The sequence below is a fragment of the Bacillus cereus group sp. BceL291 genome (genome assembly GCF_051776705.1).
Lineage (GTDB): Bacteria > Bacillota > Bacilli > Bacillales > Bacillaceae_G > Bacillus_A > Bacillus_A cereus.
In genome coordinates, this window is sequence record NZ_JBPWAP010000010.1 from 57,672 (window position 1) to 115,322 (window position 57,651).

The following is a 57,651-nucleotide window of genomic DNA, read 5'->3' on the forward strand; positions in this document are numbered from 1 at the left end:
TTCTTGTAACGCCGTAATGTCTGTATTCGTTAAGCGATATAATTGCAAGGAAACAATTGCTTCTGCCTGTGCTTCTGTAAAGCCAAATTTTGCACTTAAATTATCTTTCGCGTTACGTTTATCTTTTGAAGCTCGAATTGTTTCAATTACTTGGTCTAAAATCGATAATGCTTTCTTTAAACCTTCTACAATATGTTGACGATTTTCTGCTTTTCTTAATTCATATTGCGAACGTCTCGTAATAACCTCTTTTTGATGTCCAATATAAGCATCTAAAATTTTCGGTAATGTCATAAGTGTTGGACGACGATTATTGATCGCTACCATATTAAAGTTATATGGAATTTGCAAATCTGTATTTTTATATAAATAATTTAAAATACCTTCGGCGTTTGCTTCTTTCTTTAATTCAACAACAATTCGTAAACCAGTACGATCTGTCTCATCACGCACTTCAGCAATACCATCTAACTTTTTATCTAGACGTAATTCATCCATTTTCTTTACAAGATTTGCCTTATTCACTTCGTAAGGAATTTCAGTGATTACAATTTGTTGTTTCCCACCGCGCACTGTTTCAACTTCTGCTTTTCCGCGAATAATAATTTTACCTTTACCTGTTTCATACGCCTTTTTAATACCATCAATCCCCTGAATAATACCGCCTGTTGGGAAATCTGGTCCTTTCATAACTGTTAATAAATCATCAACAGTACTATTTGGCTTATCAATACGCATCATTGTAGCATCAATAACTTCTCCAAGATGATGCGGAGGAATTTCTGTTGCATAACCAGCGGAAATCCCTGTAGATCCGTTCACTAATAAATTCGGGAACGCTGCTGGTAATACAACCGGTTCTTCACTCGTATCATCAAAGTTTGACACGAATTCAACTGTTTCTTTATCAAGATCACGTAATAATTCAGATGCGATTGGTGATAAACGAGCTTCCGTATAACGCATCGCTGCCGCTGGGTCCCCATCAACACTACCGTTATTACCATGCATTTCAACTAAAACATTACGTACTTTCCAAGTTTGGCTTAAGCGTACCATTGCTTCATATACAGAGGAATCTCCATGTGGATGATAATTACCGATAACATTACCTACTGTTTTAGCTGATTTACGAAACGCTTTATCATGTACATTACCTTCTACATACATAGAATATAAAATACGTCTTTGTACTGGCTTTAAGCCATCACGTGCATCTGGAAGTGCACGATCTTGAATAATATATTTACTATAACGTGCAAAGCGATCACCTAACACGTCTTCAAGCGGGAGGTCATGAAACTTCTCTGCTTGCATGTTATTCCACCTCCGTCTCCATAATCATTTCATTTTCTAAAATATTTCCTTCTTCTTGCATACCAAACTGTACATTACGTTCAATCCATTTACGGCGCGGTTCTACTTTATCGCCCATTAATGTTGTAACGCGACGCTCTGCTCTTGCTGCATCATCAATTTTCACGCGAATTAATGTACGCGTTTCAGGATTCATTGTTGTTTCCCATAATTGATCCGCATTCATTTCACCAAGTCCTTTATAACGTTGTAGCATATAGCCTTTTCCAACTTTTTTCGTTACACCGTCTAATTCCTCGTCTGACCAAGCGTATTCAATTACCTCACTCTTACCTTTTCCTTTACTTACTTTGTATAAAGGAGGAAGCGCGATAAACACTTTACCAGCTTCGATAAGTGGCTTCATATATCTGTAGAAGAACGTTAATAACAATACTTGAATATGAGCCCCATCCGTATCGGCATCGGTCATAATTACAACTTTATCGTAGTTAATATCTTCAACATCAAATTCATTTCCTACACCGCCGCCAATCGCATAAATGATTGTATTAATCTCTTCATTTTTAAAGATATCAGCAAGCTTTGCTTTTTCTGTATTAATTACTTTACCACGTAACGGTAATACGGCCTGGAAACGTCGGTCTCGTCCTTGTTTCGCAGAACCACCGGCAGAGTCACCCTCTACTAGGTACAGTTCATTTTTTTGCGGGTTACGTGATTGTGCAGGTGTTAATTTCCCGCTTAACGTACCTTCTGATTTTTTCTTTTTCTTACCACTACGCGCTTCTTCTCTTGCTTTACGGGCTGCTTCACGGGCTTGTGCTGCTTTAATTGCTTTTCTCACAAGAAGTGTAGCTACATCAGGATTTTCTTCTAAAAAGTATGCTAAATGCTCAGATACAATGGCATCAATTGAAGAACGCGCTTCACTTGTACCTAGTTTCCCTTTCGTTTGCCCTTCAAACTGAAGCACTTCTTCTGGTACACGTACCGAAACGATAGCCGCTACACCTTCACGAATATCTGTGCCTTCTAAGTTTTTATCTTTTTCTTTTAATAGTGCTACTTTACGAGCATACTCGTTAAACACACGCGTCATCGCTGTTTTAAATCCAGCTTCGTGTGTTCCACCATCTTTTGTACGTACGTTATTTACAAACGATAAAATGTTTTCTGAGTAGCCATCGTTAAATTGAAATGCTAGTTCTGCTTCAATTCCATTTTGTTCACCAGTGAAATATACAACTGGATGAATGGAATCTTTTTCTTCGTTTAAATATGAAACGAAAGCTTCAATTCCCGTTTCATAATGAAATACATCCTCTAAATCATTTCGTTCATCTTTTATTGAGATTTTCATTCCTTTTAATAAGAATGCAGATTCACGTAATCTCTCACATAATGTTTCATAATTATAATTTGTTGTGCTGAAAATCGTTGTATCTGGTTTGAAATGCATCGTAGTACCAGACTCTTTCGTCTTCCCGATTTTCTCAAGCGTCGTTACAGGAACACCGCCATTTTCAAAGCGTTGTTCGTAAATATTTCCGTCACGCTTAATCGTTACGACTAACCATTCTGATAAGGCATTTACAACTGATGCCCCAACACCGTGCAAACCACCACTCGTTTTGTAACCACCTTGACCAAACTTACCACCGGCATGAAGTACAGTTAAAATAACTTCAGGTGTAGGTTTCCCAAGTTTATGCATTCCCGTAGGCATTCCTCGCCCTTTATCTATAACGCTAATACTATTATCTTTATGTATTACAACTGAAATTTCGTCGCCAAATCCCGCTAACGCTTCGTCAACGGAGTTATCTACTATTTCATATACTAAATGATGCAATCCACGGCTGTCCGTGCTCCCGATATACATACCCGGGCGTTTTCGAACGGCTTCAAGTCCTTCTAACACTTGAATCGCATCTTCATTATATTGGAACTGATGCTTCGCCAAACTCCTTGCCCCTTTCCTAATCCAAAATCAGAACATATGTTTCTATTATAGAATAACGCCTCGACTATAGTTTTGGCAAGTTATCTTATCTCTTTTATATACCATTTTCAATAGAAAAATCCTTGTTTTCTCACAAGGATTCCTCTAGGCTACTATTTCAGAAAAATAATCGTTTGTCAACGAGAAATGGATATGTATTCCAAGATTACACATTCCAAACCTTTATTATGATCCAAATGATCAAGATCCAAAATGGGATTACAAATAACAACCCCCAAAAACAGCCTTTAAAAAATCTCATGATGAACACCTCGTTCATCGGCCCTACTTATCTATAATGAGGGCTGAATCAATCTTTCTACCTTTAAATCTATACTATTTTGTCATCGCATGTTCTACTTTAATACAACGATCCATTATTACAGTATAGTCTTTTTCTTTTAAAAATTTGTATGTATCCTCATCTTGTACTCCTAATTGTGCCCAAAAAACATCTGCATCAATCTCTACAAATTCTTTTGCAACATCCATTAAAAACTCTGAGCGACGAAATACATTTACAATGTCAACGTGTTCCTTAATATCCTTTAGTGAAGAAACTGCCTTTTCTCCAAGCACCTCATCTACTGTTGGATTAACTGGAATAATGCGGTATCCAGCATCTTGCATTGCTTTTGAAACCATATACGATGTACGTTCTGGCTTATCTGATAATCCAACAACCGCAATTGTTTTGCTTTTCTTTAACACTTCACCAATTTCCGTACGAGTTGGGTTTTCAATTGTCATAATTAATCCCTCCTATTCCTTTAGTATAGCCGATAAAGAAAGTCTCTTTCAATATGAAAGAGACTTTCTTTTATCCACTATTTGCGGATAACCTTACTAATTAAGGTTTAAACTTATTGATTCTTAGTAGTTGAATTATCTGCTAATGTAGCTGTTTTCGTCATTTTTTGGCCGTTGCGATAGAATGTAACTTCTACTTTCTCGCCTACTTTTTTCTTTTCATATAAATATTTGCGGAATTGAAGTGAATTTTCTACTTTTTGGCCATCTAATGCTACTACAATATCATATTGCTCTAAACCAGCTTTTTCAGCCGGTGATATTGGGTAAATTTTACCTAATACAACGCCATTTGTTACCTCTTTCGGTACTTTCAATTGATTTACTGCATAAGCTTGCACATCTTCTAATGAAACAACACCTACGCCAAGTGCTGGACGTTTCACTACACCATCTTTTTCAAGTGATTCAATGACTGGTTTCGCAATATTAATTGGGATTGCAAAACCAATTCCCTCTACTGATTGCTGAGCTATTTTACTTGAATTGATACCAATTACCTCACCGTTTTGGTTAAATAATGCACCACCACTGTTACCTGGGTTAATCGCTGCATCTGTTTGAATAACTTGTGCTTGCCAATCTGGTCGTTTATCCCCATCAATATCAACTGGAATTTCACGTTCTTTACTACTAATAATACCTTCCGTTACACTTCCATCAAATCCTAACGGGTTACCGATGGCAATTGCTTTCTCACCAGCACGGATTTTACTTGAGTCGCCTAAACTTGCAACTTTATTCACATTAGCCCCATCAATTTCTACAACAGCTAAGTCTAACCAAGGGTCCTTCCCCACTAATTTCGCATCAACTTGCTTTTCATTGCTTAGTTTAACAGCAAGTTTATTCGCACCATCTACTACATGGTTGTTTGTTACAATATATGCTTTATTTCCTGCTTTTTTATAAATAACACCTGATCCTGTACCAGCTGTTTGCTCTTGACCTGTCGGTTGCATTGCAAATGGATCAACACTTTGTTGCATATTAATAACACCTACAACAACATCTTTCGCCCCTTCAATCATACCAGGTAAATCAGTTTCATTTTTCGCTTTATTTACAACAGGAACTACAGTACCTTCTACTTTTGAATCCGAACTAAATGATGATACTGGCGCTCCATTATTTTGAGCCCATGGCATATATGGTGCTGCAAAACTAATCGAAACCGCTCCGACTACAGCCCCCACTAAACCTGTGAAGAAATAGCCTTTTTTACTACCTGATTTTCTCACTTCTCTCGTTTCACTATGCTCTTCATTTAAATTTGGTCCGTCGTAATATCCCATGTTTTATTTCCCCTCTCTGGTGAATTCGTATTTTCAGTATAGTCACGTTTTGTGTCCTTCTTGTGAACTCATCGTGAAATCTAATTAAAAAAATACTCCTATCTAACATTGTAGACAAAAAAAGTATTTTTTGTACATTCTACCTTCAAAAGAGAGTATAAAATCGCCATTTCCCTAGGCTAAATTACACAAATCGTTCTAGATTATTCTTCAAATTTATAACCAACTCGAATAACAGTACCGATATGCTTCGCTTTATCTCCTAGCTTATTTCGAAGTTTTTTAATATGGGTATCAACCGTTCTGTCATCACCGTAATAGTCATATCCCCATAACTGATCTAATAAATGTTGACGTGATAACACGATTCCTTTGTTCTCCATTAAATACACAAGAAGTTCAAATTCTTTATGTGTCAATATAATTTCTTCTCCATCTACTAAAACAGTTCTAGATAGACGATTTACTTCTATTCCAGCTAAAGACATAGCATTTTCTTCCGCTACTCCTACCGCACCATCCGCACGTTTCAATAACGTCTTTGCGCGAGCTACTAATACTTTCGGGCTAAATGGTTTCGTTACATACTCGTCTGCACCTAATTCGAAACCTAGCAATGTATCATCCTCATCCGAACGTGCTGTCAACATAATAATTGGTACTGCTGATTCTTTTCTAATTCTTCTACAAACAGACCATCCATCTATTTCCGGTAACATAATATCTAACATAATTAAATCAATTTCATGCTCTGCAAATAACTCTAACGCTTTTTTTCCATCTTCTGCTTCGATTACTTCAAAGCCTTCATTACGAAAATAATCACTAACAATTTCACGTAATCTTCTTTCATCTTCAACAAGCAATACTGTTTTATTCATATAATCTATCCCGCCTTTTTACTCTTTCAATCGAATAATACGTTGATTGGAGCTTCCGCGAAATGGAAGTGTTAAATCTTTTTTCTCAATTTCAAACCTTCCATCGACTAAAACATCCCCATAATGTAACAACTCTATCATATCATTATTTTGAGAACTCTGTATCTCTTCTAACGTATAACCTGTATACATCCATAGGTTTTTTTTCAAATCTTTCACGATTTTTGCTACCTTTTTCACTTCAGCAGCTTGAAAAAATGGATCTCCACCTGAAAATGTTACATCAGTTAATGGATTACTTGCAATCTCTTTCACAATTTCTTCTACTGTCATTTCCGTTCCATTGCAAATATTCCACGATTTCGGATTATGGCAACCAACGCAACGATGCGGACAGCCCGCAAAAAACACGACTGTCCGCAATCCTTCTCCATCTACTACACTATCATGAATAATATTCATCACTTTCATTTATGTTTCACCCGATCTATCTCTTCACTACGTTTCGCACTATTCCACTTCGACATATCTCCTACAAGATAGCCTGTTATACGGCGAATTCTTTCTATATTAGCCTCATCTTTATTCCCGCAACTTGGACATTCATTCCCAATAACCCCGTGATAACTACAGCACTTACAACGGTCAACAGGATGATTAATTGAACCGTATCCAACGCCATGTTCTGCCATGGCTTGTACAATTTGTTTTAATGCCTTTTTGTTATGCATTGCTGCTCCATCTAGTTCAATATAAGTAATGTGTCCTCCATTACAGAGAGCGTGGAACGGGCCTTCTAAACGGATTTTATTTATCGCTTGAATGTTATAATAAACTGGAATATGGAATGAATTCGTATAGTAATTATGGTTCGTTATACCGTTAATTTCACCAAATTCTTCTCTATCTTTTTTCACAAACTTCCCTGATAATCCTTCTGCTGGAGTTGCAATTACTGAGAAATTCAGTTGATGTTCTTCTGTCGCTTTATCCATTCTATCTCTCATAAAGGAAATAATTTCATACCCAAGTTTCCATGATTCTCCATCTTCCCCATGATGCTTTCCTGTTAAAGCTACTAAACATTCCGCAAGACCGATAAAACCAATACTTAACGTCCCTTGTTTTAAAATCGAGGCTGCGGAGTCTTCAGGCTGCAACGTTTCTCCACCACGCCATACACCTTGTGAATATAAAAACTGAAAATCTCTTGCTCGCTTCGTACATTGATACGCATATCTTTCTAATAGCTGCTTAATTCCTAAATCTAAATAATAGTTTAGCGCTTCAAAAAACGCTTCTTTTGAACCACTAATTAACGCTAATTTCACTAAATTAATAGACGTAAATGATAAATTCCCTCTACCAATCGCTGTTTCTTCTCCATGTATATTAGACATAACACGGGTACGACATCCCATGTAACATACTTCACTTTCTGGTCTTCCATCATAATGTACTGCATTAAACGGAGCATCTAAAAATGAAAAGTTAGGGAACAATCGTTCAGCCGTTGTCTCTAATGCTAATTCAAATAAATCGTAGTTCGGATCACTTTCTTCAAAATTCACACCTTTTTTCATCTTGAAAATTTGAATCGGAAAAATCGGTGTCTCTCCTTTACCAAGTCCAGCTTGTGTCGCTTTTAAAAGTTGTTTAATTAACATTCTTCCTTCTTTTGATGTATCTGTTCCGTAATTAATAGAAATAAACGGTACTTGTCCTCCGCCCCTACTATGCATACTATTCGAATTATGAACGAAAGCCTCACACGCTTGATACGTATCATTTTCCGTTTCTTTCCATGCGAATTCTTCTATTTGTTCTTTCGTAAGCGGATATGATTGTAATCGTTTTTTATGTCTCTCAATTGTTTTTCGTACATAAGGTGCTAAATCAATATCAAAGAGTGCAAACGATTGACCACCATGCTGCATATTTTGATTCGCTTGAAAAATAATAGACGAAAGAGCCAATGCACTTTTAATGTCTTGCGGTTGTCTCATATGTCCATGTCCAGTATGAAAACCGTTAGCAAGCATTTGCGCTAACGGAATTTGTGAACAAGTCGTCGTTCCTGTTGCATAAAAATCTAAATCATGTGGATATAATATATTTTCATTTATCGCTTTTTTCACTTGATCTGACAATAAATTCTCAACAGCATAATATTTTGCACTCTCAGATGCGAACGTTCCCATTACGCCCATTGGAGAGCGGCCGTCTACATTTGCATTTTCTTGCATCAAATCTTGTTCATTGCCGTGGACTATTGTCTCAAACACTTTCATTAATTCTTCTTCTCCACGTGTATTATTTTGTAACATTTATAACCCTCCACCAATATGTTGTTATCTTTTGATTAAAATGTTACTACATATAGTCTTACTGTTTCTGTGAGAAATGTAACATTACTGTGAAATTTTTTTCACGAAATAATGAATTTTTCATTTACAAAAAAGAAATGTGCTCTTTACAAATGTATGGTACAATATACGGGAAAAACTCTTTTTACCCTTTATCAACACATTTGAATAAAGGAGACTGAACTTATGGTTACTACATATCTTTTATTTATCGTTGCCTACTTACTTGGCTCGATTCCATTTGCACTAGTTGTTGGAAAAATCGGCTACGGAATCGATATTCGTGAGCACGGGAGCGGTAATCTAGGCGGAACAAACACATTCCGCACATTAGGGAAAAAAGCAGGTTTTACCGTTACAATTGCTGACATTTTAAAAGGGACATTAGCAACAAGTCTACCAATGATTTTCGGATTAGATATTCATCCACTATGGTTCGGGTTAGCGGCTGTTCTTGGACATGTCTATCCAATCTTCGCAAAATTCCGCGGTGGTAAAGCAGTTGCAACTTCTGCTGGGGTGCTATTATGCTATTCACCAGTTGTTTTTGCAATATTGGCTGTTGTATTTTTCACCCTTTTATTTACAACAAGATACGTATCACTTTCTTCTATGGTAACAGCAGTTGTTGCTGTTATTGCATCCATTGTTAGCGGGGATAAAATCTTCATTATTGCGATGTGTTTATTAGCAGGTATGGTTATTTATAAACACCGTGCAAATATCGGACGAATTATAAATAAAACTGAACCAAAAGCAAACTTTTCAAAAAAGCAAAAATAAGATCGTAACCCACATAACGCAAAAAGAAAACGTGAAGCATATTAATAGCGTCTTTTTGCGTTATTTTTTATACTAAAGAAAAAGCAACATAATTTGGAGGAACTATACATGAATCTTTCCGTAACAAAAGAAGCAGCACAATGGTATAAAAATGAATTAAACTTACAATCAAATGAAACACTACGCTTTTTCGTACAATACGGTGGTTGCAGTACTGTGCAAAAAGGACTTTCTTTAGGGATTCGTAAAGATGATCCTGCACATCCTGCTGTTCAAGTTCAAGAAGAAGGTATTAACTTCTTTATTGAAGGCGATGATGAATGGTTCTTCGATGGACATAATTTATCTGTTACACTTAACGAAGGTGACGACTTCCCACAATTTAATTATGAAAAATAAAAAAACGTGGCTTCTGCCACGCTTTTTTATTTTTTCTTAATTTCCTCATATTTCGCATACCACTCAGGATATAACTTTTTAAATGATACAGGGCGGAACCCTTCTTTTTTCGCACAAATATTCGTCGTACTTGCAGTAATACAAAGTTCACCATCACCATTATATATTTCATATCCATATACAACGCGAAGTGGGCTCACAGTATCTACCCATGTTTTTACGATTGCTTTTTCTCCGTAACGCATCGCTTTACGGTATGAAATTTGTAAATCTAACACAGGAGAAATAATTCCTTCTTTCTCCATTTCAACATATGAAAAACCTAAATCTTGTATAAGTTTCGTGCGACCTAACTCAAGCCACACTAAGTAGTTTGAATGGTAAACAACACCCATTTGATCTGTTTCCGCATAACGGATTTCAACTTCATGTTCTGCTACAAACATATGTATATTCGCCGTTGCCATAAACTTATAAAAATCTATAATTTTTGTTTATTTCCCTGTTCTACGTGTCCGATTTCACAGAAGCTACTTTCGTTTGATGTAACACTCCGAGGGCGTAAATTCGGATACAACGAATCCTACATATTAGCCGTAACTTTTTTAGATGTTAACTGGCTAATTCATACCGTGACAAATTGATAGCCGCATTTAAATCCCTATCCATTTCGTGACCACAAGTGCATTTGTATACACGGTCAGAAAGTTTTAGTTCTTTGTTAATGCTTCCACAACTGGAACACATTTTTGAAGAAGGATACCATGTATCAGCTTCTACAAATTCAATACCATATTTTTCACACTTGTATTGAATTTGTCTTTTGAACTCATATAAACACTGCTTCGCAATCGCTTTAGCTAGGTATCTTTTCTTCATCAGACCTTTCATATGCAACGTCTCCATCACAATGCGAAATGGCTTGGTTTTCACAATTTCGCTCGTGGATTGATGAAGATGATTCTTTCTGATATTTGATAACCTTCTATGTAGTTGTCGTATCTCTTTCTCGATTTTTATAATGTTGCTTGTTTTGACAAAACGGTTTCCCTCCTTATTCATTTCATATTTACGAGAAACTTGACGTTGCAACCTACGAAGGTGTTTCTCTACCTGTCTTACCATTTTTGTTTTGTTGATATTGTTCTTCCTCTGCCCATCAGAACAATATGCTAATTCTTTGATTCCAATATCTATTCCTAACGAAACAGCCGTTAATTTCTCTTTTGTAAACTCCTGTTCAATACCGACAGACAAATACCAATACTTACCGTCAAAGCTAACGCGTGGATTAGAGTACTTAACCCCTACAGGTAACTTTTCGGATGTTTTTACCCAACCAACTTTCTCAATCAAAACTTGTTTTTCTTTTACTTTTAACTTGACATTATCATTGTAAAAAGAGAGTTTTGCTTTCCTTCTGCTTTTGAATCGTGGTTTATCAGCCAGTCCCTTGAAAAATCGCTTATATGCTTCACAAGCATCTTTAATCGCTTGTTTGGCTATATTATTTGAAACATCGTACAACCAAGCATATTCTTCAGACTGCTTTAATACAGTTAATTCTTTCCGTAAAAAAACGTCTGATATGAACTTTCCGCCATTCTTGTAATTCTCTTCTTGCTTCGCCAGTGTCCAATTATAAGCCCATCTTGCCGTACCAACAGATTTCCAAAGTTGCAATTCTTGTTCTTTATTCGGCTTGATTCTCACTTTCTTCGCAAGCATCATTTTCCAGCAACCCCTTAACCATCTTCTTAGCTTATTTTCCCTTGAAGATGGCAACTAGTTTGTTCTATCCTACCTGCCTTTTTTTGCAAAATCACCAATTGAATATACTTTCATATTTTTCATCCCATGAAACTACTTTACTCCGGCGACAATTTTTCATCTACAAATATTTTATCACTAATTATATATTTTTGTAGATATACACTAACTGTTTCTTCCCTTCTTTCACTTCTGCTACCTTGCATACATTTAATCATAATACAGTGACATCAAAAATAAAATAAAAATAGTGAATCTTTTCCCGAAAGGAGCAAGCATATGACTCAAATTGTAACGGTTCGTAGCGGTGATAGCGTATATAGCTTGGCATCAAAATATGGATCAACACCTGACGAAATAGTAAAAGACAATGGACTAAATCCCGCTGAAACGCTCGTTGTTGGTCAGGCACTTATCGTTAATACGAAAGGAAATAATTATTATGTACAGCCTGGTGACAGCCTCTATCGGATTTCTCAAACATATAATGTCCCCCTCGCTAGTTTAGCTAAAGTTAATAATTTATCTTTAAAATCTATTCTCCATGTCGGACAACAATTATATGTACCAAAAGGCACAAAACGAGCTGTAGAATCCATCGCTTATTTACAACCTTCCACTATACCGATTAAAGAGAGTTTAGTTAATGCTACACGTGCCATCAATCCATTTTTAACATATTTAGCTTATTTTAGTTTTGAGGCAAAAAGAGATGGCACATTAAAAGAACCTACTGAAACAGCTAAAATTGCTAATATTGCAACGCAAGGGCAAACAATCCCTATGCTCGTTATTACAAATATTGAAAATGGTAATTTCAGTGCCGATCTAACATCGGTTATTTTACGCGACGCAACGATTCAAAACAAATTTATTACTAACATTTTGCAAACAGCTGAAAAATATGGCATGCGAGACATTCATTTCGATTTCGAGAGTGTAGCACCCGAAGACCGCGAGGCGTATAATCGCTTTTTACGAAATGTAAAAACACGCTTACCTAGCGGGTACACATTAAGCACAACTCTCGTACCGAAAACAAGTTCAAATCAAAAGGGAAAATTTTTCGAAGCCCATGATTATAAAGCGCAAGGGCAAATTGTTGATTTCGTCGTCATTATGACATATGACTGGGGTTGGCAGGGCGGGCCACCAATGGCAATCTCTCCTATCGGTCCTGTAAAAGAAGTACTTCAATACGCAAAATCTCAAATGCCTCCCCAAAAAATTATGATGGGGCAAAACTTATACGGATTCGATTGGAAACTTCCGTTCAAACAAGGGAATCCACCAGCAAAAGCAGTTAGCTCTGTCGCAGCTATTGCACTTGCTCGTAAATATAATGTTCCTATCCGCTATGATTTCACAGCTCAAGCTCCACATTTTAATTACTTTGACGAAAATGGCGTACAACATGAAGTTTGGTTTGAAGATGCGAGGTCTATTCAAAGTAAATTCAATTTAATGAAAGAGCAGGGCATTGGCGGTATTAGTTATTGGAAGATTGGCTTGCCATTTCCACAAAATTGGCGTTTACTTGTTGAAAACTTTACGATTACGAAAAAGGGCTGACAAAAGTCAGCCCTTTTTGTACATTTTGTTAAGATTCATCTTTGATTTCACTTTTTAATGAGTCAATACTTTCTAAACGTCTTTGATTTTTTGCTTCAATAGCAGCACGATCTTTTTCATTAGAAAGTTCCGCTCTTTCTTTTGCTTCATTAAAGTTATCAACTGTATTTTGCACCATTTCTTGTAACTTTTCAGCGTTGTCACTTCGATTATCTGGATTTGGCATGTACTTCCCTCCTAATATTGTATATACACACCATCTTAAATTACCTATCTTTCCTCAAATTTATACATAAAAAAGGAGAATGTAATATTCTCCTTTTCTTTAACCATTATCAACAATCGGTTGTTTACCTGTTTGATCTTGCATTTGCTTTCCTTTATTTCCACCAGCTTTTTTTGATTGTGTTCCAATATGATTCGGTGCAAAATCTTTTGAATTTTTTTTCGGATTACCCATTACTATCGCCTCCTTAATACTAGTATCGTACTAGTGTTAAGAATTATTCAGCTTGCTTAAAAAGTTTCATTTCATAACGTTTTTCAATGCGCTCTTCAATGCGATCAATTGCCTCACGATCGCTTAATAATTGTTGTTTATTTTCATTTACAAGTTCTTCAAACGATTTACGGCGACTTCTTCTCATGTTGTTCACCCTCTCTCCTTCGCTTTCTTATTACATAGTATGAGCAAACAAAAAACTCTTTAATCAGATTTGCAAGAAAACTTTATGTTTTAGTACTCCTAAAAAAACTCCGTGTACAATATATTGCACACGGATTTTTTTATACCATAATATTTAAATACTCTTTCAACTTTTCATCTGCATTCATTTCATTTTCTTTATAATCATGAAGCGCCTGTAATACAAAATCATACTGCTCTAAAATATAACTTTCTAATTTCATAACATCCTCTAAGCTATTAAGCATAATTCTCGTATTACCAGCTTCACTTTTTAACGCCGGTTCACATTTTAAACTTGTACATATTTCTTTCACATCTTCTTCTAATATCTCTGTTAATACATATTTCTTTCGCCCTTTTACCTTTAATCTCATAACTGGATAAAAAGCTTTTATATCTAAATAACTTCCTACGTTCATACAACGTAGCCATTCTACATTATGTTTATTACATGCAAGTATTTCTTTCACCGCTTCATATACCGCAGTTTCATCAAGCATAGCCTTATTTACTTTTCGTTTCCCTTCTTCTTCAATAGCTGCACACTTTTGATAAACAGCAGCACACGTAATGCAATCGTCAAATGCATTATGAGAGCTTAAACGAATTCCAAGCATTCGTTTTAACGTTTCAAGTTTATGATTAGGCGCATGCTTCATGTATTTCTTTGCTAAAAATACAGTATCAATTACTTTATTTTTAGGTTCAGGCAACCCAAGCATATTTACATTACTTTTCAAAAAGCGCATATCAAAAGAAGCATTATGGGCCACAATAACATTTGTATGTAAAAATGCTAAAAATAAAGGTAACACTTCTTCAATCGTCGGTGCATCTGAAACGCGATAATTAGTAATACCTGTTAAACTCGTTATTCGGTCCGGAATTGGCCGCTCTGGATTCACGTATGAAACAAATTGATCTACTAATTCATGATTACGATATTTCACTGCTGCAACTTGAATAATTTTATCATTATAAGGGTTAAATCCTGTTGTTTCAAAATCAATTACAACATAATCTAACGGTAAGGATACATTCCCCACTCCATACACTCCTTTATCTCTAAACGGTTATATTTCTTACATCATATCATGAAGTGATTACTACTTGAAAAAGAAAAGGCAGAAATGGGAACTCTCCATCTCTACCTTTTCACCATTATTTTAATTTAGCAACTCTTTTCTCCATCTCTTTTTGTGTCATCGGCCCAATAAACTTATCTTGAATGACACCTTTTGTATCTATAAAATACGAAGTTGGAATCGTAATTACTTTATAAGCTGTTGTCACATCAATGTTCTTGTCCAATAAAATAGGAAAAGTAATTCCTTTTTCTTTAGCAAAATTGCTTACCTTCTCTTCCCCCCCACCTTTTTCTGAAGGCGTATAATTGACCGCTAAAATTTCTACGTTCTCTTTATGTTCTTTATAGAAAGCCTCCATATCAGGCATTTCTTGCTGACATGGTCCACACCACGTAGCCCAAAAGTTTAAAATTACTTTCTTTCCTTTTAAATCCGATAACTTTACATTTGTCCCATCTAACTTCGTTAATGTAAAGTCCGGTGCACTCTTCCCTATCTCAATACCATTCCTTGCGATAATCTCTTTCATCGCAGCTTCACTTTTTTCTTGCTTCACTTTTACCGCCTGCTCTTTATGACCAAACTGTTCATAAGCTGCATATCCCGCTAAACAAAGTAACACTACAATAATCGTAAGCTTCCGCCACATTTTATATCACCCTAACGTATTATCTTCTTTTAACACATTCATCAAAATACTATATACCTTATTTTAGCTTATACGGACAAGCTTGGAAATATTCACATTCTAAATAATCAGAATTTTTATAAATAATATGAAATATTTACCTTTTAATCATATAATTAGAAATACATAGAACATTTTACAATGAAAGGAGCTCTCATGAATTTATTTAAAAAAATACTTCTATATATTCTTAGTTTTATATTTTCCCCAATCGGAATTATCACATGGATTATCTCACTATTTAGTAAAGATCCTGAAAAAAACAAGTTGGACATATTTGTCTCTATATCGCATTAATCTCATTTATCCTTTTGGCAGGCCTCGGCATTATTACTTTTTTCACGATGACTACCATTACTACTATAGAATAGCTATAGAAAGGATGATTGTTTTGGGAGAACACCCTATCACCAAAGAGCTACGCTATATACGAATATGCTTAGTTATTTTAGTAATCGTTCTTTTATTTTTCAACAGTGAAAAAGTCGTTGAAATTTCTACAAATCATGATTCCATAGAAAATGTTCCCACCAGTAATATGACACAAATCGCTGAAAATACATTCGCTATTCAAGAATATAATCCATTACTAAGTAGCGAACATACAATTAAGATTTTCAAATATAATCCAGATACAAATCAACTTACTCTCGTCAAAGAAGTTAATTCTAGTGATTCGAATTCTTATACTTATCAACTTAATGAGACCGAATAAAGTGAAACTTTAATCAGCCCTCACCAATCGGGCTGCCCGGCAAATAGCGGAATAAAGATAAGAGCATTACATATCTCTTATCTTTTTGTTTGCAACTCTTTGTACAATGAGTTGCAATTTAATAATTCTCTAGGATTCCCACATTCCACAATAGTCCCATTCTTTATGACAACAACACAATCTGCTATCATCGCTCTCTCTACATCATGTGTTGCCACAATTCTCGTTACATCTCTCCCTATCCCTTCAATCATATTCCAAACCAGTTCTTGATTGCCCAGATCTAACCCAGCCGTCGGTTCATCTAAAATAATAAGAGTTGGATTTGATACAATCGCGCGCAATAATGCAAGACGTTTTCTTTCGCCTCCCGAAAACTCTTCACCGCTTTTATGTAGCACAGTTTGACTCCCTTCAGGTAACCCTCTAATAATCGGCGTTGCATTTATAAGTTCACTATTTTTTTCTAACTGATTTTCTAAACCCTCTTCCCCGAAATACATATTCTCTGTTACCGTCGTTCGGAAAAAACGTGGTTCTTGCCACACTGTAGTCATACGAGCTTCATTACCATAATAAGCAATGCTACCGTTAGATGGTTTATACAAGCCCGTTATTAACTTTAAAAGCGTTGTTTTTCCTGCACCGCTTTCTCCCACAATCATAACGAGTTCACCAGGACGAATTTGCAAATCAATATTATGAATTCTGCATTTCTCTTCGTCATTCTCCTGAAATGAAACATTTGTTATCCTGATCCCCATCGCTCTTTCTACATTGCTATCTGCTGCTCGTTTATTTAAAAAGCAAAAAGCTCTATTTGCCGAAGCGACTGCAACTTGTGTCATTATTAATAAATCGCCCACATAACGGACAGGGAAAAAGAGCATCTCAATTGTCGCTAACACTGCAATGAGTGAACCAACTTCTATTTCTCCCCTCATTATTTTTTGTGCACCTATAATGAGAACAACAATATATGCTCCTGTTTCAATCACCGTTCCAACTACTCCAATGCAATGTTGCATCATCGTCTTCTTTACTTCTGATTTATACGATTGTGCCGTTACTTCTTTAAATAAGCGAATTGCCCATTTTTCTTTTTGTAAACTCCGCAAATCTTGTATCCCCTTTACAAACTGTGACACCATCTCTACAACACTTGAGTGATTTTTTTGAGAAACGCTTGCAATATCTCTTACCTTTTCTCCCATCAGTATTGGAACAATTGTACTTAAAAATAAAAACGGAGTTACCCACAATATAAACTGTATATCTATATGTTGTAGTGCTATGAAAGCTCCAATAAATTGGGCAATAGCGTGTATATATTCTATTAATATAGAGCCATATAATCTGACCCAGTTCGGAATATCAGACACGACCAAAGTTTCTAACTCTCCTTGCTTAATCTTCTCACTCTCTTCAAACGGTAATGAGAAATAGTGACGCAATAATTCTATACGTTTCGTTTGTAATATACGTTGACTCGCTTTTGAACTTATATAATCAAATAAAAGATTGTTCGCCCACATTAAAAAGTGACTACCCGCAAACAAAGCTATATATACATACGCACCTTTTAGCTCCCTTTGAATAAGATTGTCTACAATTAATCCCATGAAAATTGGGCGGGATAAATTTAAAATGGCAGCAATTATCCCACTACATACAGCTGCTATTACTAATATTTTTTCTTTCTGTAACGGTAACAAAATTCTTTTATATTCTTTCATGACGTTTCCTCCATTTTTCGTAGTAAAAAGAAAGGGATGAAACCAAATGGTTTCATCCCTTTCCATAAAATAAGGAAGCTAACTATTGTTAGCTTCCTTATTGTTCATTTCAATTATTTAGTTCGACACTTTAGACTCTTCAATTTTCTCACGAAGAACCATTTGCAGAATACCACCGTGACGGTAGTAATCAATTTCAACTTCACTATCGAAACGAGCTACTACTTCAAATTGTTTTTCGTTGCCATCTGCATCAGTTGCAACTACTTTTACAAGATCGCGCGGTCTAACTGTTTTGTCGATTTGAATTTCAAATGACTCGTTACCAACAAGACCTAATGTTTCAGCACTTTCGCCATCTTTAAACTGAAGTGGTAGTACACCCATTAACACTAAGTTACTGCGGTGAATACGTTCGAAGCTTTCTGCGATTACTGCTTTAATACCTAATAAGTTAGTACCTTTCGCAGCCCAGTCACGAGAACTTCCCATACCGTAATCTTTACCAGCAACAACTAGAAGACCTGTGCCATCTTCTTTATATTTCATAGCAGCATCATAGATAGATGTTACTTCACCAGTTGGCCAATATGTTGTATATCCGCCTTCTGTTCCTGGTGCGATTTGGTTTTTAATACGGATGTTCGCGAATGTACCACGCATCATAACTTCATGGTTACCACGACGAGAACCGTAAGAGTTAAAGTCAACTGGTTGTACGCCGTTTTCTAATAAGTAGCGTCCAGCTGGTGTATGCTTACCGATTGAACCTGCTGGTGAAATGTGGTCTGTCGTTACAGAGTCACCAAATTTACCAACTACGCGTAGGCCTGATAATGTTTCAACTTCACCTGGCTCTTTAGATAAACCTTCAAAGAATGGTGGGTTTTGAATGTATGTTGAATCATTATCCCAAGTATATAAAGCTTCGTTTGAAGTTTGGATTTCATTCCAACGCTCATTGCTGTTAAATACTTGTGCATATTCTTTCTTGAACAGTTCAGATGTAACAACACTTTGAACTACATCTTCAATTTCTTTAGCTGATGGCCAAATATCGTTGAAGTAAACAGCATTGCCATTTGCATCTTTACCGATTTCATCATTTTTCAGGTCAATATCAACAGTACCTGCAAGTGCATATGCCACAACTAGTGGTGGTGATGCTAAGTAGTTTGCTTTTACAAGTGGGTGGATACGCCCTTCAAAGTTACGGTTACCAGATAAAACAGATGTTACTAATAAGTCGTTTGCTGCGATTGCTTCTTCTAATTCTGGCGCTAATGGACCAGAGTTACCGATACAAGTCGTACAACCGTAACCAACTGTTTGGAAACCTAATTGATCTAAATATGTTGTTAAACCAGACTTATCTAAGTACTCAGTAACAACTTTAGATCCTGGTGCTAATGATGTTTTTACATACTCAGGTACTACAAGTCCTTTTTCAATTGCTTTCTTCGCAACTAGACCTGCTCCAATTAATACGTATGGGTTTGATGTATTTGTACAGCTTGTAATTGCAGCGATTGCAATTGCACCTGTTTTCATCGTTACTTCTTTATCTTCTAATGTAACCTTCACTCCTTTATCGAACTCTTGCTCATTAAATCCAAGTCCTTGTGTTCCAACTGGTGCTAAAACAGCTTTGTGGAACGCATCTTTCATATCTGAAAGTGGAATTAAATCTTGTGGGCGTTTCGGTCCAGAAAGGTTAGATTCGATTGTATTTAAATCAATTTCTACAAGATCAGTGTAGATTGGATCTTTACTGTCTGCTGTATAGAATAAACCGTTCGCTTTACAGTATTCTTCAACAACGCGAATTTGTTCTTCATCTCTACCTGTTAAACGTAAGTATTCTAATGAAATATCATCGATTGGGAAGAATCCACAAGTTGCGCCGTATTCTGGTGCCATATTTGAAATTGTTGCACGGTCAGCTAAAGGCATGCTCTTTAGTCCATTACCGAAGAACTCAACGAATTTACCAACTACACCTTTTTGACGTAATACTTGCGTTACTTTTAAGGCAACGTCAGTTGCTGTAGTACCACTTGGAAGTGTACCCGTTAATTTCACACCGATTACTTCAGGTACTGGGAAGTATGAAGGCTGTCCAAGCATTCCTGCTTCTGCTTCAATACCACCAACACCCCATCCAAGAACGCCGATACCATTAATCATTGTTGTATGTGAGTCTGTTCCAACTAATGAATCTGGGTATGCAACTAAGTCACCTTCAGCATTTTTCACAGCATGAACAACTGGTGCTAAATATTCAAGGTTTACTTGGTGTACAATACCTGTAGCTGGTGGAACTGCACGATAGTTATCAAATGATTTTTGTGCCCAGCTTAAAAATTTATAACGTTCTTCATTACGTTTAAACTCTAAGTCCATGTTGAATGCAAGCGCGTCTGCCGTACCCGCTCTATCAACCTGTACAGAGTGATCAATTACAAGGTCTACAGTAATTTCTGGATTGATTTTATCAGGATCTCCACCCATGTCTGCCATTGCTTTACGAAGCGAAGCCAAATCAACAACAGCTGGTACACCAGTGAAATCTTGTAAAATTACACGAGATGGTTTAAATGGAACATCGATATCTTGCACATCTTTCGTTCCCCATTTCGCTAAATTTGTAACATGCTCTTCTGTAATTACACGTCCGTCTACTTGACGAAGTACTGATTCAAGTAAAACTTTCACGGAATATGGTAATTGAGATACGTTGCCAACCCCTGCATTTTCAAGCGCTTTCAAATCATAATAATGATACGTTTTTCCATCTACTTCAAAAGTTGCACGTGATTGAAATGGATTATGTTTGACCATTATGTTTCCCCCCTGTTAAACGTGACTAAGTTGTCTGAATATAAAATGTAGACAAACTTTTCAATACCTTACGATAATATCTTATTACAACTTTCTAAATAAGTAAATAATAAGAAACTTATAGATTATCATAAGTTTTCTTTATGTTTCTAAATTTGAATAGTGTTCATGCTCCTTATGAATACTATTACCATAAAGTAAAGTGCTCTATTAGCGCTTTACTTATAGTTCATACACACTATGAACTGCTCATCATTCAACATACAAAAAAATGTTATAGAGGTGAAATAAAATGGGTAAAAGAAAAGCAAATCATACTATTTCAGGAATGAATGCAGCATCCGCACAAGGACAAGGTACTGGTTATAACGAAGAGTTTGCAAATGAAAACTTAACTCCTGCAGAAAGACAAAATAATAAGAAACGCAAAAAGAACCAGTAACGAAAAATCCCAAAAGGAACATTCACCTTTTGGGATTTTTTCTAATGTTTATAACGTAACAATTCTGAAACCGTTACAAATCGATAGCCTTGTTTTTTTAGCTCAGGTAAAATCTTGGCTAGTGCTGCTACCGTTTGACTACGATCATTTCCTCCATCATGTAACAATACAATATCGCCACTTTTAGCATTTTTCACTACATGATTTACGATAGATTCCACCCCTGGATTTGCCCAATCACGTGGGTCTTGATGCCACGACCATAGAACGGTTTGATAACCTGCTTCTTTTGCTGTTTTAAATACAGCATCGTTAATATATCCACCAGGAGGACGGAATAGCAACGGTTCTTTCACCCATTTTTCGAAAAATTTCTTTCCATCCAAAATATCTTTTTTTAATTTTTCATCTGATGAACTATTTGCATATAAATGATTCATCGTATGATTTCCAATCTCATGTCCCTCTTTTAACACTTGTTTCACTAAATATGGATTGCGCTGAACTCGAAATCCAATCATAAAAAATGTCGCTTCAGCCTTATATTGACGTAATAAATGTAAAACTTGTGGTGTATATGTTGGATCTGGTCCATCATCAAATGTAATGGCAATAATTTTTTCATTATTAGGTACTTCCCACGTTACATAGCCAGTTGGTTCTAGCTCTTTTCTGAGCAACATTTTCGCTTCCACTTTTTCAACTTGAAATATATGTACTGCGCATAATAAAGAAAAAACGAATAGAAAAATTTTCTGTTTTCGCATAATGTTCATTAAAGTAAGAGGTTGTCAAATACACAACAACCTAATTTACTTTTCTAATTGATCTACATTTCGCATTATATTTTGGAGATTATTTTCATATTGCTCAAGTTGTGGACGTTGTGTTTCTGAAGCTACCTCTAGTGCATTTTGAATTTGTTCATATGCTTCCTGAACCTCTTGGCGTAATTCTTTTAAATCATGACCGTAGTTTGGATCATTTTTCACAATGTTGTTAAATGCATTTTCTGCTTGTGTAACGCCTTGCTGCGCTGCTTGAAACGCTTGTTGTTTATCTTTATGATATGGCATTATATAATCCCCTTTCTGTAATAGTTAGTCCCAATTATCTTTACCTTTTTTTCTAAAAACATTCTCGTATAAATTTGCAAACTTCTCTCATTCTAAAAAGGAAGAGGAGGTGTCACATACAATGGGAAAAAACAATCGTGAAGCGAAAGAAAAAAAAGGACAACCTGAACCATTAAGCGGATCTCATAAAGTAAAAAACCGTAACCATTCACGCCAAAAACATCATGCGCATCATGATATGTAAAACAAAAAGTGCACACTAGCTATCTTTTCCACATACAATGTTTATATTTTTCCATTTATTCTTCACCCCTAATTCATTCATGCATAACATAGTATGAATTGAGATTTTACGGAGGGTGTCTTACATGGGCAAGAAAAAGAAGGATTGTCTTTTTCATGTTGATGGTTTCGAAGAATGGATGGATCAGTTTTGTTCTGACTCTTGTAGTAACTTTAGTTTCCCAAATCAAATTCATATTGACCTTTGCGAAACTGAACAAGAATACATTTTGGAAACAGATGTACCAAATGCCAATGAACAAAATGTAGTCATTAAAAAGATGGAGACAGGCCTAACCATTTGCATACTTCATAAAAACATTTCTTTGCAGCGAACTATCCCTTTACCCGCTAATGTTATTTATAAGAAGATGCTAGCCTGCTTAGAGAATGGTTTTTTGGCCATTCATATTTCCAAAAATGAAGTTGCTGATAAACATGAAAAGAAAGTTCTTTTTTCAAATTAAGAGTTAATATAATACAAACATAAGCCCCAGTTGGTACTGGGGCTTATGTTATTTCGCATGCATTTCTATATTAGAATTTCTATCATATCTTTTTTTCAATAAACCTTTTGTAACTAAAAGCACAGGAAATGCCACAGTTGAGAATATAGCTAATGCTGAAAATACTGCAAACCCATTTTGGTACCCGTAGTAATCGAGAAGTACTCCTCCAAACCACGGACCTATTACTGCTCCAATTCCCGAAAAGCCCATCGCACCGAAGTATGTTCCTTTTAGATACGCAACAGCAATATCATCAATAAATACATCCGTCATCGAAAACATTAAGACTTCTCCAATTGTAAAAATAATTGTACAAACGGCAGCACCTAGCATGGATTCTACTATTCCAAAGCCAAATAATCCCCCACTCACAAATAAAGCCCCCACCATAATGGATACTAACGGTGTATACTTTTTACAAATTTGAATAACAGGGTATTGAATTACGACTACAACAATCGCATTTAAAGCTAGCATATATGAAAATAATTTCACTCCATCCTGAAATATATGTGCATTTGCAAAATATTGAGATACTGTTGTCGTTAAATGAGAAAAACCACAATTACTCAAAATAATACCAACTAGTGCAACTAAAAATACGACATCCTTTCGCAAAATACGAATTGCCTTTAACATTGTGACAGGCTTTTCTGTATTTACTTTCTTTTTTTCAATCGGATACTTCTTAAATTGGAACGCTAATATAGCTGTATATAAAATGTATACTCCAGCTGCTACTAAAAACGGAATTGTTGATTTTGCGCTTCCAATCTGTAACCCGACAAGTGGGCCAATCGCTACTCCAACATTGATTGCACCGTAACGCAAATTATATACGAGTAAACGATACTCAGGTTTCGTTAAATCTGATAATAACGCTCTTGATGTTGGCTCAAAAAATGACCTACATAATCCATTCAAAGCATTTAATAAAAAGAAACTTAAAACATGATCTGCAAGTGAAAAACCAATGAATACAAAGACCCAAACGATCATGGACCATATTATAATCATATTTCGACCGAATCGATCTGATAAATTCCCTCCGATAAAACTAGCAAACACTCCAACAAGTGCACTCGTTCCGATAATAGCACCTGTCATTCCAGCTGATACACCTTTCACAGTCGTTAAATAAATTGCTAAAAAAGGAATACTCATTGACGTGGCGAACCTCGCAAATAAAGTCCCTATTATAATTGTCATTCCTAACGGATGAATATTTTGCAACTTCCCCTTCATCTTAAAAACCTACTCTCCCTGTTCTTACATAAAAAAAGAAAGCAAAGGATCTGCTTTCTTTTCCCTTTTTATACTTGCGCTGTTGATACCCGCGCTGTTCTCGTTATATCCATATCTATGCCATATGTAAACTGTAATTCTTTACAAACATCTTTAATTAATATTGCAACATTATACTTCTCATTAAATTGTAAAACGATGTTCTCCACTTCTTCATATGTATACTTATATTCGCCTGTAATGACACTTTTTAGATCAAAGCATTCGTTAATACAAAGTTGTACAAGTAGCTGGTCATATTTCTCTATTACATCTTCTTTCTTCCAAAGTAACTCTTTTACATATAACCGATCAAACTTCACACTTTCTCGATTACACTCCGTTAAAATCCGGGTCATTTCATTTAATTCTCGATACAATTCAGAAATATTTTTGCTTAAACTAAGCAGTTTATCTACGCCATTTTCATATAACATATTTATTCCACCCCCGCATTTTCTTCTTATTATAGCAAGAAAATTCTAAAAATAGTTTCTTTCTTCTGAAATATTAGGAAACTAATTTCAATTGCTTTACAATGAAACTAGTTAATGCGAGAGGAGAAAGAAAATTGGAGCACAAATTATATTACACTGACGCTTATAAGCAAGAATTTACTACTAAAATTATAAAGCAAGATTATGATAAAGACGGTAACTTATACGTTGTTTTAAACGAAACCGCATTTTATCCGACTGGTGGCGGACAACCACATGACACTGGAACTTTAAATGGTATTGCTGTACTTGATGTTGAAGAAGTCGACGAAGAAATCCGCCACTTCATTGCAGAACAATTACACACAGAAGACGTAGAAGGTAAAATCAATTGGGAGCGCCGGTTTGATCATATGCAGCAACATGCAGCTCAGCACATTTTATCTGCTGTTTTTTGGGACTATTTCAACATACCTACGATTGGATTCCATCTTGGAAAAGAAACGATAACAATTGATTTAGAAACAGAAAATCTGCATGCAGAAACGGTTGAAAAGGCAGTACAAATTGCCAATAAAATCGTTTTTGAAAACCACCCAATCCGTATAGAGTGGATGAACTTAGAAGAAGCAAAAACATTACCTCTTCGTAAAGAACCAACTATGACAGAGAATATACGTGTTGTTATTATCGAAAATTACGACTACAATGGCTGTGGTGGAACCCATCCGAAACGCACTGGTGAAGTTGGTCTTATTCAAGTACTAGGATGGGAGCGCAATAAAGGTGGTATACGCTTAACCTTTATCGCTGGTTGGCGTACACTTAAATTAATGGGGCAACAGCAACAAATTATGAAAGATGTTTCCAAACAATTAAACAGTAGCGAAACTGATATCCCAGCAAAAGTGGCACAGCTTCTTACCTCTCAAAAGGAAAACGAAAAAACAATACAAACAATGAATGAAAAATTATTATTTGCAGAGGCAAATGAATTACTGCAACAGCCCACCGAAATACATGCTGGGTTACTTATTTCTAAAGCATTTACAGATCGTTCTATGCAAGAAGTTGCAAAAATATCAGCTATCATTACAGAACAACAAGAGCATGCAATTACGTATTTCGTTATTGAAAATGATGACAAACTACAATGTATTCTCGCTTGCGGAAAAACAGTAACGCTCGATATGAATGCTCTTTTAAAAGATGCTCTTCCTGCAATTGAAGGAAAAGGTGGCGGAAATAAAAAGAGTGCACGCGGCGGCGGAAAAGCGGTTATGAACGGGGACGAGTTTTTAAATCAGCTTGTTTCTTCTTTACAGTCAGCAGTGTAAAACATGTTTATGAAGGATAGCTAACGGCTATCCTTCAACTATATTTACAGGCCTATATGTTGTTTCAACCCATGATAACTCCCTGAATTTGCAAAACCGCCACTTATAAGATTGATAAAAGTTTCCGAAAAACCATAATAACTTAATTCGTTAATCGGTACCATTTGCACATCATGAATCGGATTATGATCGAACTCGTTAGAAGATAGTGTAATTTCACCTTCAATCCTTTCAAGCAGAAACGTAATATGTAACAAAGATGGACTAGCATCTGGTTTATCACAAACATAGAGTAGCTTCTTAATTTTAACTTCTAATCCTGTTTCTTCTCTCATTTCTCGAATCATCGCTTCTTCTAACGTTTCACCATTCTCTACCCTTCCTCCAGGTAAAGACCAATCGCGATTAGCCACTTTTTGCTTTACTAGCAATACTTTTTCATCTTCAATTGAAATTCCCGTAACACGAACTTGCATTACATTTTCCATATGTAATCTCCTCTTCCTGTTATATTTACAAATTAATCCTTCCACAAAGAGAACATACGTTTTATAATTAAAGAAAATTATGGAAGAAAGAAGTTGTTATATTCATGCGTCCACCTTTAACAAAATCTATATCACTTGAAGATTTTCAAAACTATTATTGGTTAAAAGCAGAACTGCAAACATTTTGTCGCGAGCATGGTTTGCCAGCTAGTGGCTCTAAGACCGAAATAACCGAGCGTATCTCACATTATTTAACTACGGGGAAAGTCTTAAAAAACAGCTCTGTGCCAAAAGTGAGCAAAGCTCCCCTCTCTTATAAAGACCTTTCTCTTCAAACGATTATTACTAAAAATCACCGCTGTAGCGAAGATGTTCGTGCTTTTTTCAAAGAAAAAATCGGAACAAACTTCCGCTTTACAGTAGCTCTTCAAAAGTTTTTTAAAGAGAATGTTGGAAAAACATATGAAGACGCGATAACATTTTGGTATGAAGAAAACGAACGAAAAAAAGATCCTACTTATAAAACAACGATCAGCGCGCAATTTGAATACAATCGCTTTACTCGGGACTTTTTCGAAGATCCAAATAATAAAGGAAAAGCAAAAGCTGATGCGATTGCTGCTTGGAACGAAATGAAAGCGAAGCCTGGCAGCAATGTTTATGTTCCTCAAAAAGTAGAAAACTAGTTACCTCACTAGTCTTCTACTTTCTCAAATAATAGCGCAATCCCTATCCCGCCTCCAATTCCTAATGTAGCAATTCCATATTTCATAGACTCTCTTTGAGCCTGATAAAACAAACGTGTTACAAGCATAGCCCCAGATGCACCGTACGGATGACCGAGCGCAATTGCCCCACCATTTACATTTAATTTTTCATACGGAATTTGTAACTCTTTTGCGCAAGCAACAACTTTTGAGGCAAATGCTTCATTTATTTCAAAATAATCGATGTCCTCTACTTTTACATTCATTTCGTTTAATAATCTGTTCACCGCAAATATCGGACCAGTCCCTGGAAGATTGGGATCCACTCCCACTACAGTACTACGAACGAAACGAAGGACAGGTTTATAACCTAACTTTAAGGCTTGTCCCTCTTCCATTACAAGAACAGCACATGCCCCATCATTTACACCACATGCATTACCTGCCGTCACTGTTCCATTTTGTAAAAATGCGGGCTTTGTTCTTTTAATGATTCGTTCATAATTCATTTCTGGCTTTATAGATTCATCTAATAATCCATTAAAAGAAAATATTTCATCATGTATATATCCTTTTTCTAACGCTTGCAGTGTCCGCTTATAACTAAGACAAGCGTACTCGTCTTGCATTTCTCTCGTTATGTTATAACGCTCCGCAACATATTCAGCAGCTACTCCCATGTCAGGATTACCAATTGTTTCAGGTGAAAATCTTGCTCTTTTTTGAAAAGGTGACGTACTTGTACTCTCTACTCCTCCGGCGATATAGCAATTACCTGCCCCGCCTTGAATGAGATGACACGCAGTTCGAATTGCTTCTAAACCAGCACCACATTGCCGATCAATCGTTACACCAGGAATATGATAGCCAAGTCCTGCCTCTAAAGCAGATAATCTTGCAACATTCCCTCCTGGCCCAACAACATTTCCTAATATAACATCGTCTATCTCTCTCTTAATTCCTTTACTTAAAAACGTAAGAAGCGGCGTTGCTAATTGCTGAACTTCATACTCTTTTAATATCCCATCCTTCTTACCGATAGGTGTTCTTTTCGCCTCTACAATAACTGCCTTATTCATATGTTTTCTCCCGGTTTTCAATCATACTTTTTGCTTCCATACGAGCGATTTTCCCACTATTTGTATAAGGTATTCCATCTACAAAATGCCATTCTTTCGGTATTTTAAACGAGGATAATCGTTGTAAGCAAAAACTCTTTAATTGTTGTTTCGTAGCACTTCCTTTTACGATCGCGACGGGCTTTTCACCCCAGTAACTATCTTTCACACCAATTACAACTATTTCATCAACAGCTGGGTGTTCATGTAATACACTTTCTATTTCTTCTGGATAAATATTGATTCCTCCAAATAAAATCATATTCTTCTCTCTACCAACAATATATATAAAGCCTTCTTCATCTTCATAGCCTACATCTCGCACTGTCATCCAGCCATCTGCATTCAACTCCCGTGTTAAAACCCCATCTATTATGTATCCCATAAAAAACTGATCACTTTTCACATAAACAGTTCCTATCTCGCCTTTTTGTACTTCTTCGCCTGCTTCATTACATATTCGAACTTGCACATTGTGACAAGGTTTTCCTACTGAATTTGGCCTTCTTTCGCTTTCTGCATCGACTAGTGCTGTTACAAAACTTAACTCTGATGCACCATAAAATTCATATCTTTTCGCATAAGGAAATATATTCTTTATTTTTTCTTTCGCTTCAGCTTCCCATTTCGCTCCTGATGAAATAATTTTCATTTTATTTTCTATTAATCTATTTTCTTTATATAAAGATTCAAGCATTGTCGGAACTGTATACATAACCGATATATTTTCAGTTTCTAACTTATCTAATACTTGATTCGGAATGAACTTTCTCATAATGTGCACCGTTTGTCCTACATATAATGCACTTATTGCCCCGTATAAGAAAAGAGAATGAACGAGCGTCCCAGCTATTAAAATTGAATCCTCCATTTTCATATGAAAGTCATGTACATTACAATCAAAACTATGAACCCACGATTGCTGTGCACGTAAAAATGCTTTTGCTTTTCCAGTTGATCCTGATGTAAATCCCATATAAAAGGGAGCATTTCGTAAACTTTCTACAGTGGAATGTGTAGGAAGATATTTCTCTATCATTCTTTTCCACTCATCAATTTCAATTACTCTTCCTTCTTCATCAGGTAGATCATTTACCTTATATCGTTCTGTCACAATCATATCCAGATTACTGATCTCAATTCTTTCTCTGAGCTCATCTTGTTTCCACTTTATATCTAACGGAACACAAACCCACCCGGCCATAGCGGCACCAGCGAATAGTTGTAAAAACTCTATACGATTTTCTAATAGGATTGCTATTGTTTTATTCTTTGATTCTGTTGCGTGCAACCAGTTTGCTACTTTACAAACTGATTCGAACCACTCTTTATATGTTAAAACTCTATCATTTTCCTTTATCGCTATTTTATTTGGTTGTAAAGAGGCATGCTTTTTGTATTCTTTTGTAATACCCATATGAGACGTCCTTTCTTTACAAAAATAATAAAAAGAAACACGGAATTAACGTGTTTCTTCCCTTTATCATCCCGCATTTGTATATTTTCCATTCTTTAAAGCGGGCGTAATAATATGTTTCAATGAACGATGTAATTTTGTTACGAGAATCGCCGCGATAATTGCTTTTATACAATCCCCTGGTAAAAACACAGCACTCACTTTCATTGTCTCCCATACAGAAACATCCATTAAAAACGCTTGTACAGTAATACCAAATACATAAACTACGAAAATACCACCAATTATATTAATACATAATACTTTTATAATAGAAACTTCACGTAAACGCTCAATTAAATAACCAATAACAAACGCTCCAATGATGTAACCAAGTAAATATCCTGCACTTGGCCCAACAAATACACCAAGGCCACCGCGTCCACCAGCAAGTAATGGTGCTCCAACTCCTACAATAAGTAAGAAAATAAGCTGACTTAATGCACCAAGGCGTGACCCTAACAATCCACCCGCAAGCATAACACCGAGTGATTGCAATGTAATCGGAACTGGTGTAATAGAAAGAGCAATCGGAGGTATTAACCCTAACACTCCCATAATAGAACTAAATAAAGCGACGAAAACTAATTTTTTTGTATGCATATTTTCTTCTCCTGTTTGTAAACTTAAAAGTGTTTTTAGGTAACATATCACGAAAATTATATTATCTTTCCACCCTTCTTTTGTCAACTTTTATTTCATTTAAGTTTACAAATAAGAATTCACTTATTTCTCTCTATGCAAATGCTCCAGTTCTTTCCGAAGCGCCTGTTTCAAAAACTTCCCAACAGATGTTTTCGGTATTTCTTCCATAAATACAATATCATCTGGTAACCACCACTTCGCAAACTGTGGTTTTAAAAACTCATATATTTCTTCTTTTGTAACCGTACTATTTTTCTTTTGAACGACGCAGGCAATTGGTCGCTCTTGCCACTGAGGGTGAGGAATCGCAACGACGGTCGCTTCAAATATAGCATCATGTGCCATTAAAGCATTTTCAAGATCGACCGAAGAAATCCATTCTCCCCCGCTTTTAATAACATCCTTCGTACGGTCAACAATTTTCACGCAGCCTTCCTCATCAACCGTAACGACATCTCCTGTATATAACCAACCATCACGAAAACCTTCGACAGTACGATTATCGTTATAATAGCTTTCAGCGATCCATGGCGCTCGTAAACATAGTTCTCCCATCTCCGTACCATCCCACTTCACTTCACCATTTGTACCGACTACTTTCATCTCTACACCAGGGACAAGATACCCTTGTTTTGATCTAATTTCTAATTGCTCTTCATACGATAATTCTGTTTCATAACTTTTTAAACGTGCAAGTGTTACGAGTGGGCTCGTTTCAGTCATACCATATGCATGTATGAATGGAACATTATGTTTCTGTTCAAATGCTTTAATAACGCTTTTCGGCGCAGCTGCACCTCCGCATAGTATTCTCGTCATACTAGATAAATCGTAACTATTATTTTCTAACTCTTGTAATACGCCGAGCCAAATTGTCGGCACACCCGCAGCTAACGTCACTTTTTCTGATTGAATCATCTCTAATAAAATTTTCGGGGTAAACATCGGTCCAGGAAGAACTTGTTTTGATCCAAACCAAGTAGCCGCAAAAGGAAGTCCCCAAGCGTTCACATGAAACATCGGGACGATTGCCATTGCTGCGTCACTTTCCGATAAAGCAGCTGTATCAGCTAAACCGAGTGCCATACAATGCAATACAGTACTACGATGCGTATATACAACACCTTTTGGGTTTCCTGTAGTCGCTGACGTATAACACATACCAGCAGGTGTATTTTCATCAATATCTTTTACAAATTGGAAATTGGGATCGCCTTCTTCTAATAGCTTTTCATAATGATATACAGGCTCCAGCATAGTATTTGGAAGTTCATCTTTATCAGTCATAATAATGTAAGCTTGTACAGTTGATAATTGTGATTGAATATTTTCAACGAGCGGTACGAGATCTTCATCTATAAGTAGAATTCGGTCTTCTGCGTGCTGAATAATGTATGAAATATGTTGAGGAGATAAACGAATATTAATCGTGTGCAAAACAGAAGCAATACCTGGAATAGCAAAATACGCTTCTACATGTCGATGATGGTTCCACGCTAATGTTCCTACAGGTTCACCTTCTTTAATTCCAAGCTTTTTCAACGCACTGGAAAGTCTTCTCGTCCTTTCCCCTAACTGCTTATATGTTAACGTTGTAACTGTATCATGTGTCCGTGAAACAATTTCTTTCTTCGAAAACAGTTTCTCTGCTCTTTCCATCATAGAACTAATTGTTAGCGGTACATTCATCATCATATTTGTTATATCCCCCTTTAAAGCGTTTTCATTTTTCGTTTATTATAACAGACTTCCGCAAATGGTTACGACATTTTTCTGTTTTTTCTGAATTATTTCTTTGGAAATAATTCAGAACGATAAAAAACATGTTTTGAATACATTGATTCGAAACATGTTTTTTATCTTTTATAAACTATCTACCTTTTTTCTTACTTTCTTTTTCAGTTTAAAAATAAAACGATTACTGTATTCCTTATTTTCTACTAAAATTCGATATATCTCCCATACTCCTAACACACGAACAAAAAGATAAACTCCGATAGCAATAAGTACAACACAGTACGGATAATACTGAACTAATTCCCCTGAAGTGATATGCTTTTTCTCAAACAAAAACGGGATCGCACCTGCTGCTATAAAACAAAATCCAACGATCATTACCGCAGCATACTTCTTCTTAATAATCACATATCTTTTTGTCAATTCTTTTAGAAAGTTTTGATCAAATAGTAGTTCTTCCTTTTTCAATACATTGTATCGACTCTCTTCTATCGTTACAGGTGCCATCATTGCTCCAATTCCAAGAACAGCAATGATAATGACAAGAAATGTCGACATTGTTGCATTTTCTTTAAATAATAGATACGGTATTGTAGACAAAATAAGCAAACTAAACCCTAACGCTATATATTTTGAAATCTTTTGTCCGTACACTATATACCCTTCTGCCATTTCCTGACTTACGTAATAGCCATCCACATTTTCATTACTTTGCTCTGCAGTTTCTTTTAATAAATAGTCGAGTGATACTTCAAAAACATTTCCAATCATTATTAACTTTTCAGTTTCAGGAAAACCTTGACCGTTTTCCCATTTACTAACCGCTTGCCTTGTTGTGTTTAATTTTTCAGCTAATGCTTCTTGAGAAAGGCCCTTTTCCTTTCTTAATTTAAAAAGCTTTTCACCAAATCCCATATGTGTGCCCCCCTTTGTTTTCTTACCTAAATTGTATGTAGACATTGCCCTTATCTCTATCTTCCCGGGGTTGCACTTTGTCAACTTACGGTTGCGATTGTGTTATTTAGTGGTTTTATAGACGATTTAGCTATTTTCCTTCTATGATTATGGCGTTAATAAACCAAGACCCCTTAACAACCAATTATAACAATTAAAGGTAATTATTGTTATGAAAAATAAAAAAACTCCTTTATTCATTTAAAGGAGTTTTTTATATGAAATATTTCATTTATCCATATATCTTTCTCGAGATATACAATATCTTTTCGTGTCACGATACTTACCTTTAATGAACATATCCTTTTGAATCGTGCACTCGTACTCCATATTCAAACGTTTCATTAATTTTTCAGATGCTTCATTTTCTGAATCACATCCCGCTTCAATACTATTAAGATGCAACTCATGAAAACCATAGTAGAAAAAAGCTAATGCAGCCTCCGTAGCTAATCCTCTTCCCCAATATTTTCGAGATAAGGCGTATGCAATTTCTGCTGTATGTGTGACCAAATCATATTTTATAAATCCACACGTGCCTATAAGTTTCTTCTCCTCTTTTAATACAATTCCAAGAGGTGCTACTTGCCCTCCATTATATTGCCCCACAATTTCTTCTATATAGTTATATGTGTCACATAACGATCGATGAGCATCCCATACAGTAAAAGTTGTCATCTCTTTATCTGTAGCATACTCATATATATGTAAACTATCACTCATATTCATTTTCCTTAACATAAGTCGTTTCGTATACAAAGTTGGATATGACCACTTCTCAATAATCATAAAGGTTTCTGTTTAAACCTTTCATAATTCCTTACCTTTAATAAAAGGATATTCCCACAATCTGTACAAATATAAGCATCCACCGGTGAAGATGTGAACATCGTTTCCTTTTTCCGTATTTGTGCATATCCAACAAACTCACCTTCTCCTATATTTTGAGAACCACAATTAGAGCATGTCTGCACGTCTTTCTGTTTCATGAGAGCACCACCTTTAATCTGTTTCTACTCCCTTCGACAGTTCAATTCCATTTCCCTTCCAAAAAACTTCTTATTCTCCTACATTACAACAGGAATCTCAAAACAAAAATCGTATATATACTATGAAATATATTTATTAACGGAGGAATTTTATGACTACTGTTATGACACTCGATATAGCAACAGAAATTGAAAATGCAGAAATTGATATGCTCTCTTCTAGATTAGAGAGACTACAAACAATAAGCGGAAACCCCATGCAAGTGCAAATAAAAAAATTCGGTAGCGCCACTGCCTTTTCATCAAAAATAATTGCTGGTCCTGCTTTTAATACGGTAAAAGGTATTACAAATGCAGATGCGATTGATGCAATCATTTCTTATTATGAATCACTACAAATCCCTTGTCGTTTTGAAATTACCCCAGCACAAGGTACAACTGAATTATTTCAATACTTATCTCAAAAAGGGTTTTATCAATCTAGCTTCCATACCGCTTTGTATAGTATACCGAGAGAGGGTTCATCACTTCTTCCTTCTAATATTACAATACGAAAACTAAAAGAAAATGAGTTTGATATTTTTGCAGACATTTATGTATGTGGATTTAATATGCCATCCTTTACAAAAGATAGCGTGCGCCAAAATAATGAAATTCTTTACAATGAACCAGGATGGCATTTTTTCATAGCTGAAGTTCAAAATATCCCTGCTGGTATTGGTGTCCTGTATATAAATAAGGGTGTCGCATCATTAGCTGCTTCTGCTACTTTGCCAGAATTTCAGCGTAAAGGCTGTCATACTGCATTAATTCAAAAACGAATTAAGACAGCTATTGAATCCAATTGTACTTTAATAGTTGGACAAGCAAGGTTCGGTAGCGGCAGTCAAAATAACATGGAACGTGCCCACATGAAAATTGCTTATACAAAATCAATATGGACCGCAAGAGACATATTATAATTTACTTTATTTCTCCTTCCGTTACATTTTTAAACATTTTATGACAATTCCTTTTCTATCCTATTAATCATTTGAATATTCCAACTAGATTTGTTACGCTATTACTAGGTACATCATTCAACTTGCACTATGAAAAGAGAATTCTAATCAAACTACAAGGAGGAGAAATGTATGACTAAGCATGAACACGGTTTAAAAGAAAAAGTAGAAGGTGCCATTGATAAGGTAAAAGGCGAAGTAAAAGAAGCTGTTGGGAAAGTAACTGACAATAAGAAATTACAAGCTGAAGGAAAATGGGATAAGGTGAAAGGCACTGCTAAAGATACAGTTGGTAATGTGAAAGAAAAAGTACATGAATATAAGGAACATAAATAATAAAAAACACGTTGGATGAATTTTCATCTAACGTGTTTTTTATTTTACTTTATATACATAATGAACCAAATGACATATGATATATTTTTATTTCTCTATGTTCTTTGTAAGCGGTTCTTTAAAGGCATTTCTATTCCATACAACAAAAACAATAAGAGAAATAATAAAGAATGCAACAAGACATATACCCAGATAATCAAAATTAACTACTTGTATGAGATTCCAAAACGGGCCCTGTAAATTATAGCTTTCAATAAGCAAAGATAATAGTTGATATCCCCCTATTAAAAAAGCCGTAATAACAGATATTGAGGTAATTAATACATTATATGAATTTCTTATTCGACTATTTTCCATTGCCCACTTATAATTCGTATTCATGAATGTACTATCTAATGTATCCATCAATGACATTCCGGCAGCAAACAAAACGGGGAAAGCAAATATACTTACAAGTGGAATAGATTGACTTGTTGCAGTTACTGTAGAAAGAGCAATTAATCCAATTTCACTCGCTGTATCAAAACCAAGTCCAAATAAAAAACCGATTATATACAATTGCTTCTGACTATCAATAAACGTAAATAAGCGCTGTGTGAAACGATATATAAACCCTAAATTTTCTGGCTGTTTGTCCTCGTGGCTTCTCAACACTTTAATAAGGTACAACAGATTGGTAAGACCAATAATGATAAGGAATGTACTAGAAACGATTGTACCGATAATACCGCCTATAGTTGAAAAGCTCTCCATTCCATGTTTTGCCGTTTTTCCAATTAAAGCAATTAATACAATCATCGCAAATACTACCGTAGAGTGTCCTAATGAGAAGTAAAATCCCACCCCCTGTGAGTTTTTACCTTTTTCAATTAATTTCCGAACAGTATTATCAATTGCGACAATATGATCACTATCAAACGCATGACGCAACCCTAAAGAATATGCAATAATAGCCATTCCGATTATGCTATTACCTTTATATAGCGCCGGTAATAATAATAAAATTCCAAGCACATGAAGAAATATAATAATAACAAAAAAGTTGGTTGCCTTTTTCAGTTCACTTTTCCACATAGTTACTAACCCTTTCTACTTTAAATTGAATACTCTTGAAAAAGAAAAGTGCCATAATAAAAACTAAAATCGTTATAATAGTCGCTAAAATAATTACAAAATTATTTAACACGTCGGTATGATTTGTAAGTGTTAACAGAGCTGGTACTGTTGCAGTAATCCAAGATTCAATGAAGCAAACAATACCTACATAAATATGAATCTTCTTTTTCAATCCATCTTGTAGGAAAAATAAAAACCAAAGGAATGCCCAAAAGAACCAAATTATTGTACTTTGCAAACTACCACTCTCATGTAATTGATTCACAATTCCCATAACCGTTGCAATGATAGCAACCCAAAGAGAATAGTAACCTACACCTGAAGAATCAAGTTTTAATATATTCGTAAGACCAACATATAAATAAGTAAAACCAAATAAAAAAATAGTTCCATTAGATAGGATAGTCCACTCATCGGATTGACTTCCTGTAAATAATAAATATAATGGTGTCAAAGTTTGTAATGCCCCTACAAATAAATTAAAGTATCCTACACTTTTGCTATCAATAAGTTTAAAAGCTGCTAGTGAATTCATAAATAGAACTGCACCGACAAACAATAATCCCACATTAGTCATAGTATCCCCTTCTCCTACTTAATATTTTCGATAGGATGTTAATTCTTCATGTAGACAATTCTCTCTAACAAAACGATGACACTGAAAAAATATAGACTCCATATCCTCAGTATTATGACTAAGTATGCGAATGACAAAGCCTTTACATGGTGTAGAAGATATTCCAATTTTCATATTGTTAGTGTCAGAAAGTGATGTTTTCAATGTTGCAATTAAATCATTTGTAATGTTCTCATTAATAACTATGAAAGTACCATAATGGGAATATTGATTTAATATTCCCATTTGATCTAACGACTCTTTGAAAGGGTTTAGCAATAAATGATCGTATACTACAAGTTTATTTTCCATATATATTTTTGTTAACGAATCAAAATATTGGTATGTGAACTTCTCCATATTTGGCGACCAACCAGGCGTAACTGAATCGCATAAAATCAATGTAGAATTATTTTGCATATATATATTTGTTTTTTGCTTATATGCTGCATCCTTGTACATAATTAACGGGTCTGGTAAATACTCCATAACAGCATTCTCACCAATATAAAAATTCAATTCTTGCAAAGCATAACTATTTGGAGTCTTGTAAACTTTCGTTGCTGATTGGCTTGTTATATATGTTTTCGCATCTTTACCAACATTTATATTTATAAAATAGAAATCTCCTTTTAAATAGCCTCCACCAGAATTCATAATATAGTAATATGCTCTACCATACTCATCCAAATATATTGGCTGCGTTACTTTTAAGGCATCTTTATGATAAACCTTAATAGGTACGGTTTTATGTCTCTTTTCCATCATATCAATGTTTAAGACACCTGTAGGGGATTTCATTTTTTCAGTCCTTCTAACATAATGTTCTGTCTCATCCAATTTATTAATTCTTGTAAACCTTCCTCATCCTTCAAATTTGTAAAAAAGTATGGTTTATTATGTCGGTAATTTTTCGTATCCTGCTCCATAACTCCAAGATTAGCTCCTACATAAGGTGCCAAATCCGTTTTATTAATTACAAATACATCAGATTTGATCATTCCTTGTCCACCTTTACGCGGAATCTTTTCTCCCTGTGCCACATCAATAATATAAATTGAAAAATCCACTAGCTCCGGACTAAATGTGGCAGCTAAATTATCACCCCCGCTTTCAATAAAAATAATATCTAAATTATTATGTCTAATCATGAGTTCTTCAATTGCTTCAAAATTCATAGAAGCGTCCTCTCGAATTGCTGTATGCGGGCACCCCCCTGTCTCTACACCAATAATTCTATCTTCTGATAAAACACCTGTTTTCAATAAAATCTTTGCATCTTCTTTCGTATAAATATCGTTTGTAATTGCTGCAATTTCATAATCTGTATTTAGATGTTTTGTTAACTTTTCAACTAACATGGTTTTCCCAGCACCTACCGGACCACCGATACCAATTTTAATAGGCTTTATCATTTTATTCTTCCTCCCTATGACATGAAGACCCTTACATTTACATCTTCATGTTGCATTTGATTTATTTCGAATTCAGGATCATTCAATCCAAAATCTTCTAATGAAAGTATTTGAATTCTATCAATAGATTCGCAGATTAATTCATGGCATTCTTGTAATAGTTTTTGACCATCTGTTTGTCCAAGAGGAATGGCTCTCACACCGTTTTGAATTATACTTCCAACACTTGAGTATAAGAAAACTAAGAGCGTTTCTTCTATTGTCATTTTCAATTCCGCCCCTAATATTCCGTATACAATACTCGGATGACCTTGTAATTTATTACCCATAATATTTTCTTTATATATATTTAAATTTACAAACGAGAACAATTCACACAATAATTTAGAAGTACTTTTACTAATCATTCTATTTGCTTTTCTACATTCAAAAGGCAATGTTTGTGCTGTTATTAAATCATCTAAAAATGTAATTTGTTCTCCCTCATTATTCTTAATGGCTTCGTAAGTATATTTGCAAATTAAGCCGTCCGTGTATGTTAATTGGACTTTTACATATCGATTAACCCATTTGAAAAACCCGTCTTTATTTGTAACTTGTCCCTCTTGAATAAATGTTTCTAATCCAAAAGAGTGACTAAAACTTCCTGTTGGGAAGTTCGAATCACTAATTTGGAGTAGGTTAAATATGTTTGTGCGAAGCATGCTTGAACGGTTTTGGTAATACTCTATTTTCTTTTTGATAAGGAACACCTTCCTTTTTAAGTAAATCTTCTACTAAGTAGTCGTTCGCCAAAATCATGCACCCTTCATCGAATTGTGCTGGTAAATGTCTATTCCCTAAGTTATGAGCAATAATCCCCATTTCTTTTATTGATTTTGGAGTAATTACAATTACCTCTTCTGGTAATACTTCAATATACACAATTCGATTTTCATCTTCATATAAAATATCACCGTTCTTTAATGTTTCTCCACTATCTAAAGACACCCCAATTTCAAAACCAGATTCTGAATATAATTTCTGAACTCTCTTCAGTAAAAGCTCACTAGAAATTAATATCTTATCAAGATGCTTTTTTGTGTTTGAGAAATCATTCATATTGCATACGTTGTTATTAATTTTTTCAATAATCATTTTATCTCCCCCGTTATATCAAAATAAAAAATATCTTTGAGCCATAGGTAGTACATCTACTGCTTCACACGTGATTACTTGTCCATCAACTTTAACTTCATATGTCTGCGGATCTACTTCAATTTCTGGTGTTGCATTATTTAACTTCATATCTTGCTTCGAAATCTCTCTCGTATTTTTAACAGGTAATACAACTTTATTTAAACCTAATTTTTCTTTAATATTATTCTCATAAGCTACTTTCGATACAAATGTAATCGAACTTGACTGTACTGCTTTTCCATATGCACCAAACATCTTTTTTTCATAATATGGTTGTGGGGTAGGAATTGAAGCATTCTCGTCTCCCATTAATGCCATCACTACCATTCCGTTTTTCAAAACCATATCTGGCTTAACACCGAAAAATTGTGGATCCCATATTACAAGGTCTGCATACTTTCCTATTTCAATAGAGCCCACGTATTCTGAAATCCCATGTGTAATAGCTGGATTAATTGTATACTTAGCTATATAACGTTGAATTCTATTATTATCGTTATATTCTTTATCTCCCTCTAAACTACCAATCTGCTTTTTCATTTTATCGGCGGTTTGCCAATTGCGAATAATAACCTCTCCAACCCTTCCCATCGCCTGTGAGTCAGAGCTAATCATGCTGAAAACCCCTAAATCTTGCAAAATATCCTCTGCCGCGATTGTTTCTTTTCGAATCCTTGAATCTGCAAACATTACATCTTCTGGAATATTCGCTTTTAAATGATGACATACCATGAGCATATCTAAATGTTCATCCAGCGTATTCACTGTATATGGCAAGGTCGGGTTCGTTGATGATGGTAAAATATTATTCAGCGCAGCAATCTTTATAATATCTGGTGCATGCCCACCTCCAGCTCCTTCAGTGTGGTACGTATGAATAACACGATTATCAATAGCTTTTATCGTTTCTTCCACAAAACCACATTCGTTTAACGTATCCGTATGAATAGCGACTTGAATATCATATTTATCAGCAATCTGTAACGAGTGATTAATTGCTGACGAAGTTGCTCCCCAATCTTCATGGATTTTCAATCCGATAGCCCCTGCAAATATTTGTTCTTCCAGGGCAGGTAAACTTGAACTATTTCCTTTCCCTAAAAATCCAAGATTTATAGGAAAAGCTTCTGCTGCTTCTAGCATTTTTCTTAAATTCCAAGATCCAGGTGTTATTGTAGTTGCCTTAGTCCCTTCTGCCGGTCCTGTTCCCCCACCAATTAAAGTTGTTATACCTGAAGCCAATGCCGTATCAATTTGTTGTGGGGATATGAAATGCACATGTGTATCAATACCTCCAGCTGTAACGATTTTCCGCTCACCAGAAATTACTTCCGTTGATGTTCCAATGATGATATCAATATTATCCATAACTGAAGGATTACCACTCTTACCAATTGCTGAAATCTTCCCATCTTTTATACCAATATCCGCTTTATATACTCCCGTATAATCAATAATAATTGCATTCGTAATAACAACATCCACAACCCCCTGTTCTCTTGTAAGTTGTGAATTTTGTCCCATACCATCCCTAATTGATTTTCCTCCACCAAAGACAGCTTCATCACCATATACAGTGGCATTTCGATCAACATGTGCGAATAATTGTGTATCCGCTAAACGAATAGAATCTCCTGTAGTTGGACCATATAAATCAGCATATTGTTTACGTGACATCTTAAAACTCATGCTATCTCCCTCTTTTTGTGTAAGATTGAATATCGCCATCCACTTTATTTTTAAATCCATATACTTCTTGTTCCCCTGAATATGGAACTAGTTCAATCGTTTTTTCATCTCCAGGCTCAAATCTTACCGCTGTACCTGCTGGAATATTTAAATGTTGTCCAATTGCTACACTGCGATTGAATTTTAACGCCTCATTCACTTCATAAAAGTGGTAATGAGATCCAATTTGAATGGGTCTATCTCCCTGATTTATTACTTTGACTTTCATTGCTTTTTTATTTCCATTACACACTATGTCTTCTTTCGCAAGGATATATTGCCCTGGAATCATAACATTCACTTCCTTTAATGAATTGGCTGATGAATAGTTACTAATTTTGTTCCATCAGGAAAAGTTGCCTCAACTTGAATATCTGATATCATGTCTGCAATACCATCCATAACATCTTCAGCACTTAAAATGTTTTTTCCAAGTTCCATTAATTCCGCTACATTTTTACCATCTCTTGCTCCTTCCAAAATTTCATACGTAATAATAGCGATACTTTCTGGATAGTTTAACTTAAGCCCCCTCTCCTTTCGTCGATAAGCTAAATCAGCCGCAACAACTACTAGCAGTTTATCAATTTCTCTTGGCGTTAATCTCATTACAATCTTCCTTTCTGAAGTATTTTAAAACTAAGAATATTCTAAAAATAAAAGATGTATTTTCAATGTCTTTTCCGTGTTTTCCCTATGTTTTTTTATTTTCCTTCATTCTTCTCTAACACGTATAAATCTTCTTCGATATTCGTTAATTTCTCACTTACAAGCTTTCTTGCATCTCCAATTGCTTGATTGTATGCAAATGGTCCAACTAATTTAACCATTTCTTCTATTAAACGCTCTGCTTGGAAACGTCCAATTTCATCTAAATCTTCTTCAACGAAAAATTGCTGAATTTGCGCTACAAGCTCTTCTTTTTTATCATTTGGTATTTTTATATTCATCATCGTTGTTACTCCTCTATATTTAAGATAATATCTTCCTTAACTCTACCATAGAAAAACGATTACCAGGACAGCTTTTTGTAACTCCTTCTAACTCTCTATGACCTAGTATATTTTCTTTCTTTATAGCAAATTGCTTCATAAACATTTTGCATAAAGAATATAATGCATTCACTTGTGCAGGAGTTGGATCGTATTTATCGAAATTTCCCGTCATACATATTCCAATTGTATGACGGTTATGGTCTTTCGCGTGCGCTCCAATATGTAAACCTCGCCCTTCCACTACAGTTCCGTCCTTTTCGATAAAATAGTTGTAACCAATCCCGCTCCACCCTCTTACAGTTTGATGAAATCCATGTGTTTTATACACGTCCCATCCATCTTCAGCTGTATGGTGGATAATCAGTTGATTTACTTTTTCTAAAGGAACTAATTCATCTTGAAATGTTAGATTGACATATTTAATTTCCATTTGAACTGCCTCCTCTTAAAAATCAATCATAATAATCGTTTTATCATCTGGTTTTATTCTCTTTTCCCCTTCCAGCTTTTCAATGATTGCTACATATTCGTTTATACTATTCTTTCTTATATATGCAACAGTTTGTTCTAATGACCAATCTGGGTGGAATAACCCGTCTGAACAAATAAAAATTCCACTCACTTCATCTATATGTAATTCACCATGTTGTAAATAATGTATCGCTTCTTTCATTCCATTTGCAACTGAATAACCATTTGGCATATTTGCAAGATAACGATTGTATTTTAACTGTTCTCGCACATCTTGAAAAACATATTCTTCTGGTACAGATAACCCTTTTTTACGATCTTCTTCCCTCTTCCTTTTTGCTCGTTTACTAATTCCTTCAACTGTGTCTTTCGTTAATACTTGCATCGTTCCATTTTGAAAAGTTGCGACAATCATACAGTCCCCAAGCTGCGCATATTCAATTTTCTCACCAACTATTTGAACTGCCGCGATACATGTGCACCACAAATGCTCTTTTTTTCTCGTGTCTACTTCATATTCTAACATTTTGCTTTGTAATGCTTCATTTGCTTTGGTAACTGCAAATTGTAAACTATGATTCTCTCGTAATGCAGTAAAATAATTTGCAAATAAATGCGAAGCGATGTATGCTCCATTATGTCCATTTTCATCACGAAACGGGACAAGTGGTGTTGCACCGTCACATACACCATAAATCTTTTTATCTTTATTACAAAAATAAGAATCCTCACATTCTTGCTTCAACGGGCTTTTCTGTTGATATGTTTTTATCTTCACAACTGTATCCCCTTTCAAATGATAAAATACTCAAATTCTTTCGATTAATCTAATTTACCAAAATAAACTGTTTTTACCCAAAACTTTCAATATCATATATAATCTTGAAATAATATGAATTTTTCAGTGAAGGACGGGAAAGAAATGGTCAGATTCCTTGGTGTTATTATCGGTTCTATTATTATTGCGGTTGCCTTTAATCTTTTCCTTATCCCCCACAAAATTTTAAGTAGTGGAATTGGCGGAATTGCTATTATTTTAGGGATTGTAACCCCTGTAAACACAGGCATTATTAACTTTGTATTAAACTTACCTATCCTTATTTTAGGGTACATAGGCCTTGGAAAAAAAGTAATTTTTAACACAGTTGTCTCTGTAGTTGTATTATCTGTTGCATTATACTACGTTCCAGTAAAAGTCGTAGCAACAGATCCATTGTTATCTTCTATCTTCGGGGGTGTCATCGCCGGAGCTGGTATTGGTCTTGTTTTTAACTGTAATGGATCCACTGGTGGATTTGATATTATCGGTATGCTTTTATCCCGCAAGCGAGACATTAAACTTGGCGGATTCCTTATTATTTTAAATGCAGTCGTTGTAATAATCGCAGGATTCTTCTTCACCTGGGATGTTGCACTTACAAGCTTACTTTCAATTTATGTAACTGGTAAAGTAATTGATGCTGTTCATACAAAACATCGTAAAGTTACACTTATGATTGTAACAAATGAAGCAGAAAAAATGAAAAAACAGCTTCTTTCAACTGTTGTACGTGGAATAACGTTACTTGATGGCGAAGGCGCTTATTCAAGCGAGAAAAAGCGTGTACTTATGACGGTCGTTTCTCGTGAAGAATTAGCAAGTATGAAACTTACAATTTCTGAAATTGACCCGAATGCATTCGTTAATATTACAGAAACTGTAGAAGTGTTAGGACTTTTCAGAAGAAGTTAAAGACTAGGTGGGAATACACCTAGTCTTTATTTTGCATAAATTCAATTCTGTTTCCAAACGGGTCTGATACGTAAAATCGAATTACATCTGGCCGTGCATAATCATCAATCACTTTTACACCTTTCTCTATAAGTGTTTGCTTAAATTCATTAATTTCATTCACATAAAAAGCTGGATGAGCCTTTTTAGCTGGTGTAAAGTTCCGCTCGACACCAATATGGATTTCTTGATTTCCACATTTAAACCAACATCCACCTCGTTTTTTCAACTCTTCTGGCTTTGGAATTTCTACCATACCAATTTTATTCCCATAAAAATCACGCGCCTCTTCTTCACACTCTACAGGTGCAGCTACTTGCACGTGATCAATCCCTTGAATATAATTTTTCATTTTCTCTCCCCCTCCTCTACCCTAATGTTATACGGAAAACAGCCGTCTGTAACTTACAAAAGGGTTATAAAACAATATAAGCTCCCCTTATTACCATCCTGCATTCACTTTGCAAAAAAAATAAAAAAATAAAATTTATTCTATAACTTCCATTTTTTATAGAAATACACATCACATCTATATTATAGTTATGAATAGACAAATCTTTTTAGATGCTATTTGTACGGAGGAACTATTATGAGTCGTAAAAAATATTCACCAACTCAAAAAAAACGTCATCCGAACATTTCTAGACGTTTGCGAAACCATATACAAGATCGTTCATTAACAGAAATGTACGCATCTCTGTTCGAACATAATCCTGATAGTATTATTTCATTAAACTTAGAAGGAGTTATTCTACATATAAATCCTTCTGCCGAAAGAATATTAGGTTACACTTCTTTAGAATTAGAACAGAAAAATATTACCTCTATTTTAGGAGCCCATATTTCTGAGCAAGTATTACAAAATATAAAGAATACTGAAGCGGATAATCAACAAGAGTATATCTTATCTATTTATCATAAAAATGGATTCTTATTAGATGTTGTGACAAAACTAGTTCCTATTTTTGTTCAAAATCGTCTTACTGGTGTATACGCTATTATGAAGCCACTTGAAAAATCAGAAAGAATTGAGAATATGCTAAAAGAAAGTGAGAAGAGATTACGTACATTAGTAAACTCCATGCCTGCGTTTGTTATATTTAAAGATCATGAAGGGCGCTGGCTTGAGGCAAATGACTACGCACTTTCTTGCTTCAACTTCCATCATGTACCTTACCACGGGAAAAAAGATAGCGAACTCATTCAATATAATGAAGCATACCGAGAAGCTTTTTTACATTGTGAAGAAGTCGATGAACTAGCATGGCAACAAAGACAAATTCTTCATGGCGAGGAATTTATTATACATAGAGATGATTTCGATTTAATCTTAAGTATATCAAAAGTTCCGCTTTATCATCCTGATGGTTCTCGCAAAGGTCTTATCGTGATGGGGAGAGATGTTACAGAGCTAAAAGAAACTGAAAAGTTACTACGAAAATCTGAGAAGCTCGCAGTAGTCGGACAACTGACAGCTGGAATTGCCCATGAAATTCGAAATCCACTCACTTCCCTAAAGGGTTTTCTAACATTGCTCCTCCCTGAAATAAATGAGGAGCAAAAATGGTATATCGATGTTATGTTAAGTGAGATTTCACAAATGGAATCCATCACGAGTCAATTTATGGCGATGTCTAAGCCACAAGTATTATCTATCCAAACTTGTAACATACAAACTTTAATTGAAGAGGTAGTTACATTTATTTTACCGACTGCAATTATGCATAGCGTTCATATCATCATGGATCATTTTGATTACGTATATGATATTCAATGTGACGGTAACCAATTAAAACAAGTTTTTATAAACATATTAAAAAATGCGATAGAAGCGATGCCAAATGGCGGAAATATTTTCATCCAAACAAAACCATTAGAGGATAATTTCATCTTAATACGAATTATCGATGAAGGTTGTGGCATTCCAGAAGATCGTATCTCCCGTCTAGGCGAACCTTTTTATAGTTTAAAAGAAAAAGGCACAGGACTAGGATTAATGATGTGTTACAAAATAATTGAAGAACATCATGGTAAATTACACATTTCAAGCGAATTAAATAAAGGTACAATTGTTGATATTGAGCTACCACTTTCTTCATCTCATCTTGCAATCCAGTCTTAAATAAAAAAGAAGCATCTGCTAATGGTTAGCAGATGCTTCTTTTTTAAAATACTTTATCATACCACTCTTTTGCTTTTTCTACTTCACCCATCGTTAATTGATGCCCTCGATTTTCCCAATGCATTGTTACATTCGCGTTTGCATTTTCTAATAGTATCTTCAATTCCTCTGACTCTGCTGATGAACAAATTGGGTCATTTGTCCCAGCAGCAATAAACACAGATTTCCCTGCTAAATTTGCTAATTGCATTCCTCTTCTTGGTACCATTGGGTGATGAAGCACAGCACCTTTCAATGCATTTTCGTAATGGAATAATAAGCTTGCTGCGATATTTGCCCCATTCGAATAACCGATAGCTACAATGTTATTTCTATCGAATTTATATTCTTTAGCCGCTTCATCTAAAAATTCATTTAATTCCTTCGTACGGAAAATTAAATCCTCTTCATCAAAAATGCCCTCTGCTAATCGGCGGAAGAAACGCGGCATCCCATTCTCTAACACATTTCCCCTAACGCTTAATACCGACGCTTCCGGATCAACTATTTCTGCAAGTGGTAGTAAATCTAATTCATTACCACCTGTGCCATGAAGTAATAACAACACTGGTTTTGACGTATCTTTTCCTTTTTGAAAAACATGTTTCATCATAATCCTTTTCCCCCTTCAATCACTTTAATCTAAATTTCTCACTTCAAATGGTAAAAGCGTTTGTTCAATCTGTTTTCTATGTTGTTCATATTGTTCCGGTAACTTTAATTCCTCACCCATCGTCTCTAACGATTCATCATGAGCGAAACCAGGAGGATCTGTTGCAATTTCAAATAAGATTTCACCATGTTCTCTAAAATAAATCGCGTTAAAATAATTTCGATCTTGTACAGGAGTTACGTGATATCCAAAACGCGACACATGCTCTTTCCAGTCTAGCTGATCAGCATCGTCACTCGCTCTCCAGGCAATATGATGAACTGTGCCAACGCCCATTTGGCCACGACCGATTGTTGATAATTTCAAATCAATAATATTTCCAATGTCAGCAGAAGAACGGAATCGAACAAATTCACCCTCTTCTCCAATTTTCTCAAGACCCATAATATGTTCTAACAATTCAGCTGTTTTTTGAGGCTGTGTAGATAAAAGAACAGCACCTCCAAACCCTTTAATTGCTACTTCTGGTGTAACTTCTCCAAAACTCCAATTATTTAATTCGCCTTTTTCTCTTTCAACTAATTCTATATGCAAACCATGCGGATCATCAAATTCTAAATACTGCTCTCCAAAACGAGTCATTTTTGTATACGAAACATCGAATTTTTCTAATCTATTTTCCCAAAACTCCATTGCACCTTTTGGTACAACGTAAGATGTAATTCCTACTTGACCATCTCCAATAATACCTTGACGAGCACCTGCCCATGGGAAAAACGTAATAATTGTTCCAGGCTTTCCTCCTTCATTTCCAAAATAAAGATGGTACGTACCTGGATCATCAAAATTCACTGTTTGTTTCACTAAACGTAACCCCAATACACCAGCATAAAAGTCTACATTTTCTTGTGGATGCCCTACAATCGCTGTAATATGATGGATTCCCATTGTTTTCTTTTCCATTTCTTCCACTCCTTTTTTATTTCATTATAAAAATTCTTTTACATTTAAATTCATTATTCATTTTGTCCATGCTACAAAGTAAAATCCGTCATTATAATTTTATCTCGAATTCGAGATATTAATCACAAAATTACGTATCGGCGTCTAACCTATTGAATTATCTCGAATTCAAGATAATTCACAAAAAATATTTGTTCGATTTATAACCATAATAAATTTTCATTATGAACATTATTTATCTCGAACTCAAGATTTATTATAAGTTACTTATTTTTTATTGTCAATAAGTCCTTACTTTCATTTTTCTTGTTTTCACTTATGGTTCCCTACCTTAACAAACATTTTTTGTTATTTCAAGTGAACGAGCACTTTTCATTACATGTGAAAACCTTTATAAACGCCTTTATCCCAGTGGATTACAATGATTTTTCAAGAAATTAAAGTAATAATATTCAGAAAATTAAAGAGTGTTTTTTCACACCTTATTTTCATTCCTTTACCCGATAAATTTTAAAAACTAAAAGCCATACAAATGTATGACTTTTAGCTTATTGACGTCTCAAATTTTGCTTTCTCTACATATACTTTACGAAATTTCATATAGCATCCAATACGCCAAGGTACTATATAACAAACCGCAAGAGTGTAGAAAAGAATGCCGATTGACTTTGGATCTAGACCTTGTAAATGTCTTCTAAAATAAGCACGTAAAAGAACGATAACTAAAAATGTAGCAATAAAAGCGATACTTTTTTTTGCATAAATTTGACCATCTTCTCTGACTTCATACCCACTTAAAATAATAAGTGGAATTGACAATAACAGTCCGATCCCAGCAGCTATACCAATTTGCCAACCAGCAAGTTGTATCGGTGCTGCGTATAAAGAAAAACCTGGTAATAAGAAGAATAATGGCAATAGTAGTCGTCTTCCTTTATTATTAATTGGTCGATTCATAGAGCGTATGCGTCTAAATATAACGAGCCCTATGACGAGTAAAAAAATTGTAATACTGTACGAACCTTGCTGCAAGTGAATCTCTCCCTAAAAATAGTCATTTTCAAAAATACTCCCCTATTATACTCCTAATTTTTCCAAAAATATAATTATTCCTCTAAAAAATCTTACACATCAAATATACTTTTAGGTTTGATTTACTATAGGAAACAATTCCGAAAGAGGAACTACTCTCCCCACCTCGTCTTTAAACACAATATGCTCTCTAGTTAAATGGCGCGGGCTCTTCACTCCCGCCGCTGCCGCTAATGAAAATAAACTATATCTCATACTAATAATATAATTCATGACTCGCCACTTCTTCTCATACGGATCTAACGCTTTTTGATAATGCGGATTCGTCGTGGCTACACCAGATGGACATTGACCAGAATTACATTGAAGGGCCATAATACAGCCACTTGCCATCATAAACCCACGGGCTGAACTTACAGCATCCGCCCCAATCGCTAAAGCAATCGCCACTTTATCTGGTGTGATTAATTTACCCGATGCAAATACTTTAAACTTGTTACGGACACCATAATGGTTTGCTGTATCAATAAATGTAAGTAATGCTGGAATAAGCGGCAGTCCCATACAATCTGCCATCGATTTATACGTTGCCCCTGACCCGCCTTCTGAACCGTCGATTGTAATAAAATCTGGGTAAATGTTTAGTTCTTTCATTGTTTTTATTAAATCTTCCAAAGGCTCCTGCTGACCAATTACAATTTTCATTCCAACTGGTTTACCGCTGTTTTCTTGCAACTGTTGAATAAAACAAAGTGTATCCGCTGCATTCTTTAAAAATGAAAATCGATTCGGTGAATTAATCGTCTCTCCCTTTCGAACGTTGCGAACAAAAGCAATTTTCTCATTTACCTTTTGTCCCTCTAAATGACCACCACGTATTTTAGCACCTTGCCCAAATTTTAATTCGAATGCTCTAATATTACTTTCTTTCGCTTTCTCCATGAATTTTCCCATTGAAAAATTACCGTCTTCATCACGGTATCCAAATAACCCTGGACCAATTTGCGCAACGATACTCGCTCCTGTATGTAAATGTTCTGGAATAACGCCACCTTCACCCGTATTAATCCACGATCCGCCTGCCATTTTTGCTCCAAAACCACTCGCTAAAATATAATTTTCTCCAATCGCACCGTAAGAAGTCGCAGATGCACCAAACATGCCATGTAGCTTCCACGGATATTTACGGTTCTCACCGACTATAATTGCATCATCTTCTTCGTACAGCCAAAGATTCGTTGTATCCGCTGTCAATTTTTCTCTTCTTGAAAATAACCCTTCTTTATGAATCACGTACTTTTTACCTTCCCGCTCTTGCGTGAGATTCACACTTAATTCCTCAGTTAATATCGGAAATAATGTATTAGCAATATAATATCCAGAAGCTTCAAAATCTCGTTTTGATCCAAAACCAAGTATTTCAGAGCGATATTTCGCTAAAAACATAACACTTTGAAAATCATAACGTGAGAAAGGCTTTCCATCCGTATCATGATCAAACCAATATTGTCGGAATTCAGGCCCTATCTTTTCCAGTAAGTAGCGCATTCTTCCTAAGTACGGATGTAATTTTAAAATAGAATGGTGTGTTCGTTTTTTTATAAAAAATGTAATGATAAAAAAGACGATTAAAAGCAACATTAAAAATAGTAATATACTAATAATAACGAGTAGCGTTTCACTCATCCCGCTTCCCCCTATGAAATTCCATAATAAAAGGAGAACACTCGATGTGCTCTCCTTTTATCTTTATTCATACTAACGTAGCAAGATGCTCTTTCGCGTCATATTCAACTAAACTTTCAGCGTGTTTAATTCGATGAACAAAGTCTGGATTAGCAATTAACGGTCTTCCGAATGCCGCTACATCAATCGTTCCTTCTTGCAACGCTTCTTCGGCCTCTTTCGGATTTAAATTACCAACCCCAACAATCGTACCATCCCAATATTTTCTTACTAGTTGATGAAAATTCTTTCCACCAGCAATCTCTTGCGTATAATTCATCGTTGAAGGATGGATCATCGTTAACCCAACCTCTTTAAACATATTTATGAACGTTTCAATTGCAAACTCAGGGTTTTCCCACATATAAGTAGGATTATCACCTTTGAAAGCAGAGAAACGAAGAAGTGTTTTATTAGCTCCAACAGCTTCTATTACAGCCGCCGTTACTTCTTTCATAAACGTTAACCTTTGTTTTAAATCACCACCATATTTATCTGTTCGCTTATTCGCAAACTCATACGTAAATTGATCGATTAAATATCCGTGTGCACCGTGAATTTCTACTCCATCAAATCCAGCTTCGATCGCATTTTTCGCAGCTTGTGCGTATTGACCGATCACTTCTTGTATTTCTTCTAACGTCATTGCTTCTGGCGTATCAAACGGTTTACGAAAGCGTGGAACATTTCCCTCTGCAGCGATAGCCGATGGTGCTTGTGGCATTTGACCACCAATTATTTCATGATGACTCATACGCCCAACATGCCATATTTGAGCAATAATCGTCCCGCCTTCTTTATGTACTGCCTCTGTAACAGGTTTCCAAGAATCGATTTGTTCTTGTGTATAAATACCTGGTACTCCTGGATTTCCTTTTGCTCTCGGACTAATGACAATTCCTTCTGTAATAATTAGTCCAATTCCATCCGCAGCACGTTTTCTGTAGTACTCCACTACATCAGCACCAACTACTCCAGTCTCATTATCTGCAAAGCATCTTGTCATCGGTGCCATCACTATACGATTACGAAGAGACCAAGCTCCAACTTGAATTGGATCAAACAACTTTGTTTCTTCAACGTTTTCAAAAAATCCCCCTGCATTTACATTTGTTCCTTCATAAATACTCGCTGCTTTATTACTTGAACTTGTCATTTTTCTTCCCCCCTAAAAAATCTTACTATAATCGCATCATACTTACTTTTAGATAGTAACGTCAATTTTTACGACTTTATAACAAAAAATTCGAATATTCAAAAAATAAAACGCTGTAAATAATATTAAAAAGGTTTCCTTAGGAGGAAACCTTTTTTGTTGACCATATATGGCTGTCAATTCGTTTATCTCTTTAATAAAAAAACACCTTATCAATAGAAGTGAAAATGGTTCAGTATTCTTCTAAAAATAATAACTTATATACCTAAAACAATGAAAGCCCTACCTCTCTTTCATCCTTACGGCTCCTCGTCCGTGCCAGTGTGAATCAGGATTGCAAAAATCAAGTAACTATTTTATCGAAGTATTCAATTAAACTTCGAACATTCATAAATGAAATTAAAAAATAAAAATGGATTTGATTGTAGTAATAACAATAGAGGTAATGCTCTAAAAGTGGTTTGAAAGAGTTGAATGTCTTTGAAATGATAAATTTTCTATAATTATGTTCCCAAAAAATTCAAGATCTTTTTTGGGATATAATACATTATTTGTAATGAACCTTAACAAAAGCTTTTTATCTGATTTTCTGTGATACCTTCAATTAATCCCAGTTCACTAATCAAAAATTCATATGCGTTATCTAACATCTTCTTTTCGCTTGCATTAAGTGCTTTTTCTTTCTGTATACGCATTAAATCACGCACAACTTCAGCACCTTCTTGCATTTTACCCGTCTTTATTTTATCAGTGTTCAATTTATACCTTTGTTTCCACGTAAGTAATCTATCTGATTCCCCATGTTGAAAAATATCCATTATGTGTGCTAATGCGGTTATATCCGTAACTGGTCGTATATTCGAATTCAATATTCTCCCTGCTGGAATCATTAGTTCCATATTACTAGCCGACATTTTTATAACATAATACTGTTGTTTTTCTCCTGAGATTTCCTTCTCTTCTATGGCTTTAATTATACCTGCTCCCTGCATTGGATAAACAATATTATCACCAATTTGAAACAAATAATCCACCTCCATATATGGTAACCTTCTCAAGCTTAACATACTTTTAGTTTTTAGCAAAATTTTTTTATTTTATCACAAAATTATTTTACGAGTCAATACTTCAGAAGCAAGAAATTAAATTTACACAATACACTATAAAAATCGCAATTCCATTAACGGTTCCACACACATTCATTCTCCTTTAACACAAAAACACATCACTACATTTAAGTAGTGATGTGTTTTTGATAAGGCATAAATAAATATCTACTTTTCCGTCTATATACTAACCTGTTTGCTAACTGTTTCCCTCGCTAAAAGAAAACTCATAATCACTTGCGCTGCTACTCTACTCGTCATATCTCTGAAATCAAGAGTTGGATCAATCTCTACTATATCCATCCCTTGAACGAGCGATTCTTTACCAAGGAATTCAATCGCATCTAGTAAAGTCGTACTATCCATCCCACCAGGCCCAATTGCTGGACAACCTGGTGCAAACGCTTGGTCTAGCACATCCATATCAAGAGAAATATAAATAGAAGTCACACCTTGATTTCTTAATACTTCAATACTTTCCGTGATAATATCTTTTATTTCTCGCTCTCGTACGTCTTTCATTGTATACACTGTTACACCATGCTCTATTGCATATTCATGGTACGCACGTGCATTAGAAAAATTACGAATTCCAATTTGAACAAGTTGTTTCCCTGCAATGACATCATTTTCTAGTAAACTACGGAATGGTGTACCATTTGACGAGCCTCCATCATCTAAATTACGTAAATCATGATGAGCATCAAATTGAATAATTCCGACCTTCCCTTTACTGTTTGCAAAACCTGTTATACTCGGAAAACTAATCGAGTGGTCACCGCCAAGAACGATTGGTATCATGTTCGGGTTTACTTTCGTTACATGCCCAACTGTTTTCGCAATTCGTTTATGACTTTCTTTTATATCCGTCACATGCATCGTAATATCGCCGCAATCATATAAGACACTTTCTTTCATATCGTGTTCTTCTGTAATTGCATATGTGCTATATGCATCTAACATCGCACGAATTGTTTTTGGCGCAAAACTCGCTCCTGAATGACTAATAGACGGTTTAGAAAGGGGTGCTCCAATTAAGGCAGCACCGAATATTTCCACACCTTCCTCCCAATCTTTAATCATCTCACTCCATTTCGTCACTTCACGATCAATAAACTTTGCATTTTTCTTTAAATAGTGGCCGTGCTCCACGATTGTTCACCTCTTGTATATGCAATATTACCATTCTTCCATACTGTATTCACATGACTTACGCCGTAATGATACGGTACGTAAGCATAATTGTAAGCATCCCATAAAACTAAATCTGCCTTACGACCAACTCTAATTTTCCCAGCTACATCACCACGGTTAATGGCATATGATGAGTTAACCGTTACGGCATTCCAAACTTCTTCTGGTGTCATTTTCAATTTTAGCATCGCAATGCTCATAATAAGCTGAATATTTTCAGTTGGACAGCTACCTGGGTTAAAGTCTGTAGCTAACGCAACTGCAACACCTTCATCAATCATTTTACGTCCACGAGCAAAGCTTTCTTTATTTAAATAGAAAGTTGTTCCTGGTAATAAAGTTGCTACTGTATTAGAATTTGCAAGCATTTCAATTCCTTTATCAGAAGCACCAACTAAATGGTCCGCTGATGCTGCACCGATTTCTGCCGCTGCTTCCGCACCACCAAGAGGGTCGATTTCATCTGCATGAATTTTCACATCAAAGCCAAGCTCTTTCGCTTTTAATAAAAATTCTTTTGATTCTTCTACAGAGAACACACCTGTTTCACAGAAAATATCAACGAACTCCGCTAATTGCTTCTCTTTCATTTCTGGTAGTAGGTCTAACATCCATTGTAAAAATTCTTTCGATCTACCTTTATACTCTTTCGGAACTGCATGAGCACCTAAAAATGTTGAAACTAAATCGATCGGATGCTCTTTTTGTAATTGTGCTGTTGCCTCTAATTGTTTCCATTCCGTCTCATCATCTAATCCGTAACCACTCTTCGCTTCTACAGTAGTAACTCCGAAAGATAGCATACGGTCTAAATGGAATTTCGCTTTTTGAACAAGTTCTTCTTTCGACGCCTGTTTCGTTGCATTTACAGTTGAAAGTATGCCTCCGCCTTGTTCTAAAATTTCTAAGTACGGAACTCCTTGTAGTTTTAGTGCGATTTCATTTTCACGAGATCCACCAAATACAAGATGAGTATGCGGGTCAACAAGACCAGGAGAAACCATTTTCCCGCCGCAATCAATAACTTCTCTCGCTTGTAATCCTTTCGCTTCTTCCGCTGTTCCAACGAAAGTAATTACACCATTTTCAATTCCAACCGCACCGTTTTCGATAACAGGAAGCGTGTTCATCGCTTCCCGTCTTAACAAGCCATCTTCTTGATCCATTGTTAGTAATTGACCGATATTTATTAGTAAAGTGTCCAGCATGTTTTCTCCTCCTTATTTCATCATCGGAATGTTAACGCCTTTTTCTTTCGCAGTTTCCACAGCTAAGTCATACCCTGCATCCACGTGACGAACAACACCCATACCAGGGTCAGAAGTTAATACGCGCTCAATTCGTTTTGCTGCTGCTTCTGTTCCATCTGCAACGATAACCATTCCCGCATGAAGTGAATAACCCATACCAACGCCACCACCGTGGTGAACAGATACCCAGCTTGCACCGTTTACACTATTAATTAATGCATTTAAAATTGGCCAGTCAGCTACTGCATCACTACCATCTTTCATCGCTTCTGTTTCACGGTTTGGAGATGCTACTGATCCACAATCTAAATGGTCACGACCGATAACGATTGGTGCTGATAATTCACCATTTGCAACCATTTCATTAATGATGCGACCAAATTTCGCACGCTCACCGTAACCAAGCCAACAAATACGTGATGGAAGCCCTTGGAATTCAACTTGTTGACGTGCCATACGAATCCAGTTACATAAATGTTCATTATCAGCGAACTCACGTAAAATTACTTCGTCTGTTTTATAAATATCTTCTGGATCACCAGAAAGTGCTACCCAGCGGAATGGTCCTTTTCCTTCGCAGAATAATGGACGGATAAATGCTGGAACGAATCCTGGGAAATCGAATGCATTTTTCAAACCTTCATCGAAAGCAACTTGGCGAATGTTATTTCCGTAATCAAATGTAATTGCGCCTTTTTCTTGCATAGCAAGCATTGCTTCCACATGTTTTGTCATACTTTCTTTTGATAATTGTACGTAGCGTTCTGGATTTTCTTCACGAAGTTTCGCTGCTTCTTCTAACGTGTAGCCTACTGGAATATAACCGTTTAATGGATCATGAGCAGATGTTTGATCTGTAACTAAGTCTGGTGTAATATTGCGCTTCACTAGTTCTGGTAAAATTTCTGCCGCATTTCCTAATAAACCAATAGAAATCGGTTCTTTCTTCTCTTTATACTCGTTCGCAACCGTTAACGCTTCTTCTAATGATTCTGTATACATATCACAGTATCTCTTTTCAATACGACGATCGATGCTGCGCTTATCAACATCAATAGCAATGACAACACCGCCGTTCATCGTTACAGCAAGAGGTTGTGCACCACCCATACCACCTAAACCAGCAGTAAGTGTTAATGTACCTTTTAATGAACCATCGAAATGTTGACGAGCTGCTTCACCAAATGTTTCATATGTTCCTTGTAGAATCCCTTGCGTTCCAATGTAAATCCAGCTACCAGCTGTCATTTGTCCGTACATCATAAGACCTTTTTTCTCTAGTTCTCGGAAGTGATCCCATGCCCATCAACTTAAAAGTGTTAACTATCCCCAAAAGTAAAAAATGCCATCCTTTCTTTATATTCGTGATAGAATATAAAGAAATTGAATGTTTTTTCTTAATATTAGG

At 35.5% G+C, this 57,651-nt stretch carries 62 protein-coding genes and 2 pseudogenes (1 of these 64 cut by a window edge); 14 read left to right on the forward strand and 50 right to left on the reverse strand.

What is annotated here, in order from left to right; all coding sequences use genetic code 11:
* From parC to ACS2CR_RS09750, 7 genes are all read right to left on the reverse strand, one after another.
* Positions 1-1,317, reverse strand: the 5' portion of a protein-coding gene (parC, locus tag ACS2CR_RS09720) for a DNA topoisomerase IV subunit A (protein WP_001147463.1). The gene continues 1,107 nt to the left of window position 1, outside the view; only the first 1,317 of its 2,424 coding nucleotides appear in the window; its start codon is at positions 1,315-1,317; its stop codon lies off the left edge, out of view.
* A 1-nt stretch (position 1,318) separates the two neighbouring features.
* Complete coding sequence (gene parE, locus ACS2CR_RS09725) at positions 1,319-3,283, reverse strand: DNA topoisomerase IV subunit B (RefSeq protein ID WP_001062202.1); 1,965 nt, start codon at positions 3,281-3,283, stop codon at positions 1,319-1,321.
* Positions 3,284-3,658: 375 nt separating this feature from the next.
* Complete coding sequence (locus tag ACS2CR_RS09730; RefSeq protein WP_000151387.1) at positions 3,659-4,072, reverse strand: CoA-binding protein; 414 nt, start codon at positions 4,070-4,072, stop codon at positions 3,659-3,661.
* A gap of 113 nt (positions 4,073-4,185) precedes the next feature.
* Positions 4,186-5,427 carry a S1C family serine protease gene (locus ACS2CR_RS09735; RefSeq protein WP_000542647.1) on the reverse strand — a complete coding sequence of 414 codons (1,242 nt, stop codon included), beginning with the start codon at positions 5,425-5,427 and terminating at the stop codon, positions 4,186-4,188.
* 203 nt (positions 5,428-5,630) lie between these two features.
* The gene (locus ACS2CR_RS09740) at positions 5,631-6,308 is read right to left on the reverse strand and encodes a response regulator transcription factor (protein ID WP_001044679.1); all 678 of its coding nucleotides are present in this window, start codon (positions 6,306-6,308) and stop codon (positions 5,631-5,633) included.
* An 18-nt stretch (positions 6,309-6,326) separates the two neighbouring features.
* Complete coding sequence (gene nrdG / locus ACS2CR_RS09745; protein ID WP_000867078.1) at positions 6,327-6,779, reverse strand: anaerobic ribonucleoside-triphosphate reductase activating protein; 453 nt, start codon at positions 6,777-6,779, stop codon at positions 6,327-6,329.
* On the reverse strand, positions 6,776-8,635 hold the full coding sequence (locus ACS2CR_RS09750; protein WP_153602512.1) for an anaerobic ribonucleoside triphosphate reductase: 1,860 nt from the start codon (positions 8,633-8,635) through the stop codon (positions 6,776-6,778). The genes nrdG and ACS2CR_RS09750 overlap by 4 nt, the downstream gene beginning before the upstream one ends.
* 225 nt (positions 8,636-8,860) lie before the next feature.
* Between ACS2CR_RS09750 and plsY the strand changes: the two genes are divergently transcribed.
* The gene (gene plsY, locus ACS2CR_RS09755; RefSeq protein WP_000258974.1) at positions 8,861-9,457 is read left to right on the forward strand and encodes a glycerol-3-phosphate 1-O-acyltransferase PlsY; all 597 of its coding nucleotides are present in this window, start codon (positions 8,861-8,863) and stop codon (positions 9,455-9,457) included.
* A 108-nt stretch (positions 9,458-9,565) separates the two neighbouring features.
* Positions 9,566-9,856, forward strand: coding sequence for a HesB/YadR/YfhF family protein (locus ACS2CR_RS09760; RefSeq protein WP_001054454.1), 291 nt, complete (start codon positions 9,566-9,568; stop codon positions 9,854-9,856).
* Between the two features lie 26 nt (positions 9,857-9,882).
* Here the strand turns inward: ACS2CR_RS09760 and ACS2CR_RS09765 are convergent, their stop codons facing one another.
* Positions 9,883-10,302, reverse strand: coding sequence for an acyl-CoA thioesterase (locus tag ACS2CR_RS09765; RefSeq protein ID WP_000495812.1), 420 nt, complete (start codon positions 10,300-10,302; stop codon positions 9,883-9,885).
* Between the two features lie 166 nt (positions 10,303-10,468).
* A complete protein-coding gene (locus ACS2CR_RS09770) occupies positions 10,469-11,587 on the reverse strand; it encodes an RNA-guided endonuclease InsQ/TnpB family protein (protein ID WP_053512816.1) in 1,119 nt (372 codons plus the stop codon).
* A 318-nt stretch (positions 11,588-11,905) separates the two neighbouring features.
* Between ACS2CR_RS09770 and ACS2CR_RS09775 the strand changes: the two genes are divergently transcribed.
* Positions 11,906-13,198 (forward strand): glycosyl hydrolase family 18 protein, encoded by a 1,293-nt coding sequence (locus tag ACS2CR_RS09775; protein ID WP_153602511.1) that lies wholly within the window; start codon positions 11,906-11,908, stop codon positions 13,196-13,198.
* Positions 13,199-13,226: 28 nt separating this feature from the next.
* Here ACS2CR_RS09775 and tlp read toward each other — a convergent pair whose 3' ends face one another.
* The 5 genes from tlp to ACS2CR_RS09800 form a co-directional block, all read right to left on the reverse strand.
* Positions 13,227-13,424 (reverse strand): small acid-soluble spore protein Tlp, encoded by a 198-nt coding sequence (gene tlp / locus ACS2CR_RS09780; protein WP_053512818.1) that lies wholly within the window; start codon positions 13,422-13,424, stop codon positions 13,227-13,229.
* 99 nt (positions 13,425-13,523) lie between these two features.
* Positions 13,524-13,658 (reverse strand): acid-soluble spore protein SspN, encoded by a 135-nt coding sequence (gene sspN / locus ACS2CR_RS09785; RefSeq protein ID WP_000527987.1) that lies wholly within the window; start codon positions 13,656-13,658, stop codon positions 13,524-13,526.
* Between the two features lie 43 nt (positions 13,659-13,701).
* The gene (locus ACS2CR_RS09790; RefSeq protein ID WP_001254703.1) at positions 13,702-13,845 is read right to left on the reverse strand and encodes an FbpB family small basic protein; all 144 of its coding nucleotides are present in this window, start codon (positions 13,843-13,845) and stop codon (positions 13,702-13,704) included.
* 139 nt (positions 13,846-13,984) lie between these two features.
* Positions 13,985-14,932 carry a 3'-5' exonuclease gene (locus tag ACS2CR_RS09795; protein ID WP_309567985.1) on the reverse strand — a complete coding sequence of 316 codons (948 nt, stop codon included), beginning with the start codon at positions 14,930-14,932 and terminating at the stop codon, positions 13,985-13,987.
* A 115-nt stretch (positions 14,933-15,047) separates the two neighbouring features.
* Positions 15,048-15,623: a redoxin domain-containing protein gene (locus ACS2CR_RS09800; RefSeq protein WP_000269054.1), complete on the reverse strand. Its 576-nt coding sequence runs from the start codon at positions 15,621-15,623 to the stop codon at positions 15,048-15,050.
* Between the two features lie 195 nt (positions 15,624-15,818).
* On the opposite strand from ACS2CR_RS09800, the pseudogene ACS2CR_RS09805 reads away from it, so the two are divergent.
* Together ACS2CR_RS09805 and ACS2CR_RS09810 are read left to right on the forward strand one after the other, a co-directional pair.
* Positions 15,819-16,033 (forward strand): annotated as a pseudogene (locus tag ACS2CR_RS09805) (hypothetical protein).
* Between the two features lie 11 nt (positions 16,034-16,044).
* Positions 16,045-16,377 (forward strand): YmzC family protein, encoded by a 333-nt coding sequence (locus tag ACS2CR_RS09810; RefSeq protein ID WP_074595727.1) that lies wholly within the window; start codon positions 16,045-16,047, stop codon positions 16,375-16,377.
* A 77-nt stretch (positions 16,378-16,454) separates the two neighbouring features.
* Here the strand turns inward: ACS2CR_RS09810 and ACS2CR_RS09815 are convergent, their stop codons facing one another.
* Complete coding sequence (locus ACS2CR_RS09815) at positions 16,455-18,113, reverse strand: ABC transporter ATP-binding protein (protein ID WP_016111152.1); 1,659 nt, start codon at positions 18,111-18,113, stop codon at positions 16,455-16,457.
* 117 nt (positions 18,114-18,230) lie between these two features.
* Positions 18,231-20,954 (reverse strand): aconitate hydratase AcnA, encoded by a 2,724-nt coding sequence (acnA, locus tag ACS2CR_RS09820; RefSeq protein WP_153602510.1) that lies wholly within the window; start codon positions 20,952-20,954, stop codon positions 18,231-18,233.
* Between the two features lie 292 nt (positions 20,955-21,246).
* Here acnA and sspO point away from each other — a divergent pair, with 292 nt between their 5' ends.
* Positions 21,247-21,396, forward strand: a complete 150-nt coding sequence (gene sspO / locus ACS2CR_RS09825) for an acid-soluble spore protein SspO (protein WP_000518055.1) — start codon at positions 21,247-21,249, stop codon at positions 21,394-21,396.
* A gap of 41 nt (positions 21,397-21,437) precedes the next feature.
* Here the strand turns inward: sspO and pdaB are convergent, their stop codons facing one another.
* The gene (gene pdaB, locus ACS2CR_RS09830) at positions 21,438-22,163 is read right to left on the reverse strand and encodes a polysaccharide deacetylase family sporulation protein PdaB (protein ID WP_003284976.1); all 726 of its coding nucleotides are present in this window, start codon (positions 22,161-22,163) and stop codon (positions 21,438-21,440) included.
* Between the two features lie 45 nt (positions 22,164-22,208).
* A complete protein-coding gene (locus tag ACS2CR_RS09835; RefSeq protein ID WP_001146295.1) occupies positions 22,209-22,472 on the reverse strand; it encodes a hypothetical protein in 264 nt (87 codons plus the stop codon).
* 121 nt (positions 22,473-22,593) lie between these two features.
* Here ACS2CR_RS09835 and ACS2CR_RS09840 point away from each other — a divergent pair, with 121 nt between their 5' ends.
* Entirely contained in the window at positions 22,594-22,716 is a 123-nt protein-coding gene (locus ACS2CR_RS09840; RefSeq protein ID WP_000517649.1) for a small acid-soluble spore protein P, read from the forward strand.
* 124 nt (positions 22,717-22,840) lie between these two features.
* Positions 22,841-23,221, forward strand: a complete 381-nt coding sequence (locus tag ACS2CR_RS09845) for an Hsp20/alpha crystallin family protein (protein WP_000516731.1) — start codon at positions 22,841-22,843, stop codon at positions 23,219-23,221.
* A 48-nt stretch (positions 23,222-23,269) separates the two neighbouring features.
* Here ACS2CR_RS09845 and ACS2CR_RS09850 read toward each other — a convergent pair whose 3' ends face one another.
* Both ACS2CR_RS09850 and ACS2CR_RS09855 read right to left on the reverse strand, forming a co-directional pair.
* Complete coding sequence (locus tag ACS2CR_RS09850) at positions 23,270-24,508, reverse strand: MDR family MFS transporter (protein WP_053512819.1); 1,239 nt, start codon at positions 24,506-24,508, stop codon at positions 23,270-23,272.
* Between the two features lie 68 nt (positions 24,509-24,576).
* Entirely contained in the window at positions 24,577-24,984 is a 408-nt protein-coding gene (locus ACS2CR_RS09855) for a hypothetical protein (protein ID WP_000965148.1), read from the reverse strand.
* A gap of 134 nt (positions 24,985-25,118) precedes the next feature.
* Here ACS2CR_RS09855 and ACS2CR_RS09860 point away from each other — a divergent pair, with 134 nt between their 5' ends.
* The gene (locus ACS2CR_RS09860; RefSeq protein ID WP_153580132.1) at positions 25,119-26,321 is read left to right on the forward strand and encodes an alanyl-tRNA editing protein; all 1,203 of its coding nucleotides are present in this window, start codon (positions 25,119-25,121) and stop codon (positions 26,319-26,321) included.
* A 44-nt stretch (positions 26,322-26,365) separates the two neighbouring features.
* Here ACS2CR_RS09860 and ACS2CR_RS09865 read toward each other — a convergent pair whose 3' ends face one another.
* On the reverse strand, positions 26,366-26,809 hold the full coding sequence (locus ACS2CR_RS09865; protein ID WP_053512821.1) for an NUDIX hydrolase: 444 nt from the start codon (positions 26,807-26,809) through the stop codon (positions 26,366-26,368).
* A gap of 104 nt (positions 26,810-26,913) precedes the next feature.
* On the opposite strand from ACS2CR_RS09865, the gene ACS2CR_RS09870 reads away from it, so the two are divergent.
* Positions 26,914-27,495: a DUF6434 domain-containing protein gene (locus tag ACS2CR_RS09870; protein WP_001247742.1), complete on the forward strand. Its 582-nt coding sequence runs from the start codon at positions 26,914-26,916 to the stop codon at positions 27,493-27,495.
* A gap of 8 nt (positions 27,496-27,503) precedes the next feature.
* Here ACS2CR_RS09870 and ACS2CR_RS09875 read toward each other — a convergent pair whose 3' ends face one another.
* The 7 genes from ACS2CR_RS09875 to ACS2CR_RS09905 form a co-directional block, all read right to left on the reverse strand.
* Complete coding sequence (locus ACS2CR_RS09875) at positions 27,504-28,595, reverse strand: acetyl-CoA C-acyltransferase (protein ID WP_053512822.1); 1,092 nt, start codon at positions 28,593-28,595, stop codon at positions 27,504-27,506.
* Positions 28,588-30,051, reverse strand: a complete 1,464-nt coding sequence (locus ACS2CR_RS09880) for an acyl-CoA synthetase (protein WP_048568329.1) — start codon at positions 30,049-30,051, stop codon at positions 28,588-28,590. The genes ACS2CR_RS09875 and ACS2CR_RS09880 overlap by 8 nt, the downstream gene beginning before the upstream one ends.
* A 66-nt stretch (positions 30,052-30,117) precedes the next feature.
* Positions 30,118-30,693 (reverse strand): biotin transporter BioY, encoded by a 576-nt coding sequence (locus tag ACS2CR_RS09885; RefSeq protein ID WP_000556954.1) that lies wholly within the window; start codon positions 30,691-30,693, stop codon positions 30,118-30,120.
* Between the two features lie 123 nt (positions 30,694-30,816).
* Positions 30,817-32,430 (reverse strand): long-chain fatty acid--CoA ligase, encoded by a 1,614-nt coding sequence (locus ACS2CR_RS09890; protein ID WP_153602509.1) that lies wholly within the window; start codon positions 32,428-32,430, stop codon positions 30,817-30,819.
* A gap of 168 nt (positions 32,431-32,598) precedes the next feature.
* Entirely contained in the window at positions 32,599-33,387 is a 789-nt protein-coding gene (locus ACS2CR_RS09895) for a helix-turn-helix domain-containing protein (RefSeq protein ID WP_000505614.1), read from the reverse strand.
* A gap of 267 nt (positions 33,388-33,654) precedes the next feature.
* Positions 33,655-34,215 (reverse strand): GNAT family N-acetyltransferase, encoded by a 561-nt coding sequence (locus tag ACS2CR_RS09900; RefSeq protein WP_016111161.1) that lies wholly within the window; start codon positions 34,213-34,215, stop codon positions 33,655-33,657.
* Entirely contained in the window at positions 34,212-34,415 is a 204-nt protein-coding gene (locus tag ACS2CR_RS09905) for a hypothetical protein (protein ID WP_000810210.1), read from the reverse strand. Before ACS2CR_RS09905 ends, ACS2CR_RS09900 begins: the two co-directional genes overlap by 4 nt.
* A 152-nt stretch (positions 34,416-34,567) precedes the next feature.
* On the opposite strand from ACS2CR_RS09905, the gene ACS2CR_RS09910 reads away from it, so the two are divergent.
* Together ACS2CR_RS09910 and ACS2CR_RS09915 are read left to right on the forward strand one after the other, a co-directional pair.
* A complete protein-coding gene (locus tag ACS2CR_RS09910; protein WP_000214338.1) occupies positions 34,568-35,377 on the forward strand; it encodes a GNAT family N-acetyltransferase in 810 nt (269 codons plus the stop codon).
* 171 nt (positions 35,378-35,548) lie between these two features.
* A complete protein-coding gene (locus tag ACS2CR_RS09915) occupies positions 35,549-35,752 on the forward strand; it encodes a CsbD family protein (protein ID WP_000160423.1) in 204 nt (67 codons plus the stop codon).
* 87 nt (positions 35,753-35,839) lie between these two features.
* Here ACS2CR_RS09915 and ACS2CR_RS09920 read toward each other — a convergent pair whose 3' ends face one another.
* From ACS2CR_RS09920 to ACS2CR_RS09975, 12 genes are all read right to left on the reverse strand, one after another.
* Positions 35,840-36,826: a HoxN/HupN/NixA family nickel/cobalt transporter gene (locus ACS2CR_RS09920; RefSeq protein ID WP_153602508.1), complete on the reverse strand. Its 987-nt coding sequence runs from the start codon at positions 36,824-36,826 to the stop codon at positions 35,840-35,842.
* On the reverse strand, positions 36,813-37,445 hold the full coding sequence (locus tag ACS2CR_RS09925) for an AmiS/UreI family transporter (RefSeq protein ID WP_000185993.1): 633 nt from the start codon (positions 37,443-37,445) through the stop codon (positions 36,813-36,815). The genes ACS2CR_RS09920 and ACS2CR_RS09925 overlap by 14 nt, the downstream gene beginning before the upstream one ends.
* Positions 37,446-37,463: 18 nt before the next feature.
* Positions 37,464-38,285, reverse strand: a complete 822-nt coding sequence (locus tag ACS2CR_RS09930; protein ID WP_053512824.1) for an urease accessory protein UreD — start codon at positions 38,283-38,285, stop codon at positions 37,464-37,466.
* A complete protein-coding gene (gene ureG, locus ACS2CR_RS09935; protein WP_000594928.1) occupies positions 38,282-38,899 on the reverse strand; it encodes an urease accessory protein UreG in 618 nt (205 codons plus the stop codon). Before ureG ends, ACS2CR_RS09930 begins: the two co-directional genes overlap by 4 nt.
* Positions 38,900-38,913: 14 nt before the next feature.
* A complete protein-coding gene (locus ACS2CR_RS09940) occupies positions 38,914-39,603 on the reverse strand; it encodes an urease accessory protein UreF (RefSeq protein ID WP_053512825.1) in 690 nt (229 codons plus the stop codon).
* A complete protein-coding gene (locus tag ACS2CR_RS09945) occupies positions 39,581-40,036 on the reverse strand; it encodes an urease accessory protein UreE (protein WP_000582805.1) in 456 nt (151 codons plus the stop codon). The genes ACS2CR_RS09940 and ACS2CR_RS09945 overlap by 23 nt, the downstream gene beginning before the upstream one ends.
* Before the next feature lie 18 nt (positions 40,037-40,054).
* Positions 40,055-41,767, reverse strand: a complete 1,713-nt coding sequence (gene ureC / locus ACS2CR_RS09950; RefSeq protein ID WP_000008664.1) for an urease subunit alpha — start codon at positions 41,765-41,767, stop codon at positions 40,055-40,057.
* Position 41,768: 1 nt separating this feature from the next.
* On the reverse strand, positions 41,769-42,098 hold the full coding sequence (locus ACS2CR_RS09955) for an urease subunit beta (protein WP_000612160.1): 330 nt from the start codon (positions 42,096-42,098) through the stop codon (positions 41,769-41,771).
* Positions 42,099-42,112: 14 nt separating this feature from the next.
* Entirely contained in the window at positions 42,113-42,415 is a 303-nt protein-coding gene (locus ACS2CR_RS09960; RefSeq protein ID WP_001241327.1) for an urease subunit gamma, read from the reverse strand.
* 95 nt (positions 42,416-42,510) lie between these two features.
* Positions 42,511-42,759, reverse strand: a complete 249-nt coding sequence (locus ACS2CR_RS09965; RefSeq protein WP_000981075.1) for a DUF2164 domain-containing protein — start codon at positions 42,757-42,759, stop codon at positions 42,511-42,513.
* A 19-nt stretch (positions 42,760-42,778) separates the two neighbouring features.
* Positions 42,779-43,231, reverse strand: a complete 453-nt coding sequence (locus tag ACS2CR_RS09970; RefSeq protein ID WP_053512826.1) for a peptidoglycan recognition protein family protein — start codon at positions 43,229-43,231, stop codon at positions 42,779-42,781.
* A 15-nt stretch (positions 43,232-43,246) separates the two neighbouring features.
* Positions 43,247-44,068, reverse strand: a complete 822-nt coding sequence (locus tag ACS2CR_RS09975) for a protein phosphatase 2C domain-containing protein (protein ID WP_002101224.1) — start codon at positions 44,066-44,068, stop codon at positions 43,247-43,249.
* A gap of 126 nt (positions 44,069-44,194) precedes the next feature.
* On the opposite strand from ACS2CR_RS09975, the gene ACS2CR_RS09980 reads away from it, so the two are divergent.
* Positions 44,195-45,004 carry a YitT family protein gene (locus ACS2CR_RS09980; RefSeq protein WP_000251344.1) on the forward strand — a complete coding sequence of 270 codons (810 nt, stop codon included), beginning with the start codon at positions 44,195-44,197 and terminating at the stop codon, positions 45,002-45,004.
* A gap of 19 nt (positions 45,005-45,023) precedes the next feature.
* Here ACS2CR_RS09980 and ACS2CR_RS09985 read toward each other — a convergent pair whose 3' ends face one another.
* Complete coding sequence (locus ACS2CR_RS09985) at positions 45,024-45,395, reverse strand: VOC family protein (RefSeq protein ID WP_000800766.1); 372 nt, start codon at positions 45,393-45,395, stop codon at positions 45,024-45,026.
* Between the two features lie 237 nt (positions 45,396-45,632).
* Here ACS2CR_RS09985 and ACS2CR_RS09990 point away from each other — a divergent pair, with 237 nt between their 5' ends.
* Positions 45,633-47,165: a BA3702 family sensor histidine kinase gene (locus ACS2CR_RS09990; protein ID WP_000087658.1), complete on the forward strand. Its 1,533-nt coding sequence runs from the start codon at positions 45,633-45,635 to the stop codon at positions 47,163-47,165.
* A 43-nt stretch (positions 47,166-47,208) separates the two neighbouring features.
* Here ACS2CR_RS09990 and ACS2CR_RS09995 read toward each other — a convergent pair whose 3' ends face one another.
* From ACS2CR_RS09995 to hutU, 9 genes and pseudogenes are all read right to left on the reverse strand, one after another.
* Positions 47,209-47,817, reverse strand: a complete 609-nt coding sequence (locus ACS2CR_RS09995; protein WP_000975485.1) for an alpha/beta hydrolase — start codon at positions 47,815-47,817, stop codon at positions 47,209-47,211.
* Positions 47,818-47,841: 24 nt separating this feature from the next.
* Positions 47,842-48,780: a ring-cleaving dioxygenase gene (locus ACS2CR_RS10000; RefSeq protein ID WP_000412731.1), complete on the reverse strand. Its 939-nt coding sequence runs from the start codon at positions 48,778-48,780 to the stop codon at positions 47,842-47,844.
* A gap of 543 nt (positions 48,781-49,323) precedes the next feature.
* Entirely contained in the window at positions 49,324-49,812 is a 489-nt protein-coding gene (locus tag ACS2CR_RS10005) for a cytochrome c biogenesis protein CcdC (RefSeq protein ID WP_053512827.1), read from the reverse strand.
* Between the two features lie 111 nt (positions 49,813-49,923).
* The gene (locus ACS2CR_RS10010) at positions 49,924-51,498 is read right to left on the reverse strand and encodes an FMN-binding glutamate synthase family protein (protein WP_000005165.1); all 1,575 of its coding nucleotides are present in this window, start codon (positions 51,496-51,498) and stop codon (positions 49,924-49,926) included.
* Between the two features lie 67 nt (positions 51,499-51,565).
* Positions 51,566-52,693, reverse strand: a complete 1,128-nt coding sequence (locus tag ACS2CR_RS10015) for an alkene reductase (RefSeq protein WP_153602507.1) — start codon at positions 52,691-52,693, stop codon at positions 51,566-51,568.
* Between the two features lie 563 nt (positions 52,694-53,256).
* Positions 53,257-53,718, reverse strand: coding sequence for a CarD family transcriptional regulator (locus ACS2CR_RS10020; RefSeq protein ID WP_170317877.1), 462 nt, complete (start codon positions 53,716-53,718; stop codon positions 53,257-53,259).
* Positions 53,719-53,979: 261 nt separating this feature from the next.
* A complete protein-coding gene (hutG, locus tag ACS2CR_RS10025) occupies positions 53,980-54,951 on the reverse strand; it encodes a formimidoylglutamase (protein WP_309567965.1) in 972 nt (323 codons plus the stop codon).
* Positions 54,930-56,201: an imidazolonepropionase gene (gene hutI / locus ACS2CR_RS10030; RefSeq protein ID WP_000887540.1), complete on the reverse strand. Its 1,272-nt coding sequence runs from the start codon at positions 56,199-56,201 to the stop codon at positions 54,930-54,932. Before hutI ends, hutG begins: the two co-directional genes overlap by 22 nt.
* Positions 56,202-56,213: 12 nt before the next feature.
* Positions 56,214-57,548: pseudogene (gene hutU / locus ACS2CR_RS10035) on the reverse strand (urocanate hydratase); the annotation flags it as partial.
* Positions 57,549-57,651 lie beyond the last annotated feature (103 nt).

Excerpts from the sequence above, each read along its gene's own strand:
- ACS2CR_RS09985 (WP_000800766.1), bottom strand. The coding sequence starts at position 45,395 with ATGAAAAATTATATTCAAGGGATTGATCACGTGCAAGTAGCTGCACCT.
- ureG (WP_000594928.1), bottom strand. The coding sequence starts at position 38,899 with ATGATAAAGCCTATTAAAATTGGTATCGGTGGTCCGGTAGGTGCTGGG.
- ACS2CR_RS09995 (WP_000975485.1), bottom strand. The coding sequence starts at position 47,817 with ATGATGAAACATGTTTTTCAAAAAGGAAAAGATACGTCAAAACCAGTG.
- ACS2CR_RS09890 (WP_153602509.1), bottom strand. The coding sequence starts at position 32,430 with ATGATGATGAATGTACCGCTAACAATTAGTTCTATGATGGAAAGAGCA.
- ACS2CR_RS09980 (WP_000251344.1), top strand. The coding sequence starts at position 44,195 with ATGGTCAGATTCCTTGGTGTTATTATCGGTTCTATTATTATTGCGGTT.
- ACS2CR_RS09800 (WP_000269054.1), bottom strand. The coding sequence starts at position 15,623 with ATGTGGCGGAAGCTTACGATTATTGTAGTGTTACTTTGTTTAGCGGGA.
- ACS2CR_RS09810 (WP_074595727.1), top strand. The coding sequence starts at position 16,045 with ATGATTGTTTTGGGAGAACACCCTATCACCAAAGAGCTACGCTATATA.
- ACS2CR_RS09750 (WP_153602512.1), bottom strand. The coding sequence starts at position 8,635 with ATGTTACAAAATAATACACGTGGAGAAGAAGAATTAATGAAAGTGTTT.
- ACS2CR_RS09990 (WP_000087658.1), top strand. The coding sequence starts at position 45,633 with ATGAGTCGTAAAAAATATTCACCAACTCAAAAAAAACGTCATCCGAAC.
- ACS2CR_RS09770 (WP_053512816.1), bottom strand. The coding sequence starts at position 11,587 with ATGATGCTTGCGAAGAAAGTGAGAATCAAGCCGAATAAAGAACAAGAA.
- ACS2CR_RS09895 (WP_000505614.1), bottom strand. The coding sequence starts at position 33,387 with ATGGGATTTGGTGAAAAGCTTTTTAAATTAAGAAAGGAAAAGGGCCTT.
- ACS2CR_RS09970 (WP_053512826.1), bottom strand. The coding sequence starts at position 43,231 with ATGGAAATTAAATATGTCAATCTAACATTTCAAGATGAATTAGTTCCT.
- plsY (WP_000258974.1), top strand. The coding sequence starts at position 8,861 with ATGGTTACTACATATCTTTTATTTATCGTTGCCTACTTACTTGGCTCG.
- ACS2CR_RS09910 (WP_000214338.1), top strand. The coding sequence starts at position 34,568 with ATGACTACTGTTATGACACTCGATATAGCAACAGAAATTGAAAATGCA.
- ACS2CR_RS09880 (WP_048568329.1), bottom strand. The coding sequence starts at position 30,051 with ATGGGTATTACAAAAGAATACAAAAAGCATGCCTCTTTACAACCAAAT.
- ACS2CR_RS09960 (WP_001241327.1), bottom strand. The coding sequence starts at position 42,415 with ATGAGATTAACGCCAAGAGAAATTGATAAACTGCTAGTAGTTGTTGCG.
- ACS2CR_RS09955 (WP_000612160.1), bottom strand. The coding sequence starts at position 42,098 with ATGATTCCAGGGCAATATATCCTTGCGAAAGAAGACATAGTGTGTAAT.
- ACS2CR_RS09865 (WP_053512821.1), bottom strand. The coding sequence starts at position 26,809 with ATGGAAAATGTAATGCAAGTTCGTGTTACGGGAATTTCAATTGAAGAT.
- ACS2CR_RS10010 (WP_000005165.1), bottom strand. The coding sequence starts at position 51,498 with ATGAGTGAAACGCTACTCGTTATTATTAGTATATTACTATTTTTAATG.
- ACS2CR_RS10015 (WP_153602507.1), bottom strand. The coding sequence starts at position 52,693 with ATGACAAGTTCAAGTAATAAAGCAGCGAGTATTTATGAAGGAACAAAT.
- ACS2CR_RS09920 (WP_153602508.1), bottom strand. The coding sequence starts at position 36,826 with ATGTGGAAAAGTGAACTGAAAAAGGCAACCAACTTTTTTGTTATTATT.
- ACS2CR_RS09840 (WP_000517649.1), top strand. The coding sequence starts at position 22,594 with ATGGGAAAAAACAATCGTGAAGCGAAAGAAAAAAAAGGACAACCTGAA.
- pdaB (WP_003284976.1), bottom strand. The coding sequence starts at position 22,163 with ATGCGAAAACAGAAAATTTTTCTATTCGTTTTTTCTTTATTATGCGCA.
- ACS2CR_RS09835 (WP_001146295.1), bottom strand. The coding sequence starts at position 22,472 with ATGCCATATCATAAAGATAAACAACAAGCGTTTCAAGCAGCGCAGCAA.
- ACS2CR_RS09850 (WP_053512819.1), bottom strand. The coding sequence starts at position 24,508 with ATGAAGGGGAAGTTGCAAAATATTCATCCGTTAGGAATGACAATTATA.
- ACS2CR_RS09730 (WP_000151387.1), bottom strand. The coding sequence starts at position 4,072 with ATGACAATTGAAAACCCAACTCGTACGGAAATTGGTGAAGTGTTAAAG.
- ACS2CR_RS09740 (WP_001044679.1), bottom strand. The coding sequence starts at position 6,308 with ATGAATAAAACAGTATTGCTTGTTGAAGATGAAAGAAGATTACGTGAA.
- ACS2CR_RS09965 (WP_000981075.1), bottom strand. The coding sequence starts at position 42,759 with ATGATGAATATAAAAATACCAAATGATAAAAAAGAAGAGCTTGTAGCG.
- ACS2CR_RS10000 (WP_000412731.1), bottom strand. The coding sequence starts at position 48,780 with ATGGAAAAGAAAACAATGGGAATCCATCATATTACAGCGATTGTAGGG.
- sspN (WP_000527987.1), bottom strand. The coding sequence starts at position 13,658 with ATGGGTAATCCGAAAAAAAATTCAAAAGATTTTGCACCGAATCATATT.
- tlp (WP_053512818.1), bottom strand. The coding sequence starts at position 13,424 with ATGCCAAATCCAGATAATCGAAGTGACAACGCTGAAAAGTTACAAGAA.
- ACS2CR_RS09845 (WP_000516731.1), top strand. The coding sequence starts at position 22,841 with ATGGGCAAGAAAAAGAAGGATTGTCTTTTTCATGTTGATGGTTTCGAA.
- acnA (WP_153602510.1), bottom strand. The coding sequence starts at position 20,954 with ATGGTCAAACATAATCCATTTCAATCACGTGCAACTTTTGAAGTAGAT.
- nrdG (WP_000867078.1), bottom strand. The coding sequence starts at position 6,779 with ATGAAAGTGATGAATATTATTCATGATAGTGTAGTAGATGGAGAAGGA.
- ACS2CR_RS09815 (WP_016111152.1), bottom strand. The coding sequence starts at position 18,113 with ATGAAAGAATATAAAAGAATTTTGTTACCGTTACAGAAAGAAAAAATA.
- ACS2CR_RS09765 (WP_000495812.1), bottom strand. The coding sequence starts at position 10,302 with ATGTTTGTAGCAGAACATGAAGTTGAAATCCGTTATGCGGAAACAGAT.
- ACS2CR_RS09870 (WP_001247742.1), top strand. The coding sequence starts at position 26,914 with ATGCGTCCACCTTTAACAAAATCTATATCACTTGAAGATTTTCAAAAC.
- sspO (WP_000518055.1), top strand. The coding sequence starts at position 21,247 with ATGGGTAAAAGAAAAGCAAATCATACTATTTCAGGAATGAATGCAGCA.
- hutI (WP_000887540.1), bottom strand. The coding sequence starts at position 56,201 with ATGCTGGACACTTTACTAATAAATATCGGTCAATTACTAACAATGGAT.
- ACS2CR_RS09915 (WP_000160423.1), top strand. The coding sequence starts at position 35,549 with ATGACTAAGCATGAACACGGTTTAAAAGAAAAAGTAGAAGGTGCCATT.
- ACS2CR_RS09775 (WP_153602511.1), top strand. The coding sequence starts at position 11,906 with ATGACTCAAATTGTAACGGTTCGTAGCGGTGATAGCGTATATAGCTTG.
- ACS2CR_RS09945 (WP_000582805.1), bottom strand. The coding sequence starts at position 40,036 with ATGATTATTGAAAAAATTAATAACAACGTATGCAATATGAATGATTTC.
- ACS2CR_RS09735 (WP_000542647.1), bottom strand. The coding sequence starts at position 5,427 with ATGGGATATTACGACGGACCAAATTTAAATGAAGAGCATAGTGAAACG.
- ACS2CR_RS09900 (WP_016111161.1), bottom strand. The coding sequence starts at position 34,215 with ATGATTATTGAGAAGTGGTCATATCCAACTTTGTATACGAAACGACTT.
- ACS2CR_RS09940 (WP_053512825.1), bottom strand. The coding sequence starts at position 39,603 with ATGCTTCGCACAAACATATTTAACCTACTCCAAATTAGTGATTCGAAC.
- ACS2CR_RS09885 (WP_000556954.1), bottom strand. The coding sequence starts at position 30,693 with ATGCATACAAAAAAATTAGTTTTCGTCGCTTTATTTAGTTCTATTATG.
- ACS2CR_RS09875 (WP_053512822.1), bottom strand. The coding sequence starts at position 28,595 with ATGAATAAGGCAGTTATTGTAGAGGCGAAAAGAACACCTATCGGTAAG.
- ACS2CR_RS09905 (WP_000810210.1), bottom strand. The coding sequence starts at position 34,415 with ATGAAACAGAAAGACGTGCAGACATGCTCTAATTGTGGTTCTCAAAAT.
- ACS2CR_RS09930 (WP_053512824.1), bottom strand. The coding sequence starts at position 38,285 with ATGAAATCCCCTACAGGTGTCTTAAACATTGATATGATGGAAAAGAGA.
- ACS2CR_RS09855 (WP_000965148.1), bottom strand. The coding sequence starts at position 24,984 with ATGTTATATGAAAATGGCGTAGATAAACTGCTTAGTTTAAGCAAAAAT.
- ACS2CR_RS09760 (WP_001054454.1), top strand. The coding sequence starts at position 9,566 with ATGAATCTTTCCGTAACAAAAGAAGCAGCACAATGGTATAAAAATGAA.
- ACS2CR_RS09925 (WP_000185993.1), bottom strand. The coding sequence starts at position 37,445 with ATGACTAATGTGGGATTATTGTTTGTCGGTGCAGTTCTATTTATGAAT.
- ACS2CR_RS09790 (WP_001254703.1), bottom strand. The coding sequence starts at position 13,845 with ATGAGAAGAAGTCGCCGTAAATCGTTTGAAGAACTTGTAAATGAAAAT.
- ureC (WP_000008664.1), bottom strand. The coding sequence starts at position 41,767 with ATGAGTTTTAAGATGTCACGTAAACAATATGCTGATTTATATGGTCCA.